55 protein-coding genes, 1 other RNA gene, 1 pseudogene and 1 riboswitch (1 of these 58 only partly in view) are annotated in these 55,956 nt (G+C 60.1%); of the genes and pseudogenes, 16 read left to right on the top strand and 41 right to left on the bottom strand.

All coding sequences use genetic code 11. The features are described from left to right. From murC to rsmI, 13 genes are all read right to left on the bottom strand, one after another. Nucleotides 1-632, bottom strand: partial view of a UDP-N-acetylmuramate--L-alanine ligase gene (murC, locus tag PMI31_RS05345; protein WP_008016705.1) — the beginning only. It extends 829 nt beyond the left edge of the window; the window shows 632 of its 1,461 coding nt (coding positions 1-632); it begins with the start codon at nucleotides 630-632; its stop codon lies beyond the left edge, outside the window. Continuing rightward, entirely contained in the window at nucleotides 625-1,695 is a 1,071-nt protein-coding gene (gene murG / locus PMI31_RS05340) for an undecaprenyldiphospho-muramoylpentapeptide beta-N-acetylglucosaminyltransferase (RefSeq protein WP_008016703.1), read from the bottom strand. The genes murC and murG overlap by 8 nt, the downstream gene beginning before the upstream one ends. Next, the gene (ftsW, locus tag PMI31_RS05335; protein ID WP_008016702.1) at nucleotides 1,685-2,902 is read right to left on the bottom strand and encodes a putative lipid II flippase FtsW; all 1,218 of its coding nucleotides are present in this window, start codon (nucleotides 2,900-2,902) and stop codon (nucleotides 1,685-1,687) included. The genes murG and ftsW overlap by 11 nt, the downstream gene beginning before the upstream one ends. Further along, nucleotides 2,899-4,245 (bottom strand): UDP-N-acetylmuramoyl-L-alanine--D-glutamate ligase, encoded by a 1,347-nt coding sequence (murD, locus tag PMI31_RS05330; RefSeq protein WP_008016700.1) that lies wholly within the window; start codon nucleotides 4,243-4,245, stop codon nucleotides 2,899-2,901. Before murD ends, ftsW begins: the two co-directional genes overlap by 4 nt. A gap of 6 nt (nucleotides 4,246-4,251) precedes the next feature. Beyond that, entirely contained in the window at nucleotides 4,252-5,334 is a 1,083-nt protein-coding gene (mraY, locus tag PMI31_RS05325; RefSeq protein WP_008016698.1) for a phospho-N-acetylmuramoyl-pentapeptide-transferase, read from the bottom strand. Next, entirely contained in the window at nucleotides 5,334-6,701 is a 1,368-nt protein-coding gene (locus PMI31_RS05320) for a UDP-N-acetylmuramoyl-tripeptide--D-alanyl-D-alanine ligase (RefSeq protein ID WP_008016697.1), read from the bottom strand. The genes mraY and PMI31_RS05320 overlap by 1 nt, the downstream gene beginning before the upstream one ends. Then, entirely contained in the window at nucleotides 6,694-8,157 is a 1,464-nt protein-coding gene (locus tag PMI31_RS05315; protein WP_008016696.1) for a UDP-N-acetylmuramoyl-L-alanyl-D-glutamate--2,6-diaminopimelate ligase, read from the bottom strand. Before PMI31_RS05315 ends, PMI31_RS05320 begins: the two co-directional genes overlap by 8 nt. Next, entirely contained in the window at nucleotides 8,157-9,896 is a 1,740-nt protein-coding gene (locus tag PMI31_RS05310) for a peptidoglycan D,D-transpeptidase FtsI family protein (RefSeq protein WP_177323553.1), read from the bottom strand. The genes PMI31_RS05315 and PMI31_RS05310 overlap by 1 nt, the downstream gene beginning before the upstream one ends. Continuing rightward, nucleotides 9,896-10,189 carry a cell division protein FtsL gene (ftsL, locus tag PMI31_RS05305; RefSeq protein ID WP_008016694.1) on the bottom strand — a complete coding sequence of 98 codons (294 nt, stop codon included), beginning with the start codon at nucleotides 10,187-10,189 and terminating at the stop codon, nucleotides 9,896-9,898. Before ftsL ends, PMI31_RS05310 begins: the two co-directional genes overlap by 1 nt. Then, nucleotides 10,186-11,133: a 16S rRNA (cytosine(1402)-N(4))-methyltransferase RsmH gene (rsmH, locus tag PMI31_RS05300; protein ID WP_008016693.1), complete on the bottom strand. Its 948-nt coding sequence runs from the start codon at nucleotides 11,131-11,133 to the stop codon at nucleotides 10,186-10,188. The genes ftsL and rsmH overlap by 4 nt, the downstream gene beginning before the upstream one ends. Beyond that, entirely contained in the window at nucleotides 11,130-11,585 is a 456-nt protein-coding gene (mraZ, locus tag PMI31_RS05295; RefSeq protein ID WP_007917012.1) for a division/cell wall cluster transcriptional repressor MraZ, read from the bottom strand. The genes rsmH and mraZ overlap by 4 nt, the downstream gene beginning before the upstream one ends. 538 nt (nucleotides 11,586-12,123) lie before the next feature. After that, an RNA gene (gene rnpB / locus PMI31_RS29425) (RNase P RNA component class A) lies at nucleotides 12,124-12,477 on the bottom strand. A gap of 75 nt (nucleotides 12,478-12,552) precedes the next feature. Continuing rightward, on the bottom strand, nucleotides 12,553-13,458 hold the full coding sequence (rsmI, locus tag PMI31_RS05290; RefSeq protein WP_177323551.1) for a 16S rRNA (cytidine(1402)-2'-O)-methyltransferase: 906 nt from the start codon (nucleotides 13,456-13,458) through the stop codon (nucleotides 12,553-12,555). 177 nt (nucleotides 13,459-13,635) lie between these two features. Between rsmI and PMI31_RS05285 the strand changes: the two genes are divergently transcribed. The 4 genes from PMI31_RS05285 to PMI31_RS05270 all read left to right on the top strand — a co-directional run bounded on the left by PMI31_RS05285 (nucleotide 13,636) and on the right by PMI31_RS05270 (nucleotide 17,082). Beyond that, nucleotides 13,636-15,447 carry a penicillin-binding protein activator gene (locus PMI31_RS05285; protein WP_008016691.1) on the top strand — a complete coding sequence of 604 codons (1,812 nt, stop codon included), beginning with the start codon at nucleotides 13,636-13,638 and terminating at the stop codon, nucleotides 15,445-15,447. Further along, a complete protein-coding gene (locus tag PMI31_RS05280; protein ID WP_008016690.1) occupies nucleotides 15,447-15,809 on the top strand; it encodes a YraN family protein in 363 nt (120 codons plus the stop codon). Before PMI31_RS05285 ends, PMI31_RS05280 begins: the two co-directional genes overlap by 1 nt. Before the next feature lie 104 nt (nucleotides 15,810-15,913). Then, nucleotides 15,914-16,507 carry a phosphoheptose isomerase gene (locus PMI31_RS05275; protein ID WP_007972584.1) on the top strand — a complete coding sequence of 198 codons (594 nt, stop codon included), beginning with the start codon at nucleotides 15,914-15,916 and terminating at the stop codon, nucleotides 16,505-16,507. Further along, nucleotides 16,504-17,082, top strand: coding sequence for a BON domain-containing protein (locus PMI31_RS05270; RefSeq protein WP_008016689.1), 579 nt, complete (start codon nucleotides 16,504-16,506; stop codon nucleotides 17,080-17,082). Before PMI31_RS05275 ends, PMI31_RS05270 begins: the two co-directional genes overlap by 4 nt. 166 nt (nucleotides 17,083-17,248) lie before the next feature. On the opposite strand, the gene PMI31_RS05265 is transcribed toward PMI31_RS05270, so the two are convergent. From PMI31_RS05265 to rplM, 7 genes are all read right to left on the bottom strand, one after another. Next, a complete protein-coding gene (locus PMI31_RS05265) occupies nucleotides 17,249-17,662 on the bottom strand; it encodes a ClpXP protease specificity-enhancing factor (protein WP_007998247.1) in 414 nt (137 codons plus the stop codon). A 16-nt stretch (nucleotides 17,663-17,678) separates the two neighbouring features. Beyond that, nucleotides 17,679-18,296, bottom strand: coding sequence for a glutathione S-transferase N-terminal domain-containing protein (locus PMI31_RS05260; protein WP_007989864.1), 618 nt, complete (start codon nucleotides 18,294-18,296; stop codon nucleotides 17,679-17,681). A 150-nt stretch (nucleotides 18,297-18,446) separates the two neighbouring features. Next, entirely contained in the window at nucleotides 18,447-19,229 is a 783-nt protein-coding gene (locus PMI31_RS05255; RefSeq protein ID WP_008016687.1) for a cytochrome c1, read from the bottom strand. Further along, nucleotides 19,229-20,440 (bottom strand): cytochrome b, encoded by a 1,212-nt coding sequence (locus tag PMI31_RS05250; protein WP_008016686.1) that lies wholly within the window; start codon nucleotides 20,438-20,440, stop codon nucleotides 19,229-19,231. Before PMI31_RS05250 ends, PMI31_RS05255 begins: the two co-directional genes overlap by 1 nt. Further along, a complete protein-coding gene (gene petA / locus PMI31_RS05245) occupies nucleotides 20,440-21,033 on the bottom strand; it encodes a ubiquinol-cytochrome c reductase iron-sulfur subunit (protein ID WP_008016685.1) in 594 nt (197 codons plus the stop codon). The genes PMI31_RS05250 and petA overlap by 1 nt, the downstream gene beginning before the upstream one ends. Nucleotides 21,034-21,301: 268 nt before the next feature. Beyond that, nucleotides 21,302-21,694: a 30S ribosomal protein S9 gene (gene rpsI / locus PMI31_RS05240; protein ID WP_003228056.1), complete on the bottom strand. Its 393-nt coding sequence runs from the start codon at nucleotides 21,692-21,694 to the stop codon at nucleotides 21,302-21,304. Between the two features lie 14 nt (nucleotides 21,695-21,708). Next, complete coding sequence (gene rplM / locus PMI31_RS05235; protein ID WP_003228062.1) at nucleotides 21,709-22,137, bottom strand: 50S ribosomal protein L13; 429 nt, start codon at nucleotides 22,135-22,137, stop codon at nucleotides 21,709-21,711. Nucleotides 22,138-22,382: 245 nt separating this feature from the next. Here rplM and PMI31_RS05230 point away from each other — a divergent pair, with 245 nt between their 5' ends. Beyond that, nucleotides 22,383-23,423 carry an NADP(H)-dependent aldo-keto reductase gene (locus PMI31_RS05230; protein WP_008016684.1) on the top strand — a complete coding sequence of 347 codons (1,041 nt, stop codon included), beginning with the start codon at nucleotides 22,383-22,385 and terminating at the stop codon, nucleotides 23,421-23,423. Between the two features lie 101 nt (nucleotides 23,424-23,524). Here the strand turns inward: PMI31_RS05230 and PMI31_RS05225 are convergent, their stop codons facing one another. Continuing rightward, a complete protein-coding gene (locus PMI31_RS05225; protein ID WP_008016683.1) occupies nucleotides 23,525-24,661 on the bottom strand; it encodes an acyl-CoA dehydrogenase family protein in 1,137 nt (378 codons plus the stop codon). A 221-nt stretch (nucleotides 24,662-24,882) separates the two neighbouring features. On the opposite strand from PMI31_RS05225, the gene PMI31_RS05220 reads away from it, so the two are divergent. Continuing rightward, nucleotides 24,883-25,803 carry a GlxA family transcriptional regulator gene (locus tag PMI31_RS05220; RefSeq protein WP_177323552.1) on the top strand — a complete coding sequence of 307 codons (921 nt, stop codon included), beginning with the start codon at nucleotides 24,883-24,885 and terminating at the stop codon, nucleotides 25,801-25,803. Between the two features lie 183 nt (nucleotides 25,804-25,986). On the opposite strand, the gene zapE is transcribed toward PMI31_RS05220, so the two are convergent. From zapE to PMI31_RS05205, 3 genes are all read right to left on the bottom strand, one after another. Beyond that, nucleotides 25,987-27,081 carry a cell division protein ZapE gene (gene zapE, locus PMI31_RS05215; protein ID WP_043302216.1) on the bottom strand — a complete coding sequence of 365 codons (1,095 nt, stop codon included), beginning with the start codon at nucleotides 27,079-27,081 and terminating at the stop codon, nucleotides 25,987-25,989. 90 nt (nucleotides 27,082-27,171) lie between these two features. After that, complete coding sequence (locus tag PMI31_RS05210) at nucleotides 27,172-28,527, bottom strand: tryptophan--tRNA ligase (RefSeq protein ID WP_008016680.1); 1,356 nt, start codon at nucleotides 28,525-28,527, stop codon at nucleotides 27,172-27,174. A gap of 24 nt (nucleotides 28,528-28,551) precedes the next feature. Further along, nucleotides 28,552-29,181 (bottom strand): alpha/beta hydrolase, encoded by a 630-nt coding sequence (locus PMI31_RS05205; protein WP_043302215.1) that lies wholly within the window; start codon nucleotides 29,179-29,181, stop codon nucleotides 28,552-28,554. Between the two features lie 144 nt (nucleotides 29,182-29,325). Between PMI31_RS05205 and PMI31_RS05200 the strand changes: the two genes are divergently transcribed. Further along, nucleotides 29,326-29,760 carry a YhcB family protein gene (locus PMI31_RS05200; RefSeq protein ID WP_008016678.1) on the top strand — a complete coding sequence of 145 codons (435 nt, stop codon included), beginning with the start codon at nucleotides 29,326-29,328 and terminating at the stop codon, nucleotides 29,758-29,760. Nucleotides 29,761-30,030: 270 nt separating this feature from the next. On the opposite strand, the gene PMI31_RS05195 is transcribed toward PMI31_RS05200, so the two are convergent. The 7 genes from PMI31_RS05195 to PMI31_RS05165 form a co-directional block, all read right to left on the bottom strand. Then, nucleotides 30,031-30,759 (bottom strand): OmpA family lipoprotein, encoded by a 729-nt coding sequence (locus PMI31_RS05195; RefSeq protein WP_008016676.1) that lies wholly within the window; start codon nucleotides 30,757-30,759, stop codon nucleotides 30,031-30,033. A 103-nt stretch (nucleotides 30,760-30,862) separates the two neighbouring features. Further along, complete coding sequence (locus tag PMI31_RS05190) at nucleotides 30,863-31,504, bottom strand: MBL fold metallo-hydrolase (RefSeq protein ID WP_008016675.1); 642 nt, start codon at nucleotides 31,502-31,504, stop codon at nucleotides 30,863-30,865. Between the two features lie 86 nt (nucleotides 31,505-31,590). Then, entirely contained in the window at nucleotides 31,591-34,329 is a 2,739-nt protein-coding gene (locus PMI31_RS05185; protein ID WP_008016674.1) for a LuxR C-terminal-related transcriptional regulator, read from the bottom strand. 175 nt (nucleotides 34,330-34,504) lie between these two features. After that, entirely contained in the window at nucleotides 34,505-35,869 is a 1,365-nt protein-coding gene (locus PMI31_RS05180) for a DUF1329 domain-containing protein (protein WP_008016671.1), read from the bottom strand. 28 nt (nucleotides 35,870-35,897) lie between these two features. After that, a complete protein-coding gene (locus PMI31_RS05175; protein ID WP_008016670.1) occupies nucleotides 35,898-37,781 on the bottom strand; it encodes a DUF1302 domain-containing protein in 1,884 nt (627 codons plus the stop codon). A 339-nt stretch (nucleotides 37,782-38,120) separates the two neighbouring features. Then, a complete protein-coding gene (locus PMI31_RS05170; protein ID WP_008016668.1) occupies nucleotides 38,121-39,803 on the bottom strand; it encodes a fatty acid--CoA ligase in 1,683 nt (560 codons plus the stop codon). A gap of 259 nt (nucleotides 39,804-40,062) precedes the next feature. Continuing rightward, nucleotides 40,063-40,692 (bottom strand): LysE family translocator, encoded by a 630-nt coding sequence (locus PMI31_RS05165; RefSeq protein WP_007972540.1) that lies wholly within the window; start codon nucleotides 40,690-40,692, stop codon nucleotides 40,063-40,065. A 91-nt stretch (nucleotides 40,693-40,783) separates the two neighbouring features. Here PMI31_RS05165 and PMI31_RS05160 point away from each other — a divergent pair, with 91 nt between their 5' ends. From PMI31_RS05160 to PMI31_RS05150, 3 genes are all read left to right on the top strand, one after another. After that, complete coding sequence (locus PMI31_RS05160) at nucleotides 40,784-41,749, top strand: 2-hydroxyacid dehydrogenase (protein WP_008016667.1); 966 nt, start codon at nucleotides 40,784-40,786, stop codon at nucleotides 41,747-41,749. A gap of 33 nt (nucleotides 41,750-41,782) precedes the next feature. Then, nucleotides 41,783-42,781, top strand: coding sequence for a class I SAM-dependent methyltransferase (locus PMI31_RS05155; protein ID WP_008016666.1), 999 nt, complete (start codon nucleotides 41,783-41,785; stop codon nucleotides 42,779-42,781). Between the two features lie 50 nt (nucleotides 42,782-42,831). Continuing rightward, nucleotides 42,832-42,956, top strand: a riboswitch (yybP-ykoY riboswitch). 89 nt (nucleotides 42,957-43,045) lie between these two features. Then, nucleotides 43,046-43,630 (top strand): TMEM165/GDT1 family protein, encoded by a 585-nt coding sequence (locus PMI31_RS05150; protein WP_008016665.1) that lies wholly within the window; start codon nucleotides 43,046-43,048, stop codon nucleotides 43,628-43,630. A 165-nt stretch (nucleotides 43,631-43,795) separates the two neighbouring features. Here the strand turns inward: PMI31_RS05150 and PMI31_RS05145 are convergent, their stop codons facing one another. Further along, nucleotides 43,796-44,614, bottom strand: coding sequence for a M48 family metallopeptidase (locus PMI31_RS05145; protein WP_008016664.1), 819 nt, complete (start codon nucleotides 44,612-44,614; stop codon nucleotides 43,796-43,798). Between the two features lie 272 nt (nucleotides 44,615-44,886). On the opposite strand from PMI31_RS05145, the pseudogene PMI31_RS31800 reads away from it, so the two are divergent. Then, nucleotides 44,887-46,173, top strand: a pseudogene (locus PMI31_RS31800) (HAMP domain-containing protein); the annotation flags it as partial. A 12-nt stretch (nucleotides 46,174-46,185) separates the two neighbouring features. Next, nucleotides 46,186-47,028, top strand: coding sequence for a methyl-accepting chemotaxis protein (locus PMI31_RS31795; protein ID WP_443216981.1), 843 nt, complete (start codon nucleotides 46,186-46,188; stop codon nucleotides 47,026-47,028). Between the two features lie 112 nt (nucleotides 47,029-47,140). Here the strand turns inward: PMI31_RS31795 and PMI31_RS05135 are convergent, their stop codons facing one another. Genes PMI31_RS05135 through PMI31_RS05125 form a run of 3 tightly spaced genes read right to left on the bottom strand, consistent with a single transcriptional unit; the run spans nucleotide 47,141 to nucleotide 48,252 of the window. Beyond that, entirely contained in the window at nucleotides 47,141-47,764 is a 624-nt protein-coding gene (locus PMI31_RS05135) for an SOS response-associated peptidase (protein ID WP_008016662.1), read from the bottom strand. Nucleotides 47,765-47,799: 35 nt separating this feature from the next. Beyond that, nucleotides 47,800-48,060 carry a putative signal transducing protein gene (locus PMI31_RS05130; RefSeq protein ID WP_008016661.1) on the bottom strand — a complete coding sequence of 87 codons (261 nt, stop codon included), beginning with the start codon at nucleotides 48,058-48,060 and terminating at the stop codon, nucleotides 47,800-47,802. 9 nt (nucleotides 48,061-48,069) lie between these two features. Next, complete coding sequence (locus tag PMI31_RS05125; RefSeq protein WP_008016660.1) at nucleotides 48,070-48,252, bottom strand: CPXCG motif-containing cysteine-rich protein; 183 nt, start codon at nucleotides 48,250-48,252, stop codon at nucleotides 48,070-48,072. A 139-nt stretch (nucleotides 48,253-48,391) separates the two neighbouring features. Between PMI31_RS05125 and PMI31_RS05120 the strand changes: the two genes are divergently transcribed. Next, nucleotides 48,392-49,558 carry a 1-acyl-sn-glycerol-3-phosphate acyltransferase gene (locus tag PMI31_RS05120; RefSeq protein ID WP_043302213.1) on the top strand — a complete coding sequence of 389 codons (1,167 nt, stop codon included), beginning with the start codon at nucleotides 48,392-48,394 and terminating at the stop codon, nucleotides 49,556-49,558. A 75-nt stretch (nucleotides 49,559-49,633) separates the two neighbouring features. Here PMI31_RS05120 and PMI31_RS05115 read toward each other — a convergent pair whose 3' ends face one another. Then, a complete protein-coding gene (locus tag PMI31_RS05115) occupies nucleotides 49,634-49,912 on the bottom strand; it encodes a hypothetical protein (RefSeq protein WP_008016658.1) in 279 nt (92 codons plus the stop codon). Between the two features lie 190 nt (nucleotides 49,913-50,102). On the opposite strand from PMI31_RS05115, the gene PMI31_RS05110 reads away from it, so the two are divergent. Continuing rightward, nucleotides 50,103-50,309 carry a hypothetical protein gene (locus PMI31_RS05110; RefSeq protein ID WP_043302221.1) on the top strand — a complete coding sequence of 69 codons (207 nt, stop codon included), beginning with the start codon at nucleotides 50,103-50,105 and terminating at the stop codon, nucleotides 50,307-50,309. A 168-nt stretch (nucleotides 50,310-50,477) separates the two neighbouring features. Here PMI31_RS05110 and PMI31_RS05105 read toward each other — a convergent pair whose 3' ends face one another. Next, complete coding sequence (locus PMI31_RS05105) at nucleotides 50,478-51,062, bottom strand: YajG family lipoprotein (RefSeq protein ID WP_008016656.1); 585 nt, start codon at nucleotides 51,060-51,062, stop codon at nucleotides 50,478-50,480. 202 nt (nucleotides 51,063-51,264) lie between these two features. Between PMI31_RS05105 and PMI31_RS05100 the strand changes: the two genes are divergently transcribed. Further along, entirely contained in the window at nucleotides 51,265-51,504 is a 240-nt protein-coding gene (locus PMI31_RS05100) for a hypothetical protein (RefSeq protein ID WP_008016655.1), read from the top strand. Between the two features lie 737 nt (nucleotides 51,505-52,241). Then, a complete protein-coding gene (gene mqo, locus PMI31_RS05095; RefSeq protein WP_008016653.1) occupies nucleotides 52,242-53,750 on the top strand; it encodes a malate dehydrogenase (quinone) in 1,509 nt (502 codons plus the stop codon). Between the two features lie 154 nt (nucleotides 53,751-53,904). On the opposite strand, the gene PMI31_RS05090 is transcribed toward mqo, so the two are convergent. From PMI31_RS05090 to PMI31_RS05075, 4 genes are all read right to left on the bottom strand, one after another. Next, nucleotides 53,905-54,192, bottom strand: a complete 288-nt coding sequence (locus PMI31_RS05090; protein WP_008016652.1) for a PA4642 family protein — start codon at nucleotides 54,190-54,192, stop codon at nucleotides 53,905-53,907. A gap of 63 nt (nucleotides 54,193-54,255) precedes the next feature. After that, a complete protein-coding gene (locus tag PMI31_RS05085; protein ID WP_008016651.1) occupies nucleotides 54,256-54,741 on the bottom strand; it encodes a hypothetical protein in 486 nt (161 codons plus the stop codon). A gap of 138 nt (nucleotides 54,742-54,879) precedes the next feature. Further along, nucleotides 54,880-55,353 (bottom strand): WbuC family cupin fold metalloprotein, encoded by a 474-nt coding sequence (locus tag PMI31_RS05080; protein ID WP_008016650.1) that lies wholly within the window; start codon nucleotides 55,351-55,353, stop codon nucleotides 54,880-54,882. 3 nt (nucleotides 55,354-55,356) lie between these two features. Next, complete coding sequence (locus PMI31_RS05075; protein WP_008016649.1) at nucleotides 55,357-55,914, bottom strand: hypoxanthine-guanine phosphoribosyltransferase; 558 nt, start codon at nucleotides 55,912-55,914, stop codon at nucleotides 55,357-55,359. Nucleotides 55,915-55,956: the final 42 nt, after the last annotated feature.

Here is a 55,956-nt window from a genome sequence, read left to right as displayed (position 1 = left end):
AAGGTTTTCTTCAGTTTGTTGAAGTCACCGTCGTAGGTCGCCATGTGATCGGCGTCGATGTTGGTGACCACGGCCACCAGCGGCTGCAAGTGCAGGAAGCTGGCATCGCTTTCGTCGGCTTCGGCAATCAGGTAGCGGCTGGTGCCAAGCTGGGCATTGGTGCCCGCGGCATTCAGGCGGCCACCGATCACGAACGTCGGGTCCAGGCCACCGGCCGCGAACACCGAAGCGATCAGGCTGGTGGTGGTGGTTTTGCCGTGGGTACCGGCAACGGCAATACCGTGGCGATAACGCATCAGCTCAGCCAGCATCTCGGCACGTGGCACCACCGGAATACGACGCTCCAGCGCGGTAGCGACTTCCGGGTTGGACGTGTTCACGGCACTCGACACCACCAGCACGTCGGCGGCAGCGGCGTTCTCGGCACGGTGGCCGATGAAGATCTGCGCCCCGAAGGACTCCAGACGTTCAGTCACCGGCGAGGCCTTCAGGTCGGAACCGGACACGGCATAACCCAGGTTCAGCAACACTTCGGCAATCCCGCACATGCCCACACCGCCGATGCCGACGAAGTGGATGCGACGGATACGGCGCATTTCCGGTTGTGGCATGGCTTTCTGACTCTCAACCATGGGCCACCTCCAGGCAGCTATCGACCACGTTACGGGTGGCATCGGGTTTGGCGAGGCGGCGTGCCGCGGTAGCCATTTCGTTGAGTCGTTGTGGTTGCATCAGGACCTCTGTCAGGCGAGCGGCAAGATCCGCTGCGCCAGTCGTTCTCTGTGGCATCAGGAAGGCTGCGCCTTCACGGGCCAAATATTCGGCGTTGCGGGTCTGGTGATCGTCGATGGCGTGAGGCAAAGGCACCAGCATCGAGGGCAGACCGGCGGCGGCCAGTTCACTGATGGTCAGCGCGCCTGCGCGACATACCACCAGGTCGGCCCAGCCGTAGGCTTGGGCCATGTCTTTGATGAAAGGCTGCACCTGCGCCTCGACGCCAGCCGCGCGATAGCGCTCTGCAGTCACTTCATCGTGTTTTTTGCCGGCCTGATGGAACACTTCCGGACGCAAATCGGCAGCAACTTGCGACAGGGCTTCAGGCAGCAACTTGTTCAACGGTTCTGCGCCCAGGCTTCCGCCCAGGATCAGCAAACGCGCTTTGCGACCGGCCAGGGCAGGTCGCGATATCTCGAGGAACAGCTCGGTGCGCACCGGATTACCGGTGGTCCGGCGGCTGTCCGACAGGGTAAAGGTGTCGGGGAACGCTTCACAGACTCGGGCGGCCAACGGCACCAGCAACCGATTGGCGGTACCGGCCACGGCGTTCTGCTCGTGAACGATCACCGGCACACCGGCCAGTTTGGCCGCGACACCACCAGGGCCGGTCACAAAACCACCAAAGCCCACGACGCAGACCGGTTGCAGACGGCGAATGATCGCCCGCGCCTGCCAGACCGACTTGAACAACATGAACGGTGCCTTGAGCAGCGACAGCTTGCCCTTGCCGCGCAGACCGCTGGCATTGATCCGGTGCAACTCGATACCGGCGGCAGGCACCAGATCGTTCTCGATGCCACGCGGCGTGCCGAGCCAGTGCACGGTATAGCCGCGCGCCTGGAATTCGCGGGCACAGGCCAGCGCCGGGAACACGTGGCCACCGGTGCCGCCGGCCATGATCATCACGTTAGCGCCCATGGTGCGGCTCCTCGGCGAAGTCACTCTCATGGAACTCCATCTCCTCACTGCCCAGGTGGGTTCGACTTTCCCACTCGATGCGCAGCAACAAGCCGAGACAGGCACAGCAAATAACCAACGAACTGCCGCCATAGCTTAGGAACGGCAGGGTCAGCCCCTTGGTCGGCAGCAAGCCCACGTTCACGCCGATGTTGATCAGGAATTGACCTATCCACAGGAAGGACAAACCGTAAGCGACATAAGCAGCAAAGAACTGCTTGGCCTTCTCGGCCCACAAACCGATGTACATGCCACGGATACACACGAAGACGAACAGTGCCACGGTGCACAACGAACCCACCGCGCCCAGTTCTTCGGCCAGGACCGAGAACACGAAGTCGGTGTGGGCTTCCGGCAGGTAGAACTGTTTCTGTACGCTGTTGCCCAGGCCTACACCCAGCCATTCGCCACGACCGAATGCGATCAATGCCTGGGACAATTGATAGCCGGCACCAAACTGGTCCGCCCACGGATCGGCAAAGTTGGTCAGACGCGCCATTCGATACGGCTGCATTTGAATCAATAGCACCACCGCTCCGACAGCCAGGACCACCATCAGGGAAAAACGGAACAGCCCGACGCCGCCAAGGAACAGCATCGCCGCCGCAGCGCCCATCATCACGACGGTGGCACCGAAGTCCGGCTCCATCAGCAGCAGGCCCGCCATCGGCAACAGCACGATGAACGGCTTGAAAAAGCCCATCCAGCTTTCCCGCACTTCTTTCTGGCGACGCACCAGATACCCGGCGAGGTAGATCACCACGAACACCTTGGCGATCTCGGAAGGCTGGACGTTGAAGAAACTGAAGCCGATCCAGCGCATCGAGCCGTTAACCTCACGGCCGATCCCCGGAATGATCACCATCACCAGCAAACCGAACGCCCCCAGCAGCATCAGCCAGCCCAGGCGTTGCCAGGTGGCAATCGGGATCATCATGGTGACGATGCAGGCACCCAGGCCCAGCACCACGTAAATAAGGTGGCGAATCATGTAGTACAGGGCGCTGCCCGACTGCACGGCCGCCACTTCGGTCGATGCAGAGGCAATCATGATCAGCCCCAGGCCGAGCAATGTCAGGCAACCGGCGAGCATCGGGAAATCGAGGTCGATACCGCGCCCGGTGATGATCGGCGACGGGTACGGCTTGATGATGCCTCTCAGGCTCATGCCAGATCCTCCACGGCTTGGACGAACTGGTGACCACGGTCTTCGTAGTTCTTGAACATGTCGAAACTGGCGCAGGCTGGCGACAGCAGCACCACGTCGCCCGGCTGTGCGGCGGCGCGGCATTGCTCGACCGCTTCGATCAGCGAGCCGGCGCGGATCAGCGGCACGGCGTCGCCGATGGCCTCGCCGATCTTGTCGGAGTCGCGGCCCATCAGCACCACGGCGCGGCAGTTGGCCGCCACCGGATCGCGCAGGTCCTTGAATTCCGCACCCTTGCCGTCGCCACCGGCGATCAGCACAACCTTGCCCACGATGTCCGCGCCCAGACCTTCGATGGCGGCCAGCGCGGCACCGACGTTGGTGGCCTTGGAATCGTTGTAGTAACCCACGCCGTCGAGGTCACGGACCCATTGGCAGCGATGCTCCAGGCCGGCGAAGGTGCGCAGGCTCGACAGCATGGCATCGAACGGCAGACCGACGGCATGACCCAGTGCCAGGGCCGCGAGGGCGTTGGACTGGTTGTGGGCGCCGCGAATCTTCAACTCGCGCACCGGCATCAGGTTCTGGAATTCGAAGGCCAGGTATTTCTCGCCATCTTCTTCACGGATGCCGAACGCCTTGAAATCCGGCTTGGTCAGGCCGAAGGTCCAGCACGGCTGGCCCTCGCCGATCAGCGGACGGGTCAGCGCATCCTGACGATTGACCACGAACTGTTTCGCGCCACGGAAGATCCGGTGCTTGGCCAGGTGATAGGCCGGCAGACCGCTGTAGCGATCCATGTGGTCTTCGCTGATATTGAGCACGGTCGCCACTTCAGCGTTGAGCTGGTCGGTGGTTTCCAGCTGGAAACTCGACAGTTCCATCACGTACAGCTCGACGTCGTCACTGAGCAGATCCAGCGCCGGGGTGCCGAGGTTACCGCCCACCGCGACGCGCTTGCCGGCGGCAGCCGCCATCTCGCCGACCAGGGTGGTGACGGTGCTTTTCGCGTTGGAGCCGCTGATGGCCACGATCGGCGCCTTCGCGTTACGCGCGAACAGCTCGATGTCACCGGACAGTTTCACGCCACGGGCGGCTGCGGCCTGCAGGGCCGGGGTCGCCAAGGCCAGGCCGGGGCTCACGTAGAGCTCGTCGGCACGGCACAGGAACTCGACGTCCAACTCGCCACAACGCACTTCCACATGCGGATAGTCACGCTTGAGCGTGGCCAGTTCCGGTGGGTTTTCCCGCGTATCGGCCACTGCAAACGCCACGCCCCGGTTCGCCAGGAAGCGAACCAGGGACATGCCGCTCTTGCCGAGGCCGACAACGATGCGGAAGTGGTCAGAAGCGATCAGAGACACGTATTTCTACCTCAGCTTCAGGGTGGCAAGGCCGATCAGCACGAGAATCACGGTGATGATCCAGAAACGGACGATCACGCGCGGCTCGGGCCAGCCCTTGAGTTCAAAGTGGTGGTGAATGGGCGCCATGCGGAATACGCGGCGACCGGTCAGTTTAAAAGAGGCAACCTGAATGACCACTGACAGGGTTTCCATCACGAACACGCCGCCCATGATGAACAGGACGATTTCCTGACGGACGATCACCGCGATGGTGCCCAGGGCCGCGCCCAGCGCCAGTGCGCCGACGTCACCCATGAAGACTTGTGCCGGATAGGTGTTGAACCAGAGGAAGCCCAGGCCCGCTCCGATCAACGCGCCGCAGAACACAATCAGCTCACCCGCGCCCGGTACGTAAGGAATCAGCAGGTATTCAGCGAATTTCACGTTACCCGACAGGTAGCAGAAAATGCCCAGGCCGCCGCCCACCATCACCGTCGGCATGATCGCCAGGCCGTCGAGGCCGTCGGTCAGGTTGACCGCGTTGCTCGAACCGACAATCACGAAATAGGTCAGGACGATGAAGCCTGCGCCCAGCGGAATGCTGTAGTCCTTGAGCATCGGCAGGATCAGCGTGGTTTCCACTGGAGTGGCTGCGGTCATATAAAGGAAGATCGCTGCGCCGAGGCCGAACACCGACTGCCAGAAATACTTCCAGCGGCTCGGCAGGCCACGGGAGTTCTTCTCGATGACCTTGCGGTAGTCGTCGACCCAGCCGATGGCGCCGAACAGCAGGGTCACCAGCAACACGACCCAGACGTAACGGTTGGTCAGGTCAGCCCAGAGCAAGGTGCTGACGCCGATGGACGACAGAATCAACGCGCCACCCATGGTCGGTGTGCCCGACTTGGACAGGTGCGATTGCGGACCGTCGTTACGCACCGATTGGCCGATCTGACGGTTCTGCAGGGTGCGGATCATCCACGGGCCGTAGCACAGCGACAAGACCAGCGCGGTCAGCACACCGAGGATCCCGCGCAGGGTCAGGTACTGGAAGACCGCGAAGCCTTTGTAGAACTGTTGCAGATACTCCGCTAGCAGCAGCAGCATTAATGTTTCTCCAGACTGGACCCGCACAAGGCGGCGACGACGTTTTCCATCGCAGCGCTGCGCGACCCCTTGATCAAAATGGTGGTGTTTGTGTCTTGCTCGGCACCCAGGGCCTTGATCAGTTCAGCCTGCGTGCTGAAGTGAAAAGCCTGTGGACCGAATGCGTTCACGGCGTGAGCCATCATTGGCCCGACGGCGTACAGCGCAGAAACCTTGCCACGGGCGTACGCGCCCACGTCGCGGTGCCCCTGCTCCGCCCATTCGCCCAACTCGCCGATATCCCCGAGCACCAGGACGGTGCGACCGGAAAAGCCGGCCAGTATATCAACGGCAGCGCACATGGAGGTGGGGTTGGCGTTGTAAGTGTCATCGATTACGCGCATGCCATTGGTGGCCAGTTGCGCGACGGTCCGGCCCTTGACCGGTTGCACCGCGCCAAGACCGGTGGCGATGCCAAACAGCGACACACCCAAGGCATGGGCGGCAGCGGCGGCGGCCATGGCATTGGCGACGTTATGGGTGCCGAGCAGGTTCAGTTGAACGCGCTCCACACCTTCAGGGCTGTGCAGATTGAACGCCGGGCAACCACGAGCATCGGTGGCGAGGTCACTGGCGTGGAAATCCGCCTGAGTGTTGCTCAAGGCAAACGTCAGCACCTTGCGGGCGCCTGCGCGGGCTTTCCAGATGCCAAACGCCTTGTCATCGAGGTTGAGCACGGCAACGCCATCGGCCGCCAGCCCTTCGATGATTTCGCCCTTGGCCTCGACGATTTTCTCCGGCCCGCCGAACTCGCCTACATGGGCGGTCCCTGCATTGTTGAGGATCGCCACGTGTGGCTTGGTCAGCCCCACGGTGTATGCGATTTCACCCAGACGCGATGCGCCCAACTCGATCACCGCCGCGTCGTGTTCCGGGGCGAGTTCGAGCAGGGTCAGCGGCACACCGAGGTCGTTGTTCAGGTTGCCACGGGTTGCCAGTACCGAACCGCGGGTACGCAGGATGCTCGCGAGCATTTCCTTGACCGTGGTCTTGCCGCTGGAACCGGTGACGGCTGCGACAGGTTTGGTGAACGCCGCACGATTCAGCGCGCCCAACTGGCCGAGGGCCTGGCGAGTGTCCTTGACCAGCAATTGCGGCAAGGTGCTATCGGCGACTTCGCGCTCGACCAACGCGGCGACCGCGCCTTTGGCGGCGACTTCATTCAGGTAGTCATGACCGTCAAAACGCGGACCGGCCAGGGCTATGAACAGTTGGCCCGGCTTGATCGCGCGGCTGTCGATGCTGACGCCGTCGAAGCTGGCATCGGTGGACACCAGGCGAGCATTCAGCGCACCGGTCAGTTCGCTCAGTTTCAAGGCCTCAAACATGGGCCACCTCCCACGCGGTCAAGGCATGATCAGCCTCGACCAGATCGGAAAAGGCATGACGCTCGCCGTTGATTTCCTGATAGTCCTCGTGACCTTTGCCGGCCAGGACAATCACGTCATCCACCGAGGCACTGGCAATCAACCGGGCAATCGCCTGACCACGACCGGCAACGAACTCCACCTTATCCACAGCCGTGAAACCGGCGCGGATATCATCGAAAATCACCGAGGGGTCTTCCGTACGCGGATTGTCATCGGTGACCAGCACGCCATCGGCCAGACGCTCGACCACTTCGGCCATCAACGGACGCTTGCCGCGGTCGCGGTCGCCACCACAGCCGAACAGGCACAGCAACCGACCTTTGGCGTGTGGGCGCAGAGCCAGCAGCACTTTTTCCAGGGCATCCGGGGTGTGGGCGTAATCGACCACCACCAACGGCTGCGAACCACCACCCAGACGCTGCATGCGACCGGCCGGGCCTTCGAGCATCGGCAGCACCTTGAGGATTTCGTCCAGTGCGTAATCCAGACCGAGCAACGCGCCGACCGCAGCCAGGACATTGCTCAGGTTGAAGCGACCGAGCAAAGCGCTACGCAAGAGATGCTCGCCCTGTGGCGTGACCAGCGTGGCGCGCACGCCTTCGTCATTGAACTGTGCTTCGCGGCAATACAGGTAAGCGCGTGAGTCTTCCAGGCTGTAAGTGATCAGCCGCGACTCGCCCTCATCAGCCGCCAATTGCCGACCAAACTCGTCGTCGAGGTTGACCACGCGGCATTTCAAATCATTCCACGCAAACAGCTTGGCCTTCGTCTCGCCGTAAGCCTGCATGGTGCCGTGGTAGTCCAGATGATCGCGGGACAGGTTGGTCATCACCGCCACATCGAAGGCCAATGCCGTCACACGGCCCTGGTCCAGGCCATGGGAAGAAACTTCCATCGCCACGGCTTTGGCCCCGGCCTTTTTCAGGTCCGCCAGGGTCGCTTGCATGGCAATCGGATTCGGCGTGGTGTGCAGGCCGCTTTCCAGCGAGCCGTAGAAACCGCAACCGAGTGTGCCGACCAGGCCGCAGTGCTGGCCAAGCAGGTCCAGTGCCTGGGCGACCAATTGAGTCACGCTGGTCTTGCCGTTGGTACCGGTCACGCCCACCAGGTTCAGGTGATGGCTTGGCTCGCCATAAAAACGCCCGGCGATGTCCGACAACTGGGCCGCGAGCCCCTTGACCGGAATCAGCGGCACCTCAGTGATCGGCAGGACCGTGGCGCCTTCGACTTCATAGGCCACTGCAGCAGCACCACGTTGCAAGGCGTCGGCAATGTGCGCACGCCCATCGAACTTCCCGCCCGGCACGGCGAGGAACAGATCACCCGCGCGCACTTTGCGGCTGTCCAGGGCTAGCTCGCGAATCAGCAGATCGTGGCCGGCGTGAGGGAAAATCTTGTTCAGGCTCAGAGACATCAGCCGCGCCCTCCATTGGCTTTCAGCGGAACGACCGGTGTAGCGTTCGCTTGTTGAGTAGGTGGCAGGTTGTCAGGCGTAATGTTCATCAGGCGCAGGGTGCCCGACATCACGCGGCTGAACACCGGCGCGGAAACCAGGCCACCGAAGTAACCGGCCTTGGTCGGCTCATCGATTACGACCACGATGGCGTAACGCGGATCGCTCATCGGGCCGAAACCGGCGAACAGCGAACGATAGGAGTTCTCGGCGTACCCCTTGGTACCAACCGATGTTTTACGAGCAGTACCGGACTTGCCGCCCACGTGATACGCCGGCACTTGCGCACGGAATACACCGCGCGGGGCTTCGATCACTTGTTGCAGCATGCCCTGCATGGTTTTCGCGACCGCCTCCGGCAACACCTGGGTGGTTTGCGGTGCCTTGTCTGTCTTGATCAGGGTCAGCGGCGCGAGGCGACCGTTGTTGGCCAGGGCCGAGAAGGCGTGGACCAACTGGATCGCGGTCACGGAGATACCGTAGCCGTAGGACAGCGTGGCGGTTTCTGCCTTGCGCCATTCGCGGTAGTTCGGCAGGTTGCCGACGCGCTCACCCGGGAAGCCCAGGCCAGTGTCCTGGCCGAGGCCGACTTTCTGCGCCAGACGGAAAATCGTTTCGCCGCCGATGTCGAACGCGACCTTGCTCATGCCGACGTTACTGGAGTTGATCAGGATGCCGGTCAGGTCGAGCACCGGGCCTTCGGTCTTGGATACGTCCTTGATGGTGTACTTGCCGATCTGCAACGAGCCCGGATACACCTCGACAGTGTCGCTCGGCTTCCAGCGGCCGGTTTCGATCGCGGCGCTCATCGAGATCGCTTTCATGGTCGAACCGGGTTCGAACACGTCGATCATCGCGCGGTTACGCATCATCGCCGGTTGCAGGTTGCGACGGTTGTTCGGGTTGTAGGTCGGCTGGTTGACCATCGCGAGAATCTCGCCGGTCTTCACGTCCATGATCACCAGGCTGCCGGCCTTGGCGCCGTTCTCGATGATCGCGTTGCGCAATTCACGGTTGGCCAGGTATTGCAGGCGCAGGTCAATGGACAACGCCAAGGGCTTGCCGGCCTTGGCGTTTTTGGTGACCTGGACATCCTTGATCAGCCGGCCGCGCCGGTCCTTGATCACCTGACGCTTGCCAGGGACCCCGGCCAGCCATTCGTCATAGGCCAGTTCGACACCTTCACGACCGTGATCGTCGATGTCGGTAAACCCGACCATATGGGCGGTGACTTCGCCGGCAGGATAAAAGCGCCGGAACTCTTCGATGCCGTAGACACCCGGCACCTTCAGGTCGAGCACGGCCTGCCCCTGCTCCGGCGTCAGCCCGCGCACCAGGTAGATGAATTCCTTGTTGGCCTGGGCTTCAAGACGCTCGGTCAGGGCCTTGGGATCTTGCCCCAGCGCTGCGGCCAGTGCTGGCCACTTGTCTTTTTCCAGCTGCATTTCCTTGGCGTTGGCCCACAGCGTGGTCACCGGGGTACTGACGGCCAAAGGCTCGCCGTTACGGTCGGTGATCAGACCACGGTGAGCCGGAATCGGAATATGACGGACACTGCGCGCATCGCCCTGACCTTTAAGGAAGTCACGGTCAACGACTTGCAGGTCGATGATGCGCCAGGCAATTGCGGCCACCATGACGCCGAGCAAACCCAGGACCACGCGAAACCGCCAGGGAAAGAGTGCACCTTCGAGTTTCATCATGGCGCCACCATCTTCACGTCAGCGGCACCAGGGATGTGCATTTTCAATTGCTCGGTGGCCAGCACTTCGATTCGGCTGTGGGCGGTCCAGGTGCTCTGTTCCAGAATCAACCGGCCCCACTCGGCTTGCGCCTTGTCGCGCACGCTCAATTCGTTGTACAGCGTGTTCAACAACTGGCGATTCCAGTGGGCGCTATAAGACACTCCGATGGCCGAAACGAGCACGGCAACAAACAGCAGCAGCATGAAGAAGCTTCCGCCGGGCAATGGCTTGGCGAAAAGCTTGCTCACCGCAGCTTCTCCGCCACACGCATGACAGCGCTACGGGAACGTGGGTTGGCTTTGAGTTCGGCGTCGGAGGCCGTCTGCGCTTTGCCATGGACTTTGATTTTCGGTTCGAAAGCGACGTGTCGAACCGGCAGGTTGCGCGGCAGGTTGTCGGCTTCGCCTTTCACCAGCTTGCGCATGAACAGTTTGACGATGCGGTCTTCCAGCGAATGGAAGCTGATCACCACCAGGCGACCGCCCACTTCCAGGCATTCCAGCGCGGCTTCGAGACCGGTCTCCAGATCGCCCAATTCGTTGTTGACGTGAATACGCAATCCCTGGAACGCACGGGTTGCCGGGTTCTTGCCCTTTTCCCACGCCGGGTTGGCGACCTTCAGGACTTCCGCCAGGTCACCGGTGCGCTCGAATGGCTTGATGTCGCGGCGTTCGACCACGGCACGGGCCATGCGACCGGAGAAACGCTCTTCGCCGTATTCCTTGAACACACGGGCGATTTCTTCCACGGGTGCGGTGTTGACGAATTCGGCAGCGCTGATGCCACGGGACGGATCCATGCGCATGTCCAGCGGACCGTCGTTGAGGAAACTGAAACCGCGCTCAGGGTCGTCGAGCTGTGGTGAGGACACGCCAAGATCCAGCAGAACGCCGCTGACCTTGCCGGCCAAGCCGCGCTCGGCGACTTCCGAACCGAGTTCGGCAAAGCTGCGCTGCACAACGACAAAGCGGCCGTCTTCGGCCGCTAGCGTCTGCCCGGTGGCAATCGCTTGTGGATCTTTATCGAATCCGAGCAACCGGCCATCGGGGCCGAGCTGGCTGAGGATCAACCGGCTGTGCCCGCCGCGTCCGAACGTGCCGTCCAGATAGCAGCCATCAGGACGTACGGCGAGAGCCTCGACGGCTTCGTCAAGCAGTACGGTGATGTGGTTAAAGCCGCTATCAATAGTCACAGGATCAAATCACGCAGTTCATCAGGCATAGCGCCCGGTTGTTGAATAGCAGCCAGGTCAGCGGCAGAAACCGCGTTCCAGGCATCCTCGTCCCACAATTGGAACTTGTTCAGTTGGCCTACCAACATCGCGCGCTTATCCAACTTGGCATATTCACGAAGACGCGGCGGAACCAGAAAACGACCACTGCCATCGAGTTCGAGGTCGACGGCGTTACCAATCAGTAAACGTTGCAGGCGGCGGTTCTCTTCGCGAAGCGAAGGCAGTGCGCGCAGTTTGGTTTCAATAATTTCCCACTCATCGAGGGGGTAAACACACAAACAAGGATCAACGGCATCAATTGTTACGATCAATTGACCGGAACTACGCGAATCGAGCTCGTCACGGTACCGGCTCGGCATGGCGAGACGGCCCTTTGCATCGAGACTGATAGCGTTGGCTCCGCGAAACACGTCAGCGTTTCTCCAAATTTTAGCGTTTTGAGTTCAAAAAACCCACTTCATGCCACTTTCCGCCACTTGCGCACACTATAGGAATGCGCCCACCACACCGTCAAGGCGCGGATCAAAGGAAAACCCTTACAGAACTGAGATTTAGGAGCATTAACGGAGGGGCAACGAGAATCCGGCATATGAAACTGCCCGATAACTTGAATCAGCGCAGGAGGCTGCATTCGGAAGTTAAAGTATTTTATTAAGAGTAAGATTTTTTTGGTATTACAAAAGTGGTTCTGCTGACGATTGTGTAAGGAGGGAAACCGGCGCTGCGTGGAGTTTATGCGATCACTACAAGCGCGGGCTAATCGATATCACAAAACCGCTCCTGCTGACGACCGTGCAACGAAGAAAACCGGCGCTGCGTGGAGTTTATGCGATCACTACAAGCGCGGGCTAATCGATGTCACAAAACCGCTTCTCCCGACGCTTGTGCACGAAGGGAAATGGCTATCACCAACACTCTGCCCAATGATTTAAGCAGAGGAGAAAAAAGGTGGAGAGTCGATCTGTAAGCCGGGTTCTGTCTTGAACAGTCATTCGTCTACGATGGCCATCACTGGACACCTTTAGCAACCTACCCGGTCCCAGCGCGGGCCACGCCTTGGGACCCTATTTGGTCTTGCTCCAAGTGGGGTTTACCTAGCCACGAACTGTTACCAGACGTGCGGTGCGCTCTTACCGCACCTTTTCACCCTTACCGGCGCCGAAGCGCTTAGGCGGTTATTTTCTGTGGCACTTTCCGTAGGCTCACGCCTCCCAGGCATTACCTGGCACTTCGCCCTATGGAGCCCGGACTTTCCTCCCCCCCCTAATTTTCATAGAGGGCAGCGACTGTCCGATCGACTCTCCGCCGCGAAGGTTACCGGCAGAGCGCCCGAAGAACAAGGGCCAAGCGCCCTTGAGCACGCCTGCACGTCGGGTTTTACTCGCCTTTCTGTTTATCCAGGGCGATCTGGTACAGCACATTCTTTCGCTCGCCGGTGATTTGCGCCGCCAAAGCCGCCGCACGCTTGAGCGGCATTTCTTCGAGCAACAGGTTGAGGATGCGCATCGCCTCACTGCTGACGGCGCCCTCTTCCTCGGGGGCAGACCAACCCGCTACCAACACCACGCACTCGCCGCGCTGCTGATTGCTGTCCGACTCGACAAACTCGCGCAGCTCAGCCAGCGGCAGCCCCTTGAGCGTTTCAAACGTCTTGGTCAACTCACGGGCAAGTAGCGCTGGGCGCTCGGGGCCGAACACCAGCTCCATGTCTTGCAGGCATTCCAGAATGCGATGCGGAGCCTCATAGAAGATCAATGTGCGGGGCTCTTCCTTTACCTGCTCCAGACGTGCTCGCCGCCCCACAGCCTTGGCTGGCAGAAAACCCTCGAAAATGAATCGATCGGAAGGCAGCCCCGCCGCCGACAACGCTGCAATCAACGCGCAGGCCCCCGGAACCGGCACCACATCGATACCCGCGGCCCGGGCCTGCCGCACCAGGTGATAACCCGGATCGGAAATCAGCGGCGTGCCGGCGTCGGAGATCAACGCCACGTTGTCACCAGCGAGCAGGCGAGTGATAAAGCGACTACCCTCATCCCGCTCGTTATGTTCATGGCAGGCTGCCAATGGCGTCGAAATGCCGAAGTGTTGCATCAAGCGCTGGGAATGGCGGGTGTCTTCCGCGGCGATCAAGGCCACTTCACGCAGAATCTTCAGCGCCCGCGCACTGATGTCATCCAGGTTGCCGATGGGCGTCGCCACCACATAAAGCGAGCCAGCAGCGGAATTCAAAGCACCTGGAGCAGTCAAAGCGCACACCTCATGATCGGTAAAAGCCGGCATTGTAGCGCGTAGCGAGACTCACGATACGTGCAAGCAAACGTGGTATCGCCGACCGTTTGTGCACTGGCGCAACATTTACACCAGCTAAATTGATCGATTCACGCCACTAACATCGCGCCCCGGCCAGTGCTTGGGTACAATTCCACGCTAATTTGATCGAGTATCAGGAACGCTTACATGATCGCTTGCCTGCGGCTGTTATCTGCCCTCTGCCTCGCTGCCTTGCTGGCAGCTTGCGCCAGCTCGCCCTCCTCCAGCCTTGGCGAACTTCCACGGACACCGGACGCCAGTATCGAGCAACTGCTTGCGAAGGCTGCCCAAAGCAAATCACCGGAAGATGCCGCCCTGCTGCGCCTGAGCGCTGCCGACCTGGCCTATCACCAGGGCAATGCCGGCCAGTCCGCGCAAATCCTGCAACAGGTTCCGATCGAGCAGCTCAAGCCGGGCCAACAGATTTTCGCCAGCACTCTGGCGGCTGAACTGGCCATGACCCGCAATCAGCCCAAGGCAGCGCTTACAGCCTTGAGCCATCCGAGCCTGCAGCGCTTGAGCGAACTGCCTGTAGAGCAACAGGTGCGCACCGGCACCGTTCACGCCCGCGCCCTTGAAGCTGATGGCCAGACACTCGCCGCCGCTCGCGAGCGCATTTTCATTGCCCCGATGCTGAAAGGTGAAGCCGCGAGCAAAAACCACGAAGCCATCTGGACCCTGATCGCTTCGCTGCCGACCGATCAGTTGCAGCCGAACACCACCGACGATCTCGGCGGCTGGATGGCCCTGGCGCTGGCCGTGAAATCCGCCGGCACCCTGGAGCAGCAACAGGCCGCCATCGATAACTGGCGCGCGAAGAATCCGAAACATCCGGCAGCCATTCAATTGCCGCAGCCTCTGACCCAACTCAAGGAGCTGGCCAGCCAGCCCCTGAACAAGATCGCCCTGCTGCTGCCTCAGGACGGCCAGTTGGCCTCGGTTGGCAAAGCACTGCGCGACGGTTTCATGGCCGCTCACTATCAGGCACAACAGGCCGGGCAGAAGCCACCCGCCATCGAGTTTTATGACAGCTCGCACCTGACCTCCATGGACGAGTTCTACCGCAAGGCCCAGGCCGATGGCGTGCAACTGGTTGTCGGGCCGCTGGAGAAGCCGCTGGTCAAACAGCTGAGCACTCGCCCGCAATTGCCGATCACCACGCTGGCGCTGAACTACAGCGAAGGCGATCAAGGCCCGGCACAGCTGTTCCAGTTCGGTCTTGCCGCTGAAGACGAAGCCCGCGAAGTGTCGCGCCGCGCTCGCGCCGACGGCCTGCATCGCGCCGCCATCATGGTGCCGAAAGGCGAATGGGGCGACCGCGTGCTCAAGGCATTCAGCCAGGATTGGCAAGCCAATGGTGGCACCATCGTCGCCACCGAACGCGTCGATCAACCGGTCCAGCTGGCCCAGCAGATTGCCGACATGTTCCAGCTGCGCCAAAGCGAAGGTCGCGCCAAGAGCCTGCAAAGCACTGTTGGCTCACAAGTAGCGGCCCAGCCATCGCGCCGCCAGGACATCGAGTTCATCTTCCTGGCCGCCACACCGCAACAGGCCCAGCAGATCAAACCGACCCTGAACTTCCAGTACGCAGGCGATGTTCCGGTCTACGCCACCTCCCACGTGTTCAGTGCCAGCGGTGACATCAACCAGTACAACGACATGAATGGCATCCGCTTCTGCGAGACGCCATGGTTGCTGGACGCCAACGATCCACTGCGCCGCCAGGTCACCGCCCAGTGGCCACAAGCCGCCGGCAGCCTGGGGCGTCTGTATGCCATGGGTGTGGACGCCTATCGACTGGCGCCACGCCTTGGCCAGCTCAAGTCTCTGCCGGACAGCCGAATCGACGGTGAATCGGGCAGCCTTGGCATGACTCAGAGCCAGCGTGTCGTACGCCAGCTGCCATGGGCGCAGTTCGCCAATGGCCAGGTCCAGCGCCTGCCGGACACCGCTCGCTGATGCCTGACAGGTCACGCCAGCAAAGCGGTAAGGATGCCGAGCGCCATGCGCTCGAGCATCTTCAACAACAGGGTCTGCGCCTGCTGGCGCAGAACTGGTTGTGTAAACGCGGCGAGCTTGATCTGGTCATGCTAGATGGCGATACAGTAGTATTCGTTGAAGTCCGCTACAGAAAAAACACTCAATGGGGTGGCGCGCTCGATAGCATCGATGGGCGCAAACGGCAAAAACTGATTTTCGCCGCGCAGTATTTTCTTCAGTGCGAGTCGCGCTGGGCCAATTCCCCTTGCCGCTTCGACGTGATTGCCATCGACAGCAATCTCGATCAGTTGAACTGGCTACAGAATGCCTTCGACGGCTGATCGCCGGCATTGCGAACCGGACACTATCACCCAACACTTTTGCTCTTTGCTTTGCGGGCTGCACATTCACGTGCCGAACAGCCGCGCTACTTAAGGTCACACAGATGGACATGCAATCCCGAATTCGCCAGCTTTTTCAGGCCAGTATCGACACCAAGCAACAGGCGATGGAAGTACTTGCACCGCACATCGAGCAAGCCAGCCAGGTCATGGTCAACGCCCTGCTCAACGAAGGCAAAATGCTTTCCTGTGGCAACGGCGGCTCTGCGGGCGACGCCCAGCACTTCTCGTCCGAGCTGCTCAATCGCTTTGAGCGCGAGCGCCCGAGCCTGCCGGCCATCGCCCTGACGACCGACAGCTCGACGATCACCTCGATCGCCAACGACTACAGCTACAACGAGATCTTCTCCAAGCAGATCCGCGCACTCGGCCAACCGGGCGATGTGCTGCTGGCTATCTCCACCAGCGGCAACTCGGCCAACATAATTCAAGCGATCCAGGCCGCACATGATCGCGAAATGATTGTCGTAGCATTAACGGGTCGTGATGGCGGCGGCATGGCGTCGCTGCTGTTGCCCGAGGACGTCGAGATTCGCGTACCGGCCAACGTCACCGCTCGTATTCAAGAAGTCCACCTGCTGGCGATCCATTGCCTTTGCGATTTGATCGACAGCCAATTGTTCGGGAGTGAAGAATGACCCCTAATCGCCTTGGCCTGTTGGCCTTGATCCTGTACCTCGGCATCAGTGGCTGCACCTCGGTCGTGACGGCCAGCCGTGAAGCACCGATTGAAGATGACCGCGGTACCCGCACACTGGGCAGCAAGATCGACGACTCCCTGATCGACACCAAGGTTGGCGTGAACGTCGCCAAGGCCGACCCGGCCCTGGACAAGGATTCGCACATCGTCGTCACCAGCTTCAACGGTGTCGTGCTGCTTGCCGGGCAAACGCCACGCGCAGACCTCAAGGCCAAGGCCGAACAGGCCGCTGCCGCAGTCCAGCGCGTGAAGCAGGTGCACAACGAACTGCAAATCCTGCCACCCTCCTCGTTGCTGGCGCGTCAGAACGACACCTGGCTGACCACCAAGATCAAGACCCAGATGCTCGCCGATGCGAACATCCCTGGTTCGCGCATCAAGGTCGTCACTGAAAACGGTATCGTCTACATGCTGGGCCTGCTGACCAAGCAGGAAGCCGCGCAGGCGACCAACCTGGTGCAAGGGGTTTCCGGTGTGCAGAAGATTGTGAAATTGTTCGAGTACATCGACTGACACCACCTCCCGTAGGAGCCGGCTTGCCGGCGAAGGCGTCAGTGGTATCGCCTTCGCCGGCAAGCCGGGCTCCTACAGGGCAAAGGCGCTCTTATGATCGCCTTCGCCGGCAAGCCGGCTCCTACACAGTAATAAAAAAGGCGATCCTTGCGGATCGCCTTTTTTATTACTTGACCACTTTCAGACTGGGGCGACCGCTTGGACGCGGCGGCTCACTGTCGGGTGGCGGAAGATCGTCATCTGGTTCGATCTCGTCATCCTCGCCCATCGGCGATTCCAGATCAAACACCATGCCCTGACCATTCTCCCGGGCGTAGATTCCCAGGATCGAAGCGATTGGCACATACAGTGTGTGCGGCACGCCACCAAAGCGCCCCTCGAAACTGACCGCCTCGTTATCCATGTGCAAGTGACGCACGGCTTGTGGCGACACGTTCAGGACGATCTGCCCGTCACTGGCAAACCCCTGTGGAACCTGTACCGACGGGTACTCGGAATTGACCAGCATGTGCGGGGTGCAATCGTTGTCCACAATCCACTCATAGAGCGCGCGGACCAGATAAGGTCGACTGGAGTTCATAGCGGCTCCTTAAGCCTTAGCGCATGTCGCGTTCGACACCAGACAGACTCGCCTGGAAAGCCTCACGCGCAAACTGGCGCTCCATATAATCAAGCAGCGGCTTGGCCGGCCGCGGCAGTTCTATACCCAGAATCGGCAATCGCCAGAGTATTGGCAGTAGGCAGCAATCCACCAGACTTTGTTCCTCACTGAGGAAAAACGGTTTGTCGGCGAATAGTGGCGACACACCCGTCAGGCTTTCGCGCAACTCTTTGCGGGCCACGGCACGGGCCGCCTCCTTGGTCCGCGAATCCAGAATCAGATCCACCAGACCACACCAGTCTCGCTGAATGCGGTGCATCAGCAGGCGACTGTTGGCACGCGCCACAGGATAAACCGGCAGTAGCGGCGGGTGCGGGTAACGCTCATCCAGATATTCCATCACCACAGTCGACTCCCACAACGCCAGGTCGCGATCGACCAGAGTGGGCAAGCTGCCGTAAGGGTTCACTTCAATCAGTTTAGGTGGCTGGCGTCCAGCTTCCACGTAAATGATCTCGGCGCTGACACCCTTCTCTGCCAGTACGATGCGCACTCGGTGGGAATAGTGGTCGGCGGGGTCGGAGTAACAGGCCAACCGATTGGTCACGCCCATGGCGATCCTCCTCGCTTGTAGAAATAATCGAACGCGGAAAAACGAGCGCGCCCAGAGGGCGCCTCCCGTAACGACTGGATTACCAGTTTCGCTACATCCTCAGAGGCGCCCTTGGGCGCGCGCGATTAACAGCAATAGCTTGAAGCTTTATCAGTGCACGTCTTTCCAGTATTCGCGCTTGAGCAGGTAAGCGAATACGAAGAAGAACGCCAGGTACAACAATACGTACGTACCGATGCGCTGATGTTGCAGCTTAACCGGGTTAGCCGAGTAAGCCAGGAAGGTTACCAGATTCTTGACCTTCTCATCGAACTGCTCTGCAGTCAGGGCACCGCTTTTCGGCACAATGGTCAACTGATCGCACGCTTCATGAGTCAGCGCCGTACCGGTCAGAGGATCATATTGTTTCTTGCCGTCTTCGACGATCTGAACCTGTTTGCAGCCAACCACTTGGCGACCTTGCAGGCCGGCCAGGACGTTAGGCATACCCACGTTCGGGAAGACCTTGTTATTCACACCCCATGGGCGCGCCGGATCTTCGTAGAACGACCTCAGGTAACCGTAGAGCCAGTCAGTACCGCGAACACGGGCAACCAGGGTCAGGTCCGGTGGCGCAGCACCAAACCAGGCCTTGGCGTCCGCCGGCTGCATGCCGATGCTCATGTGGTCGCCGATCTTGGCGCCGGTGAACATCAGCTTCTCCATCATCAACTCATGGGGAATGCCCAGGTCGTCGGCAACACGCTCGTAGCGCTGGAACTTGGCACTGTGGCAACCCATGCAGTAGTTGGCGAACGTACGTGCGCCATCCTGCATGGCTGCTTTATCGGAAACGTCGATGTCGACTTTTTCCAGCTCGGGGCCACCGTGTTCAGCTGCGAAAGCGAACACTGGCAGCGCAGCAAGCATCAATACAGCAAATAGTTTTTTCATCAGCCAGTCACCCTTTCCGGAACCGGTTTGGTCTTCTCGAGCCTGGTGTAGAACGGCATCAGAATGAAGTAGGCGAAGTACAGGAAGGTACACACCTGCGACAGCAGCGTACGCTCAGGGGTTGGGGCCAATACGCCCAGCACGCCCAGGATCACGAACGCGATGCAGAACACCCAGAGCCAGATCTTGCTCAGCCAGCCCTTGTAGCGCATCGACTTGACCGGGCTACGGTCCAGCCATGGCAGGACGAACAGCACGGCAATGGCAGCGCCCATGGCGATCACACCCAGGAGCTTGTCCGGAATCGCACGCAAGATGGCGTAGAACGGGGTGAAGTACCAGACCGGAGCGATGTGCTCTGGGGTCTTGAAGGCGTTCGCCACTTCAAAGTTCGGCTTTTCGAGGAAGTAGCCGCCCATTTCCGGGAAGAAGAACACGATCGAGCAGAAGATGAACAGGAACACCACCACACCGACGATATCTTTCACGGTGTAGTACGGGTGGAAGGCAATGCCGTCCAGCGGTATGCCGTTTTCGTCCTTGTGCTTCTTGATGTCCACACCGTCCGGGTTGTTCGAACCCACTTCGTGCAACGCCAGGATGTGCAGCACCACCAGACCCAGGATAACGATCGGCAGGGCAACCACGTGCAAGGCGAAGAAGCGGTTCAGGGTAATGCCGGAAATCAGGTAGTCACCACGAATCCACTGGGTCAGGTCGTTGCCGATGACCGGTATCGCACCGAACAGCGAGATGATCACCTGGGCACCCCAGTAGGACATCTGCCCCCACGGCAGCAGGTAGCCCATGAAGGCCTCAGCCATCAGCGCCAGGTAGATCAGCATGCCGAAGACCCACACCAGTTCACGCGGCTTCTGGTACGAACCGTAGAGCAGGCCACGGAACATGTGCAGATAGACCACGATGAAGAACGCCGAAGCGCCGGTGGAGTGCAGCAGACGCAGGATCGAGCCGTACTCGACATCGCGCATGATGTATTCGACGGAAGCAAACGCCTCCTCCGCCGACGGGTTGTAGCTCATGGTCAGCCAGACACCGGTAACGATCTGATTGACCAGCACGAGCAGTGCCAGGGAGCCAAAGAAGTAGAAGAAGTTGAAGTTCTTCGGAGCGTAATACTTGCTGAGATGGTCTTCCCACATCTTGGTGGCGGGAAAGCGTGCGTCAACCCAATCCATGAACTTGCTCATCACGCTTTCTCCGTATCGACGCCAATGATAATGATCTCATCGGTCTCATAGGAATGCGGGGGAACTGGCAGGTTCAAAGGCGCAGGTTGCGACTTGTAGACGCGACCAGCCAGATCGTAGTGGGAACCGTGGCAAGGGCAGAAATAACCACCCACCCAGTCTTTACCCAGATCCGCAGGTGCCACTTCAGGACGGAAGGTCGGCGAGCAACCCAGGTGCGTGCAGATACCAATCAGCAGCAGAACCTCAGGCTTGATCGAACGGGTTTCCGGATCAACGTAAGTCGGTTGTGTCGAGTTCTTGGAGGTCGGATCAACGAGCTGGCCCTCGATCTTCTTCAGATTCCCCAGGATTTCCGGTGTACGGCGGACAATGAACACCGGCTGGCCGCGCCACTCAGCAATCATCTGCTGGCCTGGCTCGACTTTGCTGACATTCACTTTCACCGGTGCACCTGCGGCTTTCGCCTTGGCACTGGGAAACCATGACCCCACGAACGGGACCGCAGCCCCCACCGCTCCTGCAGCACCCACCACGGATGTGGCTGCTACCAAGAAGCGACGCCGGCCTGCATTCACGCCGTCATTGCTCATTCAGTCCTCTCCCATCAGCTTTGTGGCCTGTTAAATCAGGCATCTACTAAGTAAATCTATGTACTTATAAAAATTTTGCCGAATGGTAATGAAAAGCCCCAATCCTGACAAGGTAATTACCGGAGCCCATCACCCCCAAGCCTTGTAGTATAGGGCGCCTGCGGATGTGGCAAGTTGTCACAGCGCAATTCTTTGATAAATCGCAGGCATAAAAAAACGCCCAGCTCCGTGAGGATACTGGGCGTTCTTTTTTGAACGTGAAAGCGAATTAACGCTTCGAGTACTGCGGACGCTTACGCGCTTTACGCAGACCGACTTTCTTACGTTCAACTTCACGAGCATCGCGGGTTACGAAGCCGGCTTTACGCAGGGCGCTGCGCAGAGTCTCGTCGTAGTCCATCAGAGCGCGAGTGATACCGTGGCGGATTGCGCCAGCCTGACCACTTACACCACCGCCGATCACGGTGACGTAGATGTCGAACTTCTCGACAGTCTCAGTCAATTCCAGCGGCTGACGAACTACCATGCGGGCAGTTTCGCGGCCGAAGAAATTATCCAGCGAACGGTTGTTGATGGAGATGTTACCAGTACCCGGACGCAGGAAAACGCGTGCGGTTGCGGTCTTGCGACGGCCAGTGCCGTAATTTTGAGTCGCCGACATAATGAACTATTCCGTTAAATCTTCAGTTCTTGGGGCTGCTGAGCAGTATGAGGGTGTGCAGCGCCCGCATAGACTTTCAGCTTACGGTACATGTCGCGACCCAGCGGGTTCTTAGGCAGCATGCCTTTGACCGCGGTCTCGATCACGCGCTCAGGGGCCTTGGCGATCAGCTTTTCAAAGTTGATCGACTTGATGCCGCCCGGGAAACCGGAGTGGGAGTAGTACATTTTGTCAGTGGTTTTAGCACCGGTAACACGGATCTGCTCAGCGTTGATTACGACGATGTAGTCGCCGGTGTCAACGTGAGGAGTGTACTCAGGCTTGTGCTTGCCACGCAGACGGCTCGCGATTTCGGTGGCCAGACGACCCAGGGTCTGACCAGCAGCGTCGACGACAAACCAGTCGCGCTTTACTGTTTCCGGTTTAGCAGTAAAAGTTTTCATTCTTTATAGCCTCAGGGGCCGCCCTGTAAATTAGACGGCGGATCTTACTGAATAGTGCGTACTTTGACAAGTCAAAGGCAGCCGGATACAGACGCTTTCGGGGGCTCGGGTCGGCGCGTCCGTTCAACGGCAAGATTCTTCGGCGGCGGCGCATCACTTCCACTGCAGAAAGAGGTGCGCAATTATGCAGATTGTGAAAAATAATTCAACCTGCTTTTATGATTGTTTTGCCCAAGGAGCACCCGATGGACTATCGCCAGCTAGGCCGAACGAACCTGAACGTGAGCGCCATCTGCCTCGGAACCATGACCTGGGGCGAGCAAAACAGCGAGGCAGACGCCTTCGCCCAGATCGAGCGGGCCAAGGCTGCCGGGATCAACTTCATCGACACCGCCGAGATGTACCCGGTGCCACCCAAGGCCGAAACCTACGCCACCACCGAACGCTATATCGGCAATTACTTCAAAAGCCGCGGCGACCGCGCAGACTGGATCCTGGCCAGCAAGATCGCCGGCCCCGGCAACACCATCGACTACATCCGTGACAAGAACCTTCGGCACAACCGACAGCACATCACCGAAGCCGTGGATGCCAGCCTCAAGCGCCTGCAGACCGACTACATCGACCTGTACCAGCTGCACTGGCCGGAGCGCAGCACCAACTTCTTCGGCCAGCTCGGCTACAAGCACAAGATCGAAGCCAACCTGACCCCGCTGGAGGATACCCTCGAAGCGCTGGACGAGCAGGTTCGCGCCGGCAAGATCCGCCACATTGGCCTGTCCAACGAGACGCCCTGGGGCACCATGCGTTTTCTCGCCCTGGCCGAAGCCCGAGGCTGGCCGCGCGCCGTGTCGATCCAGAACCCGTACAACCTGCTCAACCGCAGCTTTGAAGTCGGCCTGGCGGAAATCGCCATCCGCGAGCAATGCGGCCTGCTCGCCTATTCGCCGCTGGCGTTCGGCTTCCTGTCAGGCAAGTACGAAGGTGGCGCCCGCCCGCCAAAAGGTCGCCTGAGTCTCTACAGCCGCTTCAGCCGCTATTTCAACCCGCAGTCGGAAGCAGCCTGCAGCCGTTACGTGGCATTGGCCCGCGAACACGGTCTGGACCCGGCGCAAATGGCCCTGGCGTTCGTGACGCAGCAGCCGTTCGTGACCAGCAACATCATTGGCGCAACGACCATGGAACAACTGGAGAGCAACATTGCCAGTTTCGATCTGAAACTGTCGGAGGAAGTGCTGGAAGGGATCGAGGCGATTCACAAGGATCATCCGAATCCGGCACCTTGATTGATCTTTAAAACCAATCGCGGGCAAGCCCGCTCCCACAGGTTCGGTGATATCTGTGGGAGCGGGCTCGCCCGCGATGGCGTCCGCCCGGTCAGCGCAAATCAAAGCGACCGCGCAATGATCTCCTTCATGATCTCGTTCGTCCCGGCATAGATCCGCTGCACCCGCGCATCCGCCCATGCCCGTGCGATCGGGTACTCCCACATGAACCCGTAACCACCGTGCAATTGCACGCACTCGTCGAGCACCTTGCATTGCAGGTCGGTGCCCCAGTACTTGGCCATCGCCGCCGTAGGCACGTCGAGCTTGCCTTGCAGGTGCAGCTCCAGGCAGCGGTCGACGAAGACGCGGCCGATCTGGATTTCCGTGGCCATCTCCGCCAACTTGAACCGGGTATTCTGGAAATCCGCGATCGACTTGCCGAACGCCTTGCGCTCGCGGGTGTAGTCCAGCGTCCATTGCAGCGCCGCTTCAGCTGAAGCCAGCCCGCCAACGGCCACCGTGAGGCGCTCCTGAGGCAACTCCTGCATCAGGTAGGCAAAGCCCATCCCGGCCTGGCCCAGCAGGTTTTCCTTGGGCACACGCACGTCCTGGAAAAACAGTTCCGAGGTGTCCTGGGCTTTCATCCCGACCTTTTCCAGGCGCTTGCCCTTGTCGAAGCCCGGTGTGTCGGCCTCCACCAGAAACAGACTGGTTCCCTTCGCGCCAGCCTTCGGATCGGTCTTGGCGACGACAATCACCAGATCGGCCAGGTAACCGTTGGTGATGAAGGTCTTGGAGCCGTTGATCACGTACTCATCGCCATCGAGCACCGCCGTGGTTTTCACGCCTTGCAGATCGGAACCGGCGCCCGGCTCGGTCATGGCAATCGCGGTAACCATCTCACCGGACACCAGTTTCGGCAGGTACTTCTGCTTCAGCGCTTCACTGCCGTAATGCAGGATGTACGGCGCCACGATGTCCGAGTGCAGAGAAAACCCGATGCCGGTCAGGCCAAGTCGCCCCACTTCTTCGATCACCACCGCACTGTAGAGAAAGTCCGCCCCCAGACCGCCGTACTCTTCCGGCAGGTGCGAGCACAGCATCCCCGCCTCCCCTGCCTTGTTCCACAGCTGCCGGTCGATATAGCCTTGTTTTTCCCATTGCCCATGGAACGGCACCGCCTCTTTTTCGAGGAACGTTCGCACGCTGTCGCGGAAAAGCTCGTGCTCGGAACTGAACAGGGTTCTGGGGATCATGCGGCACCTTTTCTTTGTTTTTAGAGGGAGTTGACCTTCAGAGACTATGCCTCGCTTCCGATACAGGACACTGGACACATCCGACAAAAAATAAGACGATCCAGCCGTCTGGTGACCACTTTCCCCTATAAGAATAAAGTTGAATTATGTCTAACCAAGCCTCCACGCCCCTGCGGCGCGTCAGCATCCTGGCCATCGACCGGGTTTTCGCTTCCACCCTCATGCAAGCCAAGGATTTTTTCCACCTCGCCAGCCTGCGTTATGGCAAACAGCTGGGCCAGGGCCTGACACCGGCGTTCGAAACCCGCCTGGTCAGCCCCGATGGCAAACCGGTCAACACCTTCAGCGATGTGATGATTCCGGTGGATGGCGGCCTGGAAAACGCCGACATCATCGTTCTTCCCGCGTTCTGGGACGACTTCGACAGCCTCTGCAAACGTTACTCGCAAGTCCTGCCCTGGCTACGCCAGCAACATGCGCGCGGCGCTGTGCTGTGCGGCGAGGCCACCGGTGTTTTCTGGCTGGCCGAAGCCGGGCTGCTCAATGGCAAGGAAGCGACCACCTACTGGCGCTTCTTCAATGCCTTCGCCGAACGCTTCCCCCAGGTTCAACTCAATCAGGACAAGCACCTGACCGACGCCGACAACCTGTACTGTGCCGGCGGCACCACCTCGGCGTGCGATTTGTACATTTACCTGATCGAACGCTTCTGCGGTGCCAATGTGTCCCAGGCCGTTGCGCGGGACATTCTGTATGAGGTGCAGCGCAGCTACGCGCCTGGACGCATCGGTTTTGGCGGCCAGAAGCTGCACCAGGACGTGATCATCCTGCAGATCCAGCACTGGCTCGAAGAACACTTCGCCGACAAGTTCCGCTTCGAAGACGTCGCCCGCGAACACGGCATGAGCATCCGCAACTTCATGCGCCGCTTCCAGACCGCCACCGGTGACAAGCCGCTGCATTACCTGCAACGCCTGCGCATCGAAACCGCCAAGGGCTTGCTGTCCGGCAGCCGCAAGAGCATCAAGACCATCAGTTACGAAGTCGGTTACGACGATGCGAGCTTCTTCGCACGACTGTTCCGACAGCACACGGAGTTGTCGCCGAACCAGTATCGGCAGCAGTTCCAACAAGCGGCGTAGATCCTGTAGGAGCGAGCTTGCTCGCGAAGAATCCGGGAGCAATGCGTTTAGCCCGAATGAACGCGCTATCGTTAACGTCCATCGCGAGCGAGCTCGCTCCTACAGTTAACCTCCAGCGCACAGAAAAAAGGCCTGCAATTGCAGGCCTTTTTTATTTTCCGACTCGTGCTCTTTTTGAATAGCTTATGGCTTATGCGCCCGAGACAGGAATTCGTGGGACTGCATTTCCAGCAGACGGCTCAGGGTACGCTGGAACTCAAAGTTCAGGCGACCACCGGTGTACAGATCCTTAAGCTCGACTTCAGCAGAAATGATCAGCTTCACGTTACGGTCGTAGAACTCGTCGACCATGTTGATGAAGCGTCGGGCGATGTCGTCGGTGGTGACGCTCATCTGCTCGACACCGCTGAGCAACACGGCGTGGAAGATCTTGCCCAGCTCGATGTAGTCGTTCTGGCTGCGCGGGCCGTCGCACAATTCGCGGAAGTCGAACCAGGCCACGTCGTCACAGGTGCGCAGGGCACGGATCTCGCGGTTTTCGATCATCAGCACGTCGTTCTCGATCGCTGCCGTGCATTCCGGTGTCAACGCGCGGAAGCTCTTGCGCAGGCTTTCGTGGGACGCCTCGTCGAGCGGGAAGTGGAACAGCTCGGCTTGCTCGAGGTGACGAAGGCGATAGTCGACACCGCTGTCGACGTTGACGATTTCGGTGTTCTGCTTGATCAGCGCGATGGCCGGCAGGAAGCGGGCGCGTTGCAAGCCGTCCTTGTACAAGCCGTCCGGCACGATGTTCGAAGTCGCAACCAGGGTCACGCCGTTCTTGAACAGCTCTTCCATCAGCGTGCCGAGGATCATGGCGTCGGTGATGTCGGAAACGAAGAATTCATCGAAGCAGATGACCCGGGCTTCGGTGGCGAAACGCTTGGCGATGATGGTCAGCGGGTTTTTCTCGCCGCCCAGAGTTTTCATTTCCTCGTGCACGCGCTTCATGAAGCGGTGGAAGTGCGTACGGGACTTTTCCTTGAACGGCAGCGCCTCGAAGAAGGTGTCCACCAGGTAAGTCTTGCCGCGACCTACGCCGCCCCAAAAGTACAAACCCTTGACCGGGGCCTGATCCTTCTTGCCAAACAACTTGCCCAGCAGGCCCGGTTTGTTCTGCTCGGCCGCGACCAGGTCGTCGTACAGGCGCTGCAAATGACGCACGGCAGTTTCCTGCGCGGCGTCATGGAAGAATTCCGGGCGTTTCAGATCAGCTTGATATCGTTCTAGGGGCGTCATAATTCGTTAGCAAGGCAACAAAAACGGGCCGACACTGTAGCGACGGCCCGTGGGAATGGCAATCAGCCCTTGGTCGGGCCGGGCCGTTGATTATTCCTGAACTGGCGTCAAGGCGACCCGCAAGGCCTCGATCGCTGCATCTCGCGCGGCGCTATCAGCGAACGCAGGGCTGTCGGCAACGCACTCGCCTTCCAGCCAGACGCTGAAGCTCAGATCTTCATCGCGCACGTCCAGAGGCTGACCCGATTGCAGCTGTTTGGTCACCTGGCCGGCGGTTTTGCCATCAGCAAAATTGCGCGACAGCAGCAGTTGTTCGCCATCAGCCGCCAGCAGACGGAAGCGGAAACTGCCGTCGTCCTCGCGGAAGCTGACAAAACGCGCGGCTTTCGCGGCTTTTTTCTTGGTGGTCACCGCCACTTGAGCCTGGGCAACGAAGGAACGCAGGCCCACCGCTTCACGCAGCTCGTGGAGGAACGGTGTCGCCACCGCACGGGCCTTTTTCGCGCCGTGTTGCAGGATGTCTTCCAGATCCGCCGGACGCTCGATCAGTTGGTTGTAGCGCTCGCGGGATTCGCCCAGTTCGTTATCCAGCAGCTGGAACAGGCGATTCTTCGCCTCGCCCCAACCCAGGCCCTGCAACAGCTCGCTGCGGAACTCGTCGGCCTGCACCGGGGTGGCGAACGCCTGGAACAGGGTGAACAGGTGCGAATTGTCCGGATCCTTGGCTTCGCCCGGCGCGCGGGAGTCGGTGACGATCCGCGAAATCGCGTCCTTCATCTCTTTGGCGCTGCTGAACAACGGAATGGTGTTGTCGTAGCTCTTCGACATCTTGCGGCCATCCAGGCCCGGCAACGTGGCGACGCTCTCCTCGATCAACGCCTCGGGCATGGTGAAGAACTCCTTGCCCTGGCCAAACAGGTGGTTGAAACGCTGGCCGATGTCCCGCGCCATTTCCACGTGCTGGATCTGGTCACGACCGACCGGCACCTTGTGTGCGTTGAACATCAGGATGTCCGCTGCCATCAGCACCGGGTAGCTGTACAGGCCCATGGTGATGCCCGCGTCCGGGTCTTCGCCGGTCTCGACGTTCTTGTCCACCGAAGCCTTGTAGGCGTGGGCGCGATTGAGCAGGCCCTTGGCAGCGACGCAGGTCAGCAGCCAGGTCAGCTCGGGGATTTCCGGGATGTCGGACTGGCGGTAGAAGGTCACGCGATCGACATCCAGGCCACCGGCCAGCCAGGTCGCGGCGATTTCCAGGCGCGAGCGCTGGATGCGCAACGGGTCATCGCACTTGATCAGGGCGTGGTAGTCCGCCAGGAAGTAGAACGAATCGGTATTGCTGTCACGGCTGGCAAGGATCGCCGGGCGGATGGCGCCAGCGTAGTTGCCCAGGTGCGGCGTGCCGGTGGTGGTGATGCCGGTGAGGATACGGGTACGAGTCGTCATGGGTAATCGCTTGTCAGACTGCAATCAATTCGAGAGACGCGGCAGGATCAGATCCTTGAGATCGGTCAGCTTGCCATGAAAAAAGTGTCCGCATTCTGCCACTTTCAGCAGCTCATGGGGGCGTTCGAGCTTGTCGGACCATTCATAAACGACTTGTGGTTCGATCACTTCGTCGGTTTCCGGCTGGATCAAGGTCAGTTCGCCGTGCTGCGGCAACTGATCCTGATCGCCGAGGCGCATGACTGCTGGCGCGACCATGAACAGGTGCTTGAGCTGCTCGCCCTTGGCCTCGAGGCGCCCGCCAAGGCTTGCTGCAACAAAACCGCCGAAGGAAAAACCGAACAGGGTCAGCGGCAATTGCGGGTGTCTGGCGCGAAACCATTCGGCGACTGCCTGGGCATCATCGACTTCACCGGTGCCCATGTCGTGAGAGCCTTCGCTGGCACCGACGCCGCGATAGTTGAAGCGCAGAGTGATCAGTCCGGCGTCGCGCGCAGTGCGCTGCAGGGTCGAGACCACTTTGTTGAGCATGGTGCCGCCTTGCACCGGGTTCGGATGGCAGATGAGCGCCAGGCCGCGCGGTTGCTCATTGTCCAGGTACAGTGCTTCCAATTGGCCGACCGGGCCATCAATCACTACAGGGGTTTCGCGCATAAGCAAGGAAGGAACTCCGTGACCTCGAATCGGGTCGACTCGTCTAGCAAATTGTCTGTGGCTGTCTATTGCGAGTGAATCGCGGTATACAGCGCAGGTTCGAGCCGTTAACGTAAAGCAAAGCCGTTTATAGAGGAAGGACTCGTGGAACACTCGCTCTTAGTTTGGTTGTTACCGACTCTTGCCCTGGTTGTGGGTGTCGCCATTGGGTTTCTGATCGCTCGCCTTGCGCCGAATGCCGCGCCTAGCAGCACGCAACGTCAGCTGGACGACATTCAGGAACGTTTCGACAGTTATCAGAACGAAGTGGTGACCCACTTCAACAGCACTGCAACGCTGGTCAAGAAACTGACTGCGAGCTATCAGGAAGTGCAGGACCATCTCGCCGAGGGCGCCAACCGCCTGGCCCTGGACGAACAGACTCGCCAACGCCTGCTGGCCTCCCTGCACGCCGATGCGGCGCAAGCTCCACGGGAACGCCTGACGCCGCCACGCAATCAGGAGCCGCCTCGCGACTACGCACCGAAAGCCCCGAACGCGCCGGGCATGCTCGATGAGCATTACGGCCTGAAGAAGTAATCAGACCCGCGCAATAAAAAGCCCCCGGACAAGTGATTGTCCGGGGGCTTTTTTGTTTCTGATCCAATTTTTTCGGTGTCTGTCAGGGCCTCTTCGCGGGCAAGCCCGCTCCCACAGTATCCGTGATCGACCCAGAACCCTGTGGGAGCGGGCTTGCTCCGGGCGGCGATCCGACGAAGAGGCCGGAACAGACAGCACAAAAAAACCGTTCGCCCCCATAAGGACCGAACGGTTCTTTTACACCCAGGATTCAGTCAGAGCTTATAGGTACTACTGAACCGTACCCTGCTGAGCACCATACTCCTGACCCGGAATCGCCTTGAGGTTGACCTCTACACGGCGGTTCTGCGCCCGGCCATTGGCGTCGCCGTTGCTGGCAACGGGGCTATCGGGACCTGCGCCGCGAGCGCTCAGGTTGGTACCGCTGACACCTTGCGAGGTCAGGTAGGTGGCCACGCTTTGTGCACGACGCTGGGACAGGTCCATGTTGTGCTGGCGGCTGCCGGTGCTGTCGGTATAGCCGACAATTTCGATCTGGTTCTGGTTGAACTCTTTCAGCGAGCCCGCCAGGTTGTTCAGCGGCTGATAGAAACCTGGAGCAATGTTCGCCGAATCGGTAGCGAACGTGATGTTGCCCGGCATGATCAGCTTGATCTGGTCGCCTTGGCGCTGCACCTCAACACCGGTGTTGGCCATGCTGGCGCGCAGCTTTTTCTCCTGCTGGTCGGCGTAGTAGCCATAACCGGCGGCGGATGCACCGACCACTGCCGCACCGATCAGCGCGCCCTTGCCACGGTTATCGTGGTTGATGGCAGCACCGGCCAGCGCACCGGCCAGCGCGCCGAGGCCACCGTATTTCGCGGTCTTGCTCATGCCTTCGGAGCCGCTATCCGCCTGGCCCTGAGCCTGGCCCTGACCGCCATAAGGGTTAGGCGTGGCACAACCGGACAAAACGGCCACAGCCGTAGCGACAATAATCAAACGACGCGTGGTGAACATGTAAAGCTCCTACTTTTTTGCATTCTGTGGTGCAACGGACCAAGGCATCAGCCTTTGCGGGCGTTGGATCACTTCCTGGATTAAAAATTCCGCTCGTTACAAATCAGGCCCGTACAAACGGGTTTTCGCGCATTTCATCGCCCAGACGGGTGTCCGGACCATGCCCGGCTACCACAGTCGCCTCTTCGTCGAGGGTGTACAAACGCTGCTTGATCGAACGCACTATGGTCGCCTGATCGCCACCCCACAAGTCCGTGCGCCCGACTCCGCGACGAAACAGCGTGTCGCCGGCAATCAGCAGCTTGGCCTCCGAGAACCAGAAGCTCATGGAACCCGGCGTATGACCCGGCGTGTGCAGCGCCACGCCGCAGCCGCAGGCCAGCTCTTCATCATCGGCCAGCCAGCGATCCGGTGACGGCACCGGGGTATAAGGCACACCGAACATCTGGCACTGCATCTCCAGGTTGTCCCACAGAAACTGGTCTTCCTTGTGCAGGTGCAGCGTCGCGCCGGTTTTCTCTTTGAGTTGACCGGAAGCGAGGAAATGATCGAGGTGGGCATGGGTATGAATGATGCTGACCACTTTCAGCCCCAGGGCATCCAGACGCGCCAGGATCAGCTCATGATTGCCACCCGGATCGACAACGATGGCCTTTTTCGTCACCGGATCGCCGATGATTGTGCAGTTGCACTGCAAAGGGCCGACGGGGAAGGTTTCGCGAATGAGGGTGGGTTGCTGGGACATCGGGGCCTGCTCGATAAACGGGGACGAGCGATTTTCGCACAATTGAGTATCAAGCCAATGGCCGCGATCTGTATCGTGAAAAATCCTTAATCCAGCACCCCCAACTCCTTGGCCCGCGCCACAGCCTGTGTACGCCGTTCGACCCCGAGCTTGCTGTTGATGTGGCTGGCATGGGTCTTGACCGTGTGCAGGGAGATAAACAGCTGATCGCTGATTTCCTGGTTCGAACAGCCCTGGGCAATCAATCGCAATACCGCCAGTTCCCGCGTGCTGAGCTGTTCCGCAGCCACGCTGGACTCCAGTCCGGAACGGGCAGCCAATGCCGGCAGTTTTTCACTGAGGCTCAGGGAAACCGGGGTTGGCGGACAGAGTTGCAGTTGCCCGCGCAGCCAGTCCGGGTACCCGGCCAGCAAGCACTCAAAGGGTTGCAGCACCCCGCCACCGGCGACGTCCAGCGCCTGAGCCAGTGCCTTGCGTGCTTCCGGTTCCCGTCCGGTGCCCAGCAATAACGCCACTTTCTGGGTCAGTGCCATGGCACTGAGCATCTGCCGACCGCTTTGCTGGCCATGTTCAAGCAGCGCATTCAAACGCCCTTCAGCCAGCATCGGTTGGCCCTGGATGACATCCAGCAAGGCTTGCTGCAATTCGATATGCAGCGGCAATTGCGGGTGGAACTCTGGTGGTGCTGCCCCGTTTTCGCCGTTATAGGTCTGGCCCAGACGCGCCAGCCAGGCTTCGGCCAGATCGGTGCGCCCCTGGGCCAGCCAGAGTTCACACTTGACCAGGGTGATCATCGCCAGGTAGTAGATCGGCGGCACGTCCCAGATGTGCATCAGCCGTTCGGCTTCGGCAAGTTCGGCAAAGGCCTTGGCGAACTCGCCGCTGCTGCCTTCCAGCCTGGCAATCACGCAGTGGCCGATAAGTACGCTGATGTCACGACAGGCGCGCGCCTCGCTCAACCCGGCCTGCAACCGCACCCGAGCCAATTGTGGCTGCATGCGCAGGGCCAGCAAAAAGCCTTCGTACAAGGTCAGCCGGGCGCGAACCGCATACAGCCGTTGCGCAGACAAGCTCTGCAGGCGCTGCATGCCCTGACGGACCTCTTCCAGTGCCCGACAGATTTCCCCGCGCGCTTGCAACACCCGGGCGCGGTCGTAATGCGCCAGTGCTTCGAACAACGGGTTGCCGACCCGTTGCGCCAGCTCCAGAGACTCGCGGTTAAGCCCCCGTGCCTGCCACAAATCACCGTCGGCAATGGCCAGGTTGGACAGGGTCGAGAGGCACATCAGGCGCTGGCCGTAGCGCTTGGACGGAAGACTTTCCAACGCTTCGCGGCAGTACCGCAGCGTCAGTTCGCGGTTGCCGCGCCCACGGGCAATGATGCCGCTCAATGCCAGCCATTGGGCCAGCATGGACTTCTGGGCGGTGGCCGACGGAGCGGGCAGGAAGCGGCTCAAATGGCTGGCCAGCTCCTCGGCGGCATCCAGTTGGCAAGCCATCCCCAACGCCCAGCTATACAGCACGATCAGTCGCGGCGTGCTGATCAGCAAGCTGTCAGGCAAATCCATTTTCCAGCGCAGCAACATGCCGACATTCTGCTCGGCCAGCAGTTGCTCTTCGGAGAGGTTCTGCACCAGGTTCGCCGCGACGTCCAGATGTCCGGCTCGCAAGGCCTGCTCCACGGCCTCATCGAGCAGTCCCTGGGCATTGAACCAGCGACAGGCACGCAGGTGCAGGCTGGCGGCCGGGACCATCGACTGGGAAGTCGGCCGCGTACGCAACAGATCGGAAAACAGGTGGTGGTAACGATACCAATGGCCATGCTCGTCCAGCGGCACCAGGAACACCTGGTGAGCCAACAGGAAGCGCAGGATTTCTGCGCTGTCATGGGCGTCGCGAACGGCATCGCACAGTTCGCTGCAAAAACGTTCCTGGGGCGCCGTGTCATAGAGGAACGACTGGACCTCGGCGGGCAGGCAATCGATGACTTCTTCCAGTAGATAATCACGGATCAGGCCTTCCCCACCGTGCAAGGATTGCGGCAGCGCGCCATCGGTGCCCGCCTCCGAAGCGGCCAGCAGCCAGAAGCGTAATCCCGCGACCCAGCCTTCGCTGCGCTGGATCAGGTTTTCCAGTGCCTCACCGCGCAAGGAACTGCTGTGCCGGTCGAGCAGGCTCAAGGCCTCTTCACGGGTCAGGCGTAAATCCTGTTCATGTAATTCAAGCAATTGTCGCGACAGCCGCAGTCGCGCCAGGTGCCAGTCGGGACGTTGCCGACTGGTGACCATCACCAGCAAACCATCGGGAAGATGATTGAGGAAAAACTGCAGGCAGCGGTCCAGTACCGGCCCCTGGGCCAGATGGTAATCATCCAGCACCAGCAGCAATGGCTTCGCGGTGGACAGGTGCACGGCCAACTCGTCGAGCAGGCCGTCCAGCCATTCTTCGAATGCGAACGGCTGATGGCGTTGGCGCATTTTCAACAGCCCGAGGGATTGCCTGCCCAGGTGCGGGAAATAGTCCTGAAGGCCTTCGAGCAGGCGCTCGAGAAAACGCCCCGGGTCACTGTCTCGCGGGCTCAACCCCAGCCAGAGACTTTGCCAGTGCGCCGGCAATCCCTGACAAAACTCCACCGCCAACGAACTCTTGCCGAACCCTGCCGGTGCGCTGACCAGCAATAACCTGCCTGCGAGCCCGGCACTCAGGCGCTCGCACAAACGTGGACGCAGCACATGGCCGTCGGGCAACGGCGGGCGGAAGAAGCGCCCGTCGAGTGTCGCGACGGCAACGTGTGCAGAACCTGGGGGTGTAGACAAATCAGTCATAGCCGGCTCTTGTTTGAATTGCGGGTGGCGGCGTTGCAGATGTCCGCAGACTAGCCGTAATCGGATAGGGAATGAAGGTAATTGCTACAAATGGCTACAAAAAGACTACAAGCAAAAAAAAACGCCCCGAACCAGTCGGGGCGTTTTCAGAGGGTGCGTCGCTACTCAGTTCACCTTAGCGAACACCATCCTGACGCAAGGCTGCCGGGGTGAAGTCGCTGGTGGTGGCAGTGAAGCCGAAGTCATAGGCCGACTTCTCTTCGTTCTTCATGCCCAGCGCCAGGTAACGACCCGATTGCAGGTCATACAGGGCTTCGAGGGCATACCACGGTACTTGCTTGTCGTAGTAGTTCTCGGCATGGGCCTCGGCCACACGCCACAGTTGACCGCGACCGTCGTAGTGATCGATCACCGCTGCTTGCCAGGTGTCTTCGTCAATGTAGAAGTCACGCTTGGCGTAGATGTGACGCTGACCTTCCTTCAGGGTTGCAACCACATGCCACACACGACGCAACTCGTAACGAGCCAGGTCCTGGTTGATGTGGCCGGCCTTGATGATGTCGGCGTACTTGAGCTTCGGATCGTCGAGCTTGTAGGCATCGGAGGCGATGTACATCTCTTTCTTGCCTTCGAGCTTCCAGTCGTAACGATCCGGTGCACCGTTGTACATATCCAGGTTGTCGGAGGTACGCAGGCCGTCGGCTGCAGTACCCGGGCCGTCATAGGACACTTGCGGTGCACGGCGCACACGACGCTGGCCGGCGTTGTAGACCCACGCCGAGCGCGGTTCCTTCACCTGGTCGAGGGTTTCGTGCACCAGCAGTACACCACCGGCCAGACGTGCCGGCGCGGTCACTTTCTGCTTGAAGTAGAACAGGATGTTGCCCGGGTTTTTCGGGTCGTAATCCTTCATCTTGTCGCGGAACACGAACTGATCCTCGAAGTACACCAGGCTGAACGAACCGTTCGGCTGTGGTGTGGCCTGGGTCACCAGACGGGTCACGCTGCCCCCGCGATAGCGGGTGATGTGGTTCCAGATGACTTCCACACCGCTTTTCGGAATCGGGAACGGCACGGCCGTTTCGAAGTTTTCCAGACCGTTACCGCCGGACACCAGGTTGGTGTTGGTGGCGTTGCGCTTGATGGCGGCGAACACGTCATCCGGCACGGTGGCACCGCGGTGGGACGGGTACACCGGCATCTTGAAGGTTTCCGGGTAGCGCTTGAACATTGCGTACTGGCCCGGCGCGAGCTTTTCCTTGTACTGATCGACGTTCTGCGCCGTGATGGTGAACAGCGGCTTTTCGCTGGCGTACGGATCGGACAGGAAGCCTTTGCTGTCAGCGGTGCCGGCATTTTTCGGCATCGGCTTCCAGGCCGGGATCGAACCGTCGGCGTTACCCGCCATTTCGGCGCCCATTGGGGTAAGGCTTTTGCCCAGTTTGTCGGCCTCGGCCTGGGGAACCGCTGCCATGACGCTGGTCGCCAGCAGCGAAAGCCCCAGAACACCTGCGTGGAACAGACTCTTTGTTATTTTCATATGTGCGTTCGTCCTGAGAATACAGTGCTTAGAAGTTCACGCCGAGGCTGAGCGCAACGAAGTCGCGGTCATCCACGGTGGTGTACTTGCCGTCGAAGAAGTTGGTGTACGCCAGGCTCGCGGTGTAGGTGTTCTGGTACTCGGCGTCGACACCCAGGCTCACCGCCTTGCGGCCTTCCTCGAAGTTGCCGCCAGGGCCAGGCGAGTAACCGCTCACGTCATGGGACCAGGCAACGTTCGGCTTGAGGTTCACACCGGCAAACACGTCGTTGTATTCCCAGATGGCGCGACCGCGGTAGCCCCACGAAGTCGGGGTGGTGAAGCCTTCGTTGGTGCAATTGCGGCTGAGGTTGTTGGTCGGAGTACCCGGGCCGGCCCCGCGGATGGTGCCGGCGTTGAGCGTCACGCAGGTATTTTGGCCGTTGGTAGCAGGCAACTCACCCGGGCCGTAGACCGGGTCGCGGCCGTAACGGACATCGGAGGAGCTTTCCAGCCCGCCGACATGAGTCACGCCCACTTCGCCCACCAGGGTCAGACGGCTGGCGCCCATGACCTGGTCAAAGAAGTGCGTCAGGGTAGTCTGGAACTGGGTGATCTCTTTACGGCGATAGCCGTGCAGGTCAGTACCCGGTGCAGCGGACAGCAGCGACGCGTTGCCCAGGCCGTTCAAAGGACGTACGCCAGCGAACAGGATGTCGGTGGTATTGAGCTGCACCGGAGCGTTCGGACGGTAGCTGATCTCACCGCTCCACGCCGTACCGGTAGGCAGGGTGGTGGAGAAGCTCAGACCGTAGAGGCGGATGTCTTCCGGGTATTCGATGAAGTACTGGGAATTACCCGCCACCAGCAATGGCGCCAGCGCGGCGAACGGACCTGGGAGTCCCGCTGCCGTGTTGTAGACCGACTGCGGCGCACCGGTGGCGCTGAAGATCGGCGCACGGCTGTGGTAGTTCATGAAGTAGGCGCCGAACTCGGTGTCCAGCGGATCGAACATGTACTTGAAGGAGGCGCCCCACTGACCGCTGTCACGGGCATCACGATCGGGGCCACGACGCACCAGAACACCCTCTTCGTTGACGTCGACGCCGTTGGCGGCCAAAGGCCCCAGGGCAATGGCCGGAATTTGCGAGCGTTTGTTCAGCACGCGCAGGTTGTTGTCGCAGCCGTCGGCAACGATGTCCGGTTGGGAGAAGAACGTGCCGCAGTTGTCGACGACGGTCTGGTCCCATTCCAGTTGGTAGAAGGCTTCGGCCGAGAGGTTTTCGGTCAGGCTCTGGGAGATGTAGAACATGTTGACCGGGATCAGGCCTTCCTTGATCTCGGCACCCGGACGGCGGAACGCGGACACGTCGATCGGGTTGATCGAGTTGATGCCGCCGCCGATGAAGGTACTTTCACCCCAGCTCACGACCTGCTTGCCCAGGCGCACGGAACCTGGCTGATCGGCGATGGAGTAGTTGTGGTAGACGAAGGCATCGAGGAGTTGAGTGCCAGCGGACTTGGCGCCTTCCTTGCGGCCGTCGTCACTGATGTCCTTGAACGGACGGCTTTCGTCTTTCAGTTCAAAGTCGTACCAGTATTTGCCACGGACGAAAACACCGGTATCGCCGTATTTCAGTTCAAGGTCATGGATGCCCTTGAAGATCTTCGAGAAGGTTTCCCCGCTCTTGAAGTTCAGGTGACCGTCATCAGAAGTCTGGGACAGACCCCTGCCACCGTTGTTGACACCGATGAGGTTCTTGTTCGGCTGCTGAGTAGACCAGCTGGCACCAATCGACAGGGATGAGTCGAACTGACCTTCGATTTCACCTACGTTGAAACTGACGCCGAATGCTGGCCCGGCGAGCGTAGAGGCAAGACTGACAGCCAGGGGCAGTTTCGCCCGGCGCCAGAACTGGTTAACTGATGTCATCGACGCTACTCCATGTGCACTTTATTGTTATGGCAGTGAGCACTTCTAAAAACGCTGTGGATAACCGGGAGCCATGGCATCCCAAAGTCATTCCAAAGTTGCATCGCCCCCGTTTGTGCGGTTGCTCCGTTCTTAAAAATCCTTGAGCGGACTATAGCCAGCAGGTAGTAGTGCTTGATCCCTCTAAAGTGTGATTTGCAGCTGCCAGCCACTCTGGAACAGTCCTTTCGCCAGTCCGACGCCCGTCGGCCCGGCAAGAATGGCTGAAAATTTCGATTTGACAAGCCAAGCGCTTGCTTGGTGGGGCTGGCGTGCCCCTTCGGGCACGCCGAGAGGTGCTTAAAGCGTCGAGAGGAAGGTGCTGTTGGTGGCCTGCCATTCGGAGATGTCGACACGAATGCGCTTCTTGTCGAGTTTGCCGACACTGGTCTTGGGAATTTCAGTAACAAGGGCGATCTGGCTCGGAATCGCCCACTTGCTCAAGTGCCCCAGCTCCACAAACGGCTTGAGGTGTTCCTTGAGTTCCCGGGCCCCGATTGCGTGCCCCTCGCGGAGCACCAGCAGGGCAAAGGGCCGCTCGCCCCATTGCGGATCAGGTATCCCCACCACTGCTACTTCGCGTACCGCCGCATGGCGGCTGATCAGGTCTTCGAGGTCCAGGGAGGAAATCCACTCGCCACCGGTCTTGATCACGTCCTTGATGCGGTCACGAATGTCGATCACGCCCATACTGTCCAGGGTCGCCACGTCGCCGGTGTGCAGCCACCCACCGGCCCAGAGTTCGGCACCCTTCTGCGGCTCGTTGAAATACCCCTCGGTCAGCCACGGTGCGCGCAACACCAGCTCGCCCTGGGTCTCGCCGTCGGCGGGCAGGAAGTTGCCCTCGGTGTCGACGATCGCCGCCTCCACCAGTGGCCCCGGTACGCCGGCCTTGATTCGGTAGGTGGTGCGCTCGTCTTCAGTGCCGGCCATCAATTCATCGTTGAGGTGCGCGCACGACACCAGCGGCCCGGTTTCCGACATGCCGTACGCAGCGGTCAACTGAATGCCCTTGGCTTTGGCCGCCTCGTACAGCGTGCGGTTCAGGGCGCTGCCGCCGATGACGATTTTCCAGCCGCCGAAGTCGACATTCTGCGCGGCCTTGGCATTGAGGACCATCTGCAAGATGGTCGGTACGCAATGGGAGAACGTGACCTTCTCCTTGCGCCACAACTCCACCAGATACTCCGGGTCATAGCGACCGGGGTACACCTGCTTGAGTCCGAGCATGGTCGCCACATACGGCAAGCCCCAGGCGTGCACGTGGAACATGGGGGTGATCGGCATGTACACGTCGTTGGTGCCCAGCAGGCGCACGCTATCGATCGCGCCCATGATGGTCGACACGCCCATGGTGTGCAGCACCAGTTGCCGATGGGTGAAGTACACGCCCTTGGGATTACCGGTCGTGCCGGTGGTATAGAACGTGGTCGCGACCGAGTTTTCGTCGAAATCCTCGAAGTCGTACTGCGGGCTCGCCGCGGCCAGCAGTTGCTCGTATTCGCCGACGAGGTTCGGCAGGTCAGCGGTTTTTTCCGGCAGGTCAGTCAGCAGCAGGGTTTTGTCGACTGTGGTCAGATGCCCTTCGATGGCCTTGTAGAGGCCGATGAACTCGCTGTTGACCAGCACAAAGCGGTCCTCGGCGTGGTTCATGGTGTAGAGGATCTGTTCCGGCGACAGACGCACGTTGATGGTGTGGATCACCGCACCGATCATCGGGATGGCGAACATGCATTCCAGGTAACGATGGCTGTCCCAGTCCATCACACCCACGGCATCCCCGGGCTTGACCCCGGCCGCTGTCAGCACGTTGGCCAGACGGGCGACCCGCTCGATCAGGGTCGGGTAGCTGTAGCGCAACTTGTCGCGGTAGATGATCTCGCGGGTTTTCTCATAACGGGCACCGGACATCAGTAGCCGCTTGATCAGCAGCGGATACTGGTAAGCACCTTCGGCCGGGGGGATAACGCGAGTCTGCAACATAAGAATCCCTTTTTCTGACTGCACGGACGTGACTGAAAGTACGCACTGTAGTGCCCTTGATCGTCAGCCAAATCAGCCAAAGGAATGATTTGCAGAGCCCTGCGAATACTAGCGTTGCGCCATCATTCGAAGGGCTTGATTACCTGCAGGAGCGAGCTAGCTCGCGATGAACCCGGGATTCCCGCGGGGTGCCAGATAACAAGTGTTATCGTTGACGAGCATCGCGAGCATGCTCGCTCCTACAAGGATAGATATCTGGTCAGTGCATCTCGGTAAAGGCGAGCTTCACGCCAATCGCAATCAGCACCGCGCCCATGGTCCGGTCGAACCAGTGCCCCATGCGTGCGAAACCGGCGCGTACGCGCTGCTGGCTGAACAACATCGCCACCAGGCAGAACCAGGTCGCTGTCGCCGCCGCCAGGTAAACCCCGTAACCGGCCTGCACGGCCAGTGGTGTGTGCGGGTTGATCACCACGGTGAACAGCGAGAGGAAGAACAGCGTGGCTTTCGGGTTGAGACCATTGGTGACGAAACCTGAGGTGAAGGCACCACGGGCCGTGCGCTCCCCGGCTTCCTTGTGCAGATCGTCCGCCACAGGCTTGGCCGGTTGCGCGCGCAGCGCCTTGTAACCGATGTACAGCAGGTAAGCGGCGGCGGCCCATTTCAAGGCATTGAACAGCACGATCGACTGGGACACGATCAGGCCGATACCCAACAGGGAATAACCCACATGCAGGAAAATCGCAGTACCTACGCCCAGCGCGGTCCAGGTGCCCGCGCGACGACCATGGGTAACACTCTCACGCACCACCACGGCAAAGTCCGGGCCGGGGCTGGCCACGGCCAGCAGGTGAATCAGGGCAACGGTCAAGAACTCTGTCCAGTACATGGGGGCTCCTTCAGGCCAAGCGTAACTATTTTTTTCATCTGGTAGGCTCGGCAGGTTACGCCTTCAGTTCATTGCACAAAAGGTACAGTTGATGACGAACACTCGCCGCGCCGTTTTCCTCGACCACCCGTCCCTGGACCTCGGCGACCTTGACCTCAACCCGTTGCGCAGCTGTTTCAGCGAACTACAGCTGTTCGCCCAGACCTTGCCCGATCAAGTCATCGAACACCTCAAGGGCGCGACCGTCGCCATCAGTAACAAGATCCTGATCGATGCCGCCGCCATGGCCGCCAGCCCTGATCTCAAGCTGATCCTGATCACCGCCACCGGCACCAACAACGTCGACCTCGCCGCCGCCCGCGCCCACGGGATTACTGTGTGCAACTGCCAGGGTTACGGTACGCCATCGGTGGCGCAGCACACGATCATGCTGCTGCTCAACCTGGCCACGCGCCTGGCCGATTATCAAAAAGCCGTCGGCGCAGGCCGCTGGCAGCAGGCCAAACAGTTCTGTTTACTGGATTACCCGATTGTCGAACTCGAAGGCAAAACCCTTGGCCTGCTGGGGCATGGCGAATTGGGCGGCGCCGTTGCGCGGCTGGCTGAAGCCTTCGGCATGCGCGTTCTGCTGGGGCAAATTCCCGGGCGCCCTGCCCGGCCGGACCGCCTGCCACTGAATGAACTGTTACCAAAGGTCGATGCCCTGACCCTGCACTGCCCGCTCAACGAACACACCCGGCATTTCATCGGCGCCCGTGAACTGGCCTCAATGAAGCCCGGTGCGTTCGTGATCAACACGGCCCGCGGTGGCCTGATCGACGAACAGGCGCTGGCCGACGCTTTGCGCAACGGGCATCTGGGCGGCGCCGCCACTGACGTACTGAGTGTCGAGCCTCCCATCAATGGCAATCCGCTGCTGGCCCACGACATCCCGCGCCTGATCGTCACCCCGCACAACGCCTGGGGCAGCCGCGAAGCGCGTCAGCGAATCGTTGGCCAAGTGACCGAAAACGCACTGGGATACTTCAGCGGTAAGGCGCTGCGGGTCGTCAGTTGATAAACTGCGGCACTTTTTTTCACGGGAGCAGTTATGGATCCGCGCAGTGAAGTACTGCTTCGTCAGGCCGAGTTATTCCAGGGTTCGGTGCTGTTGGCCGGTTTGCCCGCCGACGACTTGCTGGGCCGTCTGCCCGAGGCTCATGGCTGGTGCTGGCACGCCGGCGATCAGGCCGCGCTGGAAGCCCGCTTTGCCGGGCGCAGCCATTTTGGCGTGAATGCGCCTGAGCGCGGGTTCGATAGCGCCGTGGTGTTTTTGCCCAAGGCCAGGGACCTGACCGACTACATCCTCAACGCAGTGGCCTCGCGGCTGGAAGGTCGCGAGGTGTATCTGGTGGGCGAGAAAAAAAGCGGCATCGAAGGTGCCGCCAAACAACTCAACCCATTCGGCAAGCCACGCAAGCTCGATAGCGCGCGGCATTGCCAGCTCTGGCAGGTCACCGTGGCCAATGCGCCACAAGCCAAACCGCTGGAAAGCCTGGCGCAGACCTACGAACTGCCGCTGGCCGAAGGCCCGTTGAAGGTCATCAGCCTGCCAGGGGTGTTCAGCCACGGTCGCCTTGATCGCGGCAGCGCGCTGCTGCTGGAGCACCTGGATAAACTGCCCGGCGGTCACTTGCTCGATTTCGGTTGCGGCGCAGGGGTTTTGGGCGCGGCGGTGAAACGTCGCTACCCGCACAATCAGGTGACGATGCTGGATGTGGACGCCTTTGCCGCCGCCAGCAGTCGTCTGACACTGGCAGCCAATGGTCTGGAAGCCGAGGTGATTACCGGTGACGGAATCGATGCGGCTCCCATGGGTTTGAGTGCGATCCTGAGCAACCCGCCGTTCCATGTCGGTGTGCACACCGACTATTTCGCAACGGAGAACTTGCTGCGAAAATCGGCCAAACATCTGAAAAACGGCGGCGAACTGCGCTTGGTGGCGAACAGCTTCCTGAAGTACCAGCCACTGATCGAAGAGCATCTGGGCCCGTGTACGATCAAGGCCGAAGGCCAGGGTTTTCGCATCTACCGGGCCAAGCGCGGTTAAGGCTTTTTTGAAAAAGAAGGCTTGCCGAATGGATTTTGCCTAGGCAGAATCCGCTCCGTCCTAGGGGAGTAGTCTCCCACGAGCGCCACGCTCGTCCGGCATGCGTCAACATACTTGGTCCTCAGACCATGGCGCATGCGACCCAAGCATCCACATCAGATGGATCGCAGGGTTTGACAAGACCTATGACACGAACACCTTACCCGGGGCGGGAAGGCTGTACGTGTCATAGCCGTGTCGACCCGCCCCTTAGGAAAACCCCTGATGCTGGATTCACTCCTCGTACCTACCGCAATCGTTGCCTTGGCCGAAATCGGCGACAAGACGCAACTGCTCGCGCTCATTCTCGCAGCTCGCTTCCGCAAGCCCTGGCCGATCATCGCCGGTATCGTTGCCGCGACCTTGGCCAACCACGCGGCCGCCGGTGCAGTCGGCGCCTGGGTCGGCAGTTTCTTCTCGGATACGATGCTGCACTGGATCCTCGCCGCGAGCTTCGCCGCGACCGCACTGTGGACCCTGGTGCCGGACAAGATGGATGACGACGAAGCCAGCACCGCCCGCAAGTTCGGGCCGTTCCTGACCACGCTGATCGCGTTCTTCCTCGCGGAAATCGGCGACAAGACCCAAATCGCAACCGTGATGCTGGCCGCGCAATATCCGGAGTTGTGGCTGGTGATTATCGGCACCACCCTCGGCATGCTGATTGCCAACGTGCCCGTGGTATTGGCCGGTAACTTTGCCGCGGACAAATTGCCGTTGACCCTGATCCGTCGACTGGCGGCGTCAGCGTTCTTCATCCTGGCGATTGTCGCGGTGTACAAGGCGATGCAGAGCAGCGGGTGGGTTTGACGCGATAGGTCGTTCGACCGCGTTATCGTTCTTCGCGAGTAAGCCCGCTCCTACATGGGGTCTCCAGCGCACACAAAATTTGCAGTCAATGGAGATTCAGTGTGGGAGCGGGCTTGCTCCGGGCGGCGTTCCGACGAAGAGGCCAGCAGCCTCACCGCATGACTATCAGTACTTCCTGGCCTGCTCGTACAGCGGCATAACCTTCGGAATCGCCGCCTGCAACGCAGCAGTCCGGCTGCTGGAAGAGGGGTGCGTGCTGAGAAACTCCGGCGGAGCACCTTCGCTGGCCTTGCTCATCTTGTTCCACAGGGTGATCGCGGCGTTCGGGTTGTAGCCGGCACGGGCGGCCAATTCCAGGCCGATCAGGTCCGCCTCGTTTTCATTGGCACGGCTGTTGGGCAAGGTCATGCCGTAGTTGGCTACAGCGTCCGCCAGGGCCAGGCTGTCCTGGCCCAACCCGAGCAACGCACCGGCGCCCTGCTTGGCCATTTCGATACCGTACGCCTTGGACATCGCCTCACGACCGTGCTCGCGAAGGGCGTGGGCGATTTCATGGCCCATGACCGCGGCGAGTTCATCGTCTGTGAGTTGAAGACTGTCGATCAGCCCGGTGTAGACAAAGATCTTGCCGCCAGGCCCACAGTTGGCATTGAGCTCGTCGCTCTTGATCAGGTTCACTTCCCATTTCCACTGCGCCGCATCCGGACGGAAATTCGGAGCCTGGGCGATCAGCCGGTCGGCAATGGCCTGAACACGCCTGGCATCGTTGCTGGTCTTGTCCAGCACGCCTTTGCTGCTCGCCTCACCCACAGTCTTTGTATAGGACTGGGCGTACATCTGGTCGACCTCTTGCGAGGACAACATGCTGAACATGTACTGCTTGCGCTCAACGCCGACAGCGCCGCCGCTGGTGGTATTGACCGACTGGCAACCAGCGAGCAGCAGGCCTGCGCTCAGCGCACACAAAGCCAATGTCTTGTTCATCGAAAAACTCCCTGAAAACATGCCGCGTATCCTAGGCGTGGAATTGTATCGACGCCAGATACAACGGACATAAGACGCATAATTCAGACAAAGCTCTCATCGGTGCAGGAAAAAATTCACACTCCGCGGCGAGCCGCAGCCCATCACGTTGCGCATTGATTCATTTGCGACATCCGCCACGCAAAAACAGCCATTTCAACGGCCCGTGCTCATGCTCGCCCGATACCCTGCCGATACACCTCCGCAGACGTCCTTTCGCGTGCGGAGCCCCCATGAAATTCAAGTCGATCCAGTTTTCCGTGGCGGCCCTTGCCGGCGCCATCGTCCTTAGTGTCGTGGCAGCGTTGGTGGTGTACGCGCTGTTTTCCGGCGCCCGCACGCAAGACATGGTCCAAGAGCGGACTCAGGCCCAATTCGAGCAAGTCATCGAACAACGCCTGACATCACTGGCGCAAACCCAGGTCAGCCAGATCCAGCGTGAACTCGAAGCACCGCTGCTGATTGCCGGCGGACTGGTGCGGGTCAATGCCCTGATCGGCACATCGGGTGCCGAGGGCAAGCCCGCCCTGAGCCTCAGCCGCGAGCAACTGATCGGCCTGATCAAGGAAAACGTGCTCAAGAACCCGAAAATCCTCGGCACCTACATCGGTTGGGAAAAAGACGCACTGGATCACAACGATGCGGCCTACGTCGGCACCCAGGTGGTCGGCATCGACGCCAGCAACGGGCGCTTCCTGCCCTGGTGGTTCCGCAACGACGACGGCACCCTGGGCCTGGACAAACTGGTGGACGTCGACGACCAGAAAACCCTGTCCACCGGCGTGCGCGCCAGCGAGTACTACCTGTGCTCGAAAGAAACCAGAAAATCCTGCGTGATCGATCCGGCGCCTTACAAGGTGGGCGACAAAATCGTCATGCTCGCCTCCTTTATTGAACCGATCATGCTCAACGGTGCCTTCCAGGGCATCGTCGGCGCCGACCTGTCGGTGAACTTCATTCAGGAAATGCTCTTGGGCGCCAACCAGAAACTCTACGGCGGCGCAGGTGAAATGGCCCTGATTGGCGGCAATGGCCGGATCGTTGCCTACACCAAGGACCCGAGCAAATTCGGCGAAAAAGTCAGTGACATCCTCGACAGCAAGCAGATTGCCAACCTGGCCAATCTCAAGCGCGGCGAAGTCACCTACAGCGTCGACAAGGCCCAGGGCCGGATCGAGCTGTACCTGCCTTTCGGCATCGGCCAGACCGACGCCCGCTGGACCTTGATGCTGCAACTGCCGCTGAACGCGGTGATGGCCGACCTGCAAAAACTCCAGGCCGACCTGAACGCACAGCGCAAATCCGACACCTTCGGCATGGCGATGGTCGGTCTGGTGATTGCCGGTATCGGCTTGCTGGTGATCTGGCTGGTAGGCCATGGCATCGCCCGCCCACTCAAGCAGATGGTGGCCATGCTCGACGATATCGCCCAGGGCGAAGGTGACCTGACCCGGCGCCTGACCAGCGACCGCGCCGATGAACTGGGTTCGATCGCCAAAGGCTTCAACACCTTCCTGGCCAAGTTGCAGGCGATGATCACCCAAGTGGTGACTTCGGTGCAGAGCGTCAGCGACTCGTCGGAACACACCGCCGACATCGCCATCCGCACCAACACCGGTGTACACAAACAAATGGCCGAGATCGATCAGGTCGCCACCGCCGTGCAGGAAATGACCGCCACCGCCCAGGACGTGGCGCGCAATGCGACCCAGGCCGCACAAGCCGCCAGCCATGCCGATCAGGCCGCCAGCCAGGGCATGCAGATCGTGCGTGACACGTCGGACTCGATTGGCGCCCTCGCCGTGGAGATCGGCCGGGCCGTCGGTGTGGTGCAAACCCTGGCCAAGGACAGCGAAAACATCAATGCGATCCTCACTGCCATTCGCGGGATCGCCGAGCAGACCAATCTACTTGCCCTGAACGCAGCCATTGAAGCCGCCCGTGCCGGTGAGCAGGGCCGAGGTTTTGCCGTGGTGGCCGACGAGGTGCGCAACCTGGCGCAGAAGACACAAAAGGCCACCGAAGAAATCCAGACCATGATCCAGCAACTCCAGCAAGGCACGCGGGATGTGGTGCGAGTCATGGAAGACAGCCAGAACCGCACGGACGAAAGCGTACTGCACGCCTCCAAGGCCGCCGAAGCACTGGAAACCATTACCCGGGCGGTGTCGGTGATCAACGACATGAACACCCAGATTGCCAGCGCGGCCGAAGAGCAAAGCGCGGTAGCGGACGACATCAACCGCAATGTGATCAACATCGGGCAAGTGGCCAATGAAGTGGCGGGCGGCGCGGATGAGTCGAGTGCAGCCAGTGCGGATTTGACCAAACTGGCCGAGCAGCAGCGGCGGTTGATCAATCAGTTCAGGGTTTGATTCAAGGCCCCCTTCGCTGGCAAGCCAGCTCCTACAATGGATCTGCGGTGTTCACAAATCCCCTGTAGGAGCTGGCTTGCCAGCGAAGGGGCCAGCACTGACACCAAAAAACTCAACCCGGGGTAAGGCACTCCGGCCCATTGAGCTTCGGATCATTCACCATGTTCGCCAGCACCCGCTCGCGCAACGCGGCGGGTTCACTGGCCAGCAATGCTTGCAACGCATGCAGCGGCGTATCCGGATCCAGCCACGCGGCCTGCCCCGCCTCATCAAGAATCAATGGCCGCCGCTGGCTCGCCGCCGGTTGCGTGATCACCGCCGTACTCAGCCAGACCTGCTCCTGAACCGGATACGCCTCCCAGATCGCCGCGAAAAACAGCGACGAGCCCTCCCCCGGCGTCAGCCAGTACGGCCGCTTACGGGTAGTACCGCGCCATTCGTAAAAACCATTGGCCGGCAACAGGCAACGGCGCAAGCGCAAGGCTTCACGGAACATCGGTTGTTCAGCAACGGTTTCGGCACGGGCGTGGGCCGGAGTACGCGACAGATCGGTCAGCCACGGCGGCGTCAAACCCCAGCGGGCGCGGGCCAGTGTGCGCTGGCCATCAGGCCCGGCCCGCAGCATCAGCACCGAATCATTGGGGGAAATGTTCCACTGCGCCTGCTGGTCGGCGGGAAAACCGGGCAGCGCCGCGAAGGCGGGATTCCAGCGAAACAGGGCATAACGTCCACACATGGGGCAACACGGCTCTTGATCAAACGAACGCCAGCCTAACAGACCAGCGTGCCGGGAAAGCTGTCCGGTTCATCGCCGGGCAGCGGCAGCGCGGCATTGTACGCGGTGATCAGCTCGCGGGCGTATTCAGCCTGGTCGTTCTCGACCGACAGCCCGAGCAGGCCATAGATCGGCAACTCGCCGCTGCCCCCGAGCAAATCACGGCCCACCAGATGCGCCTCGATACCCTCGCTGGCGAGCATGCCTTGCAGCAGCTCGCCTTCCATCAGGTTTTCCGGATCGTAGATGCGCTGCATACACGCTCCTCACTCGTTTTCACTGAACACTTCGAGATGCCATTCCTCTTCATGAACCTGCAACACGAACGTTATCGGCCGGCAGCACACCTGGCAGTCCTCGATGTAGGTCTGATCGCCACCGGACAAATCCAGAGTAGTCTCTACCTCCTCACCACAATACGGACATTCGTACACTGCGCTTTCCAGCATCGCGGTCTCCCAAGTGACTTGTGCGTATAATCGCCGGTCTATTTGCAGGGCTATTTTTGTCTGGCTACTTTTTCAGACCGTGCCCCGCCGGTTTTCGATCAAAACCTTTACTTACCCTAGCCGTTTCTAACAAGAGAGCATGATGGGCGAATTCGATGCCATCCGACCTTACGACGACAGTGAAGTCCCGGCAGTGCTGGCACGGCTGCTCGGCGACAAGGCGTTTCTAGATATCCTCACCCACTTCCGCTTCCCGCGTTTCGCCGGCGCTTTAGGCTGGGCGCTCAAACCTCTTATAGCCCATCGGCTGCGCCGTGAGTTTGCCGGCGTGACCTCCGTGGCCACGTTACAGGACAAAGTCGAGCATTACGTCGACCATACCATCGAGCGTGCCACCGACGGTGTCACCTATACCGGGGTGGAGCAATTCAAGTCCGGCAGCGCCTACCTGTTTATCGCCAACCACCGCGATATCGTGATGGACCCGGCCTTCGTCAACTATGCCGTGTACCACGCCGGTCTGCCGACCCCACGCATCGCCATTGGCGACAACCTGCTGCAAAAGCCTTTCGTCAGCGACCTGATGCGCCTGAACAAGAGCTTCATCGTGCACCGCTCGATCAGCGGACGCCGGGAGAAAATGGCGGCCTATCAATTGCTGTCGGCGTATATCAACCATTCGATCCGCAACGATTGCGCCTCGATCTGGATTGCCCAGGCCGAGGGGCGCGCCAAGGACGGTGACGACCGTACCGAATCGGCGATCCTCAAGATGTTCCACATGAGCCGCAAGGACGAGCCGTTCGGTGAAGTCATTCAGTCGCTGAACCTGACCCCGGTGTCGATCAGCTACGAATACGACCCGTGCGATCAGGCCAAGGCCCGCGAGCTGTACATCCGCGCCACCACCGGCAGCTACACCAAGGTGCCGGGCGAGGATGACGTGAGCATCGCCAAGGGCATCACCGGCTACAAGGGCCGGGTCCATGTGAACTTTGCCGCGCCGATCACCGATCTGTTCGAAGACACCAAGCAACTGGCGGTCGAGATGGACAGGCAAATCCTCAGTGGCTATCGCTTGTTCCCGGTGCACTACCTGGCTTATGCGCAGTGGAAAGACGCTGATCCGCAACTGCAGGTACCAAAAGCTGCGCAACTGTTCCCGGCCGAGGAACTGGCCAAAGCCCAGGAAGAATGGCAACGCCGCCTGGACGCTTGCCCTGAGGAGCATCGTCCATTCCTGGTGCTGCAATATGCGACACCGGTGCGCAATCAGTACCGGGTGAAGGCAGGGTTGCCGCTGTAAGCGGTTTCGGCCAGATATAAAAACGGCGCCTTCGAGGCGCCGTTTTTGTATCTGCATGGGTGCTGCGTCAAGACTTCAGACCTGCGTACTGATCCACGACACCAGCAGCGCCATCCCCATGCAGGCAAAACCGAAAATGTAGAAAAACCGGTTCCTGCGCAAGGTCGCCCAGTCCAGCGTGGGCTCTACGCTGGGGCTGCTCTGGCGCTGCGCCTGCAAACTGGCCATCGCGCGCAGTTCGCGGCGACGGGTGGCGTGCAGCAACCAGCCGCCCGGAAAGGCAAGGAGCAAGGCCAGCAGATTGATCAATTTGGCGGGATGGGCGGTAAACAGCGTCATCAAGTGCAGCGACATCACAGACCTCAAGTAAAACAGGTGGCAGGTGCCGGACCGGCGACCGCGGCGCGGATTCTACCGAAAGCCTGCGCCCCTGCCCTCTGTTTCCGACAAATAACGAGGCAATTGATCAATGGCTGTCCTGAGTCACGGCTTCGTCATCTGTATCGGCGACCATGCGTGCCTCGAAACCGACACGGACCACGTCATGCTCCACGCCGAAAACCAGGATCGTCTTTACCTCATCACCCCCAGCGAAGAACAGCAAGCCCTCGTTGGCAGCCTCGCCTTCAACGTTCAAGACCGCCATTGGCTGGTGTATTGCGCCTTGGGTGGACATCAACATGCGGATTTGCCGGAAACGGATTTGCTGACGGGTGTGAGCGTGCTGGATTTTTACTCCGAGGCAGCCTGACACCAAGCCCCTGTAGGAGCTGGCTTGCCAGCGAAAGCGGTGGGTCAGCGACATCGACATCCAATGACAGACCGCCTTCGCTGGCAAGCCAGCTCCTACAGGGCGCGGTTGTGCATGAAAAAGCCCGGGACCATCGCTGGCACCGGGCTTTTTCGCATCCAGCGAAGATTACTCGCCGAGAATCTGGCCCACGGTCGGGTCCTTGAACAGGCGGGTCAACGCATCGCTCAACACATCGCTGACCAGCTTGGTGTTGGTTTCCTGGTTCGGCGCCATACCGAAGCGCTGGTCCAGGGATGAGCCATAACGGCCGCTGTAGCGACGGTTGGCGTTCTGTACATCGGAGCGGAACGTCGCGCCGATGGTGGCTTCGGTCACGTACAGGCCTTCCTTGGGCGACTGGTACTTCAACTCTGCCAGGGTCACGGTCAGTTGCGGTGCATTCATGGCGTTGTTCGTCGGGGTAAAGCCCAACAGACGCACGGCGGCTTCAGCCTGGGCCTGCAGCTTCGGCAGGATCTGCGCGCCCTGCACGGTGATCGCGCTGGTCTCCGGATACAGGCCGCCACGGGTGCCCAGTGTCGGCGACGGTCGACCGTCCACTACACGTACTACAACGGGCTGGCCATGGCCGACCGGGGCCAGCTGGGCGGTCAGCTTGGGTTCCGGGCTCAGTTGTTGCGGGCTGTGGGCGCAGCCAACCAGGGTCAAACTGGTCACAGTGATCAAACCGAACAACAGGCGTTGCAACATGCTCTTCTCTCCAGAATCAGGCACAAACAGGCCGGCAGTATAGCGGTGCGCCACTGCGGGTAACCAGCACCGCACAGTGTTTGATGAAATCTCTGCCCCCTTGGGAAAGCAGTTCTTGTCACACAGTTGTCACCACTCCTACACTTGCATGTAATGGCTTGCGATTATCGTTTTCTTCAGAAAAACAACAAGGTACTCCACCATGCGCCATCTGATTTCTCTGTTTGCGCCACGCCCGCTGCATCGCTGCTTCGCCCTGCTCGACCGCAACGGCCACTGCCAGGCCTTCAAACAGTGCAGCCTCCAGCCCATGGGCGATGGCTGGGTTGAAGTCGAAGAGATCCGTCTGAACTGGTTGAATCAGCCGCTGCCTGCCAGCGCCCTTGTCGTTTCCCCGCAGCAACAGCAGCGCTCGCGTGCACAGCAACTGATGACGACCTGACCAAACACCTAATAAAAGTCATTAAACACGACCAATTCCCTGCGTTTCTTAGATACAATCTCCCCCCGATTATAAGGACGTCTCCTGATCGGGCCTCGCAGCACCGTCAATGCGCTTGTGTTGACACCCCGCACCGCCCACAGAGAGCCGCCCACACAGATCGAGTGAAGCTGGCGCGCTTGCTGTTTCGTTGAGCAAAACCTCCACTTTTCGCGAATCTGCAGAGCTGTCATTACGCTCGGTCACTGAGCTGTTTGCCCGTTTTGCCTGCCCTGTATCCCATGGCGGCAATCCATCCGGGCACGGTGCCAGGCTGGGACAGCCCTTTTTGAGGTTCACGTCTTCAAAAGAGCGTGAAAAAAACGGGTTTTCACAACTTCACAAGAGTGTGGCGAGCAAATGAATAGTTTTGCGTCTGAACATGCACCATTAGCGTCTACAACAGCCCAACGACACAGGACCGAGTATTCCTCGAACACCGGAGCCTGAAGCCTGTCCGCTACGGATTTGGTTGCACAAACGGATGTATCGACCATAAGTCGAATTGCCTCCCGCACGCTGAAATGAGTTCATATGGCTCATAGGCCCGGCAGGTAGCGTCCGTCGAAGTTGCGATAAATTACGAAGATTCGGACATGGCGACACTGCCATGGGTACCTGGGGCAACACTGACACGCCCCGGAACGCCTGGCAGCCATGCCGACAATTTGGTGCTGCAGATTTTGGAGACGCGTTAAATGGCGCATAACGAAGCAGTCGACGTAGTACTGGTTGGGGCCGGCATCATGAGTGCCACCCTGGCGGTACTGCTCAAAGAGCTCGACCCCGCGATCAAGCTGGAAGTCGTCGAGCTGATGGATTCCGGTGCCGCGGAGAGTTCCAACCCATGGAACAACGCCGGTACCGGTCACGCCGGGCTGTGTGAGCTCAACTACACGCCGCAGGCAGCCGATGGCGCCGTCGACATCAAGAAAGCCGTGCACATCAACACCCAGTTCGAGGTGTCGAAGCAGTTCTGGTCGTACCTGACCAAGAAAGGCACGTTCGGCTCGTGCAAATCGTTTATCAGCCCGGTGCCACACCTGAGTTTCGTGCAGGGCGACAGCGGCGTGTCCTTCCTCAAGGAACGCTTCAAGGTGCTGAGCAGACACCACGCCTTCGCCGACATGGAATACACCGAAGACAAGGCCAAAATGGCCGAGTGGATGCCGCTGATGATGCCTGGCCGCGATCCTGGCGAAACCCTCGCCGCGACCCGCGTGATCAATGGCACCGACGTCAACTTCGGCGCCCTGACCAACCAGTTGCTCAAGCACCTGACCAGCGCACCCGATGCCCAGGTCAAGTACTGCAAGCGCGTGACCGGCCTCAAGCGCAGCAATGGCGGCTGGACCGTCAGCATCAAGGACGTCAACAGCGGCAATACCCGTGAAGTCGACGCCAAATTCGTCTTCCTTGGCGCTGGCGGCGCGGCACTGCCGCTGCTGCAAGCCTCGGGCATCGAAGAAAGCAAAGGCTTCGGCGGCTTCCCGATCAGCGGCCAGTGGCTGCGCTGCGACAACCCGGAAGTGGTCAAGCACCACCAGGCCAAGGTCTACAGCCAGGCCGCAGTGGGTTCGCCACCCATGTCCGTGCCGCACCTTGACACCCGCGTAGTCGATGGCAAGAAGTCCCTGCTGTTCGGACCGTACGCCGGCTTCACCACCAAGTTCCTCAAGCACGGTTCCTTCATGGACCTGCCGATGTCGGTTCGCGCCGGCAACATCGGCCCGATGCTCGCCGTGGCGAAAAACAACATGGACCTGACCAAATACCTGGTCAGCGAAGTGATGCAGTCGATGGAGCAGCGCCTGGATTCCCTGCGTCGCTTCTACCCGCAGGCGAAACCCGAAGACTGGCGCCTGGAAGTGGCCGGCCAACGAGTGCAGATCATCAAGAAAGACCCGAAAAAAGGCGGCGTCCTGCAATTCGGTACCGAACTGGTCGCGGCCAAGGACGGTTCCCTGGCGGCACTGCTCGGCGCTTCTCCAGGTGCCTCGGTGACCGTTTCGATCATGCTTGAGCTGATCGAAAAATGCTTCCCGAGCAAAGCAAAAGGCGAATGGGCCACCAAACTGGCCGAAATTTTCCCGGCCCGGGAAAAGGTTCTGGAAACCGACGCTGCGCTGTATCGCAAGATCAACGCGCAGAACAACGTTGCCCTGGAACTGGTTGAAGCCAGCAGCGAGACCGAAAGCTACGCTTGATTCGGCCTTATGAAAAACGCCCCGCTCTCACTGAGAACGGGGCGTTTTTTTATGCCCTGTAGGAGCTGGCTTGCCAGCGAAGGGGGCGCCGCGGAGCATCAGAGACACAGCTTCGCTGGCAAGCCAGCTCCTACAAGGAGTGCGTCGATGCAGGTCAGCCGCGAGCTTTTTCAATCAGCTCAATGTAATCCGCCGCGTTGCGCTGATCCTTGATCAGGGCAACGAAGTCATTGCCGTGCTCGTCCTTGCCGTTCACGTCGTAACCCGCCTCGACGAAGAACGTCAGGAAACGCTCGAAATCGTCGATGCGCAGGCCACGGTAGGCCTTGACCAGTTTGTGCAGGGACGGAGAAGTCGCGTCGACCGGTTCGAAATCGAGGAACAACTTGATCTGCTCATCGCCGATCTCGTCACCAATCACTTGTTTTTTATCTTTACGCATTGCCGACTCCAGCTCGCAGACATTTCACGGGGCGGGCAGTTTACCCCTGCGCAGGCACAGGGCTCAACGCGCACGAGTGCTGCCGGTGTGCAGATCGGCCCAGACATGCCCATTGGCGTAGCTCAGAAACTGGCAATACACCGTGTCGTTGCGCAACAAGTCGATCAACACCCGGTATTGCGCCAGCGGGTAATAGAGGGTCAGGGTCTTGCTCGGCTCGTCATAGACCGGCTTCTTCAGGCTTTTGCTTTCGCCGTCGAAATTGACCAGCACCTGACTGATGGTGGCGCCCTTGTTCAGGGATTTGCCCTTGAGGCGAATCAGCAGCGGCGAAGTGACCGGAATGGGCTGTTGACTGGATTGACGCTGGCTGCCGACCACCACCGAATACTCGGTGACCTGCAGCAGTTGTTGCTGCTCGGGATCAGCAGCGCGCAGAGAGAGATCGTCCGGCGGCAGAAATTGACTGTGCATGGGTGCTGGCGCGGCAGCCAGAGGCAGACTGAAGGTCAGCAACAGGGCGGCGCAGCAGCGGATCAAAAGGCTCATGGCTGGCTCCAAGGGTGAACGCGTCCCTGCAGGAGCGAGCCGGTTCGCGATGGTCGTCAACGATAACGCTGGGAGCCTGATACCCCGCGGCGTTCCTGCGTCCATCGCGAGCGAGCTCGCTCCTACAGGTGGTGAACATCAGTCGAATTGCGCGCGCATCCAGGCCTGATACTCGGCAACACCAGGCTCGCCTTCGCGCGGTGCCCAATGCGCCAGCTCACCTTCACCGACCGGACGGTAAGGGCCGGCCTTGCATTCGAACATCAGGCTGTCGGCCTCCAGCACCACCAAACCGTGGAACACACCGGTTGGCAGGTCCACGCCAACACAGTCGCCACCGGCCTGAAGCACGGTCTTGCTCAGCACCGTACCCGTCTCATCAAATATCAACACGCCCAGCCGGCCCTTGAGAACCAACAGGGTTTCGGCCTTGTTGTCGCCCAAATGCCGGTGAGGCGGGATGTAAGTGGACGGCTGCAACCCCACCGCCATGCGATGGCAAGCGTCTTCCATCTGGTGGAAATTGTGATGCTGGCGCCCACGAGGATTGGCCGCGGCTTTCCCGGCCAGCTCGGTGAACAAGGTCTGATCCAGAAAACGAGGCGTATCCATGTCTTACATTCCTTTAACAGCGAAAATCCCGTTGGCGTTACGCCAGTAGCCTTTGTAGTCCATGCCGTAACCGAAGATGTAGCGGTCGACGCACGGCAGACCGACGAAATCGGCCTTGAGGTCCGGACGGGCCTTGCGGTCGTGGTCTTTGTCGATCAGCACGGCAGTATGCACTTTACGTGCGCCAGCGTGTTTGCAGAAGTCGATGATCGCACCCAGGGTGTGGCCTTCGTCGAGGATGTCGTCGATGATCAGCACATCACGGTCGATGAAGGATACTTCCGGCTTGGCTTTCCAGAACAGGTCGCCGCCGCTGGTTTCATTACGATAGCGGGTGGCGTGCAGATAGGACGCTTCCAGCGGGAACTGCAGATAGGTCAGCAGCTTGCCGGAGAAAATCAGCCCGCCGTTCATCACGCAGAACACCACCGGGTTGCTGTCGGCCATTTGTTCGTTGATTTGTGCACCGACGCGGGCGATGGCCGCCTCGACTTCAGCTTCGGTGTACAGGCAGTCAGCCTCTCGCATGATTTGACGGATATGCTCGAGATCAGCGGACATGGCGCTCTCCAGGGGGGGTTGGAAGTCAGGAAAAGCGGGCAA

The organism is Pseudomonas sp. GM55 (genome assembly GCF_000282395.1).
GTDB classification, from domain to species: domain Bacteria; phylum Pseudomonadota; class Gammaproteobacteria; order Pseudomonadales; family Pseudomonadaceae; genus Aquipseudomonas; species Aquipseudomonas fluorescens_CC.
The sequence above is the reverse complement of the archived record's forward strand: the minus strand, read 5'-3'. Positions and strand labels throughout refer to the sequence as shown.

Bases quoted from the DNA above. Each gene is read 5' to 3' on its own strand.
- PMI31_RS05185 (WP_008016674.1), bottom strand. From the start codon at position 34,329: ATGACTGATTTGTCTACACCCCCAGGTTCTGCACACGTTGCCGTCGCG.
- PMI31_RS05225 (WP_008016683.1), bottom strand. From the start codon at position 24,661: ATGATCCCCAGAACCCTGTTCAGTTCCGAGCACGAGCTTTTCCGCGAC.
- PMI31_RS05260 (WP_007989864.1), bottom strand. From the start codon at position 18,296: ATGGGCGTGACCAATCGGTTGGCCTGTTACTCCGACCCCGCCGACCAC.
- zapE (WP_043302216.1), bottom strand. From the start codon at position 27,081: ATGACGCCCCTAGAACGATATCAAGCTGATCTGAAACGCCCGGAATTC.
- PMI31_RS05315 (WP_008016696.1), bottom strand. From the start codon at position 8,157: ATGTCTCTGAGCCTGAACAAGATTTTCCCTCACGCCGGCCACGATCTG.
- PMI31_RS05120 (WP_043302213.1), top strand. From the start codon at position 48,392: ATGATGGGCGAATTCGATGCCATCCGACCTTACGACGACAGTGAAGTC.
- PMI31_RS05135 (WP_008016662.1), bottom strand. From the start codon at position 47,764: ATGTGTGGACGTTATGCCCTGTTTCGCTGGAATCCCGCCTTCGCGGCG.
- PMI31_RS05100 (WP_008016655.1), top strand. From the start codon at position 51,265: ATGCGCCATCTGATTTCTCTGTTTGCGCCACGCCCGCTGCATCGCTGC.
- PMI31_RS05205 (WP_043302215.1), bottom strand. From the start codon at position 29,181: ATGCGCGAAACCCCTGTAGTGATTGATGGCCCGGTCGGCCAATTGGAA.
- mraY (WP_008016698.1), bottom strand. From the start codon at position 5,334: ATGCTGCTGCTGCTAGCGGAGTATCTGCAACAGTTCTACAAAGGCTTC.
- PMI31_RS05255 (WP_008016687.1), bottom strand. From the start codon at position 19,229: ATGAAAAAACTATTTGCTGTATTGATGCTTGCTGCGCTGCCAGTGTTC.
- rpsI (WP_003228056.1), bottom strand. From the start codon at position 21,694: ATGTCGGCGACTCAAAATTACGGCACTGGCCGTCGCAAGACCGCAACC.
- rplM (WP_003228062.1), bottom strand. From the start codon at position 22,137: ATGAAAACTTTTACTGCTAAACCGGAAACAGTAAAGCGCGACTGGTTT.
- PMI31_RS05220 (WP_177323552.1), top strand. From the start codon at position 24,883: ATGCAAGCCAAGGATTTTTTCCACCTCGCCAGCCTGCGTTATGGCAAA.
- PMI31_RS05230 (WP_008016684.1), top strand. From the start codon at position 22,383: ATGGACTATCGCCAGCTAGGCCGAACGAACCTGAACGTGAGCGCCATC.
- PMI31_RS05105 (WP_008016656.1), bottom strand. From the start codon at position 51,062: ATGTTGCAACGCCTGTTGTTCGGTTTGATCACTGTGACCAGTTTGACC.
- PMI31_RS05110 (WP_043302221.1), top strand. From the start codon at position 50,103: ATGCTCCACGCCGAAAACCAGGATCGTCTTTACCTCATCACCCCCAGC.
- PMI31_RS05320 (WP_008016697.1), bottom strand. From the start codon at position 6,701: ATGTTTGAGGCCTTGAAACTGAGCGAACTGACCGGTGCGCTGAATGCT.
- PMI31_RS05285 (WP_008016691.1), top strand. From the start codon at position 13,636: ATGATCGCTTGCCTGCGGCTGTTATCTGCCCTCTGCCTCGCTGCCTTG.
- PMI31_RS05145 (WP_008016664.1), bottom strand. From the start codon at position 44,614: ATGAACAAGACATTGGCTTTGTGTGCGCTGAGCGCAGGCCTGCTGCTC.
- PMI31_RS05280 (WP_008016690.1), top strand. From the start codon at position 15,447: ATGCCTGACAGGTCACGCCAGCAAAGCGGTAAGGATGCCGAGCGCCAT.
- petA (WP_008016685.1), bottom strand. From the start codon at position 21,033: ATGAGCAATGACGGCGTGAATGCAGGCCGGCGTCGCTTCTTGGTAGCA.
- PMI31_RS05265 (WP_007998247.1), bottom strand. From the start codon at position 17,662: ATGAACTCCAGTCGACCTTATCTGGTCCGCGCGCTCTATGAGTGGATT.
- PMI31_RS05125 (WP_008016660.1), bottom strand. From the start codon at position 48,252: ATGCTGGAAAGCGCAGTGTACGAATGTCCGTATTGTGGTGAGGAGGTA.
- PMI31_RS05180 (WP_008016671.1), bottom strand. From the start codon at position 35,869: ATGAAAATAACAAAGAGTCTGTTCCACGCAGGTGTTCTGGGGCTTTCG.
- PMI31_RS05275 (WP_007972584.1), top strand. From the start codon at position 15,914: ATGGACATGCAATCCCGAATTCGCCAGCTTTTTCAGGCCAGTATCGAC.
- PMI31_RS05195 (WP_008016676.1), bottom strand. From the start codon at position 30,759: ATGTTCACCACGCGTCGTTTGATTATTGTCGCTACGGCTGTGGCCGTT.
- mqo (WP_008016653.1), top strand. From the start codon at position 52,242: ATGGCGCATAACGAAGCAGTCGACGTAGTACTGGTTGGGGCCGGCATC.
- PMI31_RS05170 (WP_008016668.1), bottom strand. From the start codon at position 39,803: ATGTTGCAGACTCGCGTTATCCCCCCGGCCGAAGGTGCTTACCAGTAT.
- PMI31_RS05115 (WP_008016658.1), bottom strand. From the start codon at position 49,912: ATGTCGCTGCACTTGATGACGCTGTTTACCGCCCATCCCGCCAAATTG.
- PMI31_RS05190 (WP_008016675.1), bottom strand. From the start codon at position 31,504: ATGTCCCAGCAACCCACCCTCATTCGCGAAACCTTCCCCGTCGGCCCT.
- PMI31_RS05080 (WP_008016650.1), bottom strand. From the start codon at position 55,353: ATGGATACGCCTCGTTTTCTGGATCAGACCTTGTTCACCGAGCTGGCC.
- PMI31_RS31795 (WP_443216981.1), top strand. From the start codon at position 46,186: ATGATCACCCAAGTGGTGACTTCGGTGCAGAGCGTCAGCGACTCGTCG.
- PMI31_RS05155 (WP_008016666.1), top strand. From the start codon at position 41,783: ATGGATCCGCGCAGTGAAGTACTGCTTCGTCAGGCCGAGTTATTCCAG.
- PMI31_RS05085 (WP_008016651.1), bottom strand. From the start codon at position 54,741: ATGAGCCTTTTGATCCGCTGCTGCGCCGCCCTGTTGCTGACCTTCAGT.
- rsmI (WP_177323551.1), bottom strand. From the start codon at position 13,458: ATGCCGGCTTTTACCGATCATGAGGTGTGCGCTTTGACTGCTCCAGGT.
- PMI31_RS05165 (WP_007972540.1), bottom strand. From the start codon at position 40,692: ATGTACTGGACAGAGTTCTTGACCGTTGCCCTGATTCACCTGCTGGCC.
- PMI31_RS05160 (WP_008016667.1), top strand. From the start codon at position 40,784: ATGACGAACACTCGCCGCGCCGTTTTCCTCGACCACCCGTCCCTGGAC.
- PMI31_RS05250 (WP_008016686.1), bottom strand. From the start codon at position 20,440: ATGAGCAAGTTCATGGATTGGGTTGACGCACGCTTTCCCGCCACCAAG.
- PMI31_RS05075 (WP_008016649.1), bottom strand. From the start codon at position 55,914: ATGTCCGCTGATCTCGAGCATATCCGTCAAATCATGCGAGAGGCTGAC.
- PMI31_RS05210 (WP_008016680.1), bottom strand. From the start codon at position 28,527: ATGACGACTCGTACCCGTATCCTCACCGGCATCACCACCACCGGCACG.
- PMI31_RS05130 (WP_008016661.1), bottom strand. From the start codon at position 48,060: ATGCAGCGCATCTACGATCCGGAAAACCTGATGGAAGGCGAGCTGCTG.
- ftsW (WP_008016702.1), bottom strand. From the start codon at position 2,902: ATGAGCCTGAGAGGCATCATCAAGCCGTACCCGTCGCCGATCATCACC.
- PMI31_RS05090 (WP_008016652.1), bottom strand. From the start codon at position 54,192: ATGCGTAAAGATAAAAAACAAGTGATTGGTGACGAGATCGGCGATGAG.
- PMI31_RS05175 (WP_008016670.1), bottom strand. From the start codon at position 37,781: ATGACATCAGTTAACCAGTTCTGGCGCCGGGCGAAACTGCCCCTGGCT.
- PMI31_RS05310 (WP_177323553.1), bottom strand. From the start codon at position 9,896: ATGAAACTCGAAGGTGCACTCTTTCCCTGGCGGTTTCGCGTGGTCCTG.
- PMI31_RS05150 (WP_008016665.1), top strand. From the start codon at position 43,046: ATGCTGGATTCACTCCTCGTACCTACCGCAATCGTTGCCTTGGCCGAA.
- murG (WP_008016703.1), bottom strand. From the start codon at position 1,695: ATGGGCGCTAACGTGATGATCATGGCCGGCGGCACCGGTGGCCACGTG.
- PMI31_RS05270 (WP_008016689.1), top strand. From the start codon at position 16,504: ATGACCCCTAATCGCCTTGGCCTGTTGGCCTTGATCCTGTACCTCGGC.